The organism is Tahibacter harae, assembly GCF_024437735.1.
Classification (GTDB): Bacteria; Pseudomonadota; Gammaproteobacteria; order Xanthomonadales; family Rhodanobacteraceae; genus Tahibacter; species Tahibacter harae.
Window position 1 is genome coordinate 1 of sequence record NZ_JANFQO010000007.1, and the last position, 57671, is coordinate 57671.

Sequence of the window (57671 nt, forward strand, 5' to 3'; positions counted from 1 at the left end):
GCCGCTGGTGCTGCTGCTGAAGTTCGCCACCGGGGCCACGTTGGCCGGGCCCGTGGACACCGTGACCGTGCTGGTCTTGGTATTGGTCGCGCCGTCATCGTCGGTGACCGTCAGCGTGACCGTGTAGGTACCGGCCGCGGCATAGGTGTGGCTGGGGCTGGCCGCGGTGGACGTGCCGCCGTCGCCGAAGTTCCAGCTGCGCGAGACGATGCTGCCGTCGGAATCAGTGGAGCTGTCGGTGAAGTTCGCCGTCAGGCCGCTGGTGCTGCTGCTGAAGTTCGCCACCGGCGGCACGTTGGTGGTGCCGCCCGAGCAGGCCGGCCGCGTGCCGCAGGCGATGCCGTGAACGTTGAACGCATCCCAGATGCGGCAGGCGTTCGGCGTGCCGTTGGCCAGGTTGCCGTCATCGTCGTCGGCGGCCAGGTACACCGTATACCAGTTGTTGGAACCGCAGCCGTCGACGCTGGCAGCCGCATTGCACTTGCCGCCGGAAGCGACGCGATAGGCGCTCTTGGACGTGGTCAGGCTGGCATACCAGATCTTGTCCATCTGCGCCCAGCCGGCGCTGGAGCCGTGCGCGCCGACCAGGGACTGGGCCAGATCCCAGTTCGCGGTACTGGCGATATACGACTCGCAATGGCCTTCATAGCCCATCGGGCCCTGGTAGGGCGAAATGCCGTTGACCAGGTAGGGGCAGGCCAGGCGGTCGCAGTTCAGGCCGGCGTCGGCGGTAACGTTGGACGGCTTGGCGATGGTGGCCGCGCCCTGCAGGCTGAAGGCGAACAGGTCGCGTACGCCGGTACAGGTGGAGCGGCAGTTGGTGCAGCCGTTGCGGCCGGTGAAGAAGCCGTTGCCGATGCAGGCGTCCTTGGTTTCGAGGAAGGCGAAGGTATCGCCAACCGCCTCGCCGCTGCCGTATTCCGAAGCGGCGCCGCCGCTGTTCTGGTCCATGCCATGGCCCCACTCGTGCAGGAACACCGCAGGGATTTCGCCGGTGTTGGCGCAGGTGATGGTGGAGTCCGACGGATGCGTGCCGGATTTGTAGAAATTGGCCGAGCTGCCGCCCCAGGTCGCATTGCAGACGTCGTTGACGTTCATGTTCGCGGTCACCTTGGAGGCGATCCACGAATTGCTGGGCAGGAAGGTCGCCGCCTTGCGGTTGATCCTGGTCAGGTAATAGAAGCCGGTGCGCGAGGCGCGGGTGTTGCCGGCGCCGCCCGGGGCGCTGGTATTGCCGCAGTCGGTGCCGGTGTCCGTGCCCAGGTGCAGGTTGCCGTCGGTGGAATTGGACAGCGAGATCGAGCCGCAGGAATCGGACATGCGGAAATACTTGCCGTCCAGCGCCGTGGTCGCCGTGCCGCTGGAATAGTCGTAGATGCCCAGCGCGTCGGTGACCTTGGCGGTGCCGTTGGTCACCGCCGCGAACGGCAGCGGCACTATCGTTTCCGGACCGGTGTTCAGGCCCAGGAACACGCCGCCGTCGACCGTGGCCGCGGCGTACAGGGTCTGGTCGCGCACTTCAATGACGCGGTTGGTCTTGGCGTCGACGAGCAGATCGTAGATGGCCTTGTCGCCGAAGTTGCGGAACACGAAGCGCCAGGCCAGGCGGTGCTCGTAGCCTTCGCCGTCCACGCCGGAATAGCCGTCGCCGGCGGAACGGCCGTCGCTGGCATAGGGCAGCAGCAGCAGTTCACCGCGGTTGATGGTCTGGCTGATGCGCACGTCGGCGCCGAAGCCCAGTTCCTGCCGCGCCAGCTCGAAGGCCTTGGCGCGGTCGGACACGGCGAGGGTGTCGGTCTTCACCGGCGCGACCATGTGGCTGCCGAACTGGACGATGTTGCCGTTGGAGATGCGGAAGAACAGGTTGGCGCCGCGCACGCGCACGCCGTTCTTGGATTGGGCGAACTCCACGAACCAATGGCTGTTGCCTTCGCCGTAGCCGATGCTGGCTTCGGTGTCGAGCTGGAATTCAAGCCCGTCGGTCTTGAGCAGGTCGCCGTTCTTGGCGATGAAGTCGAGCAGGCGTGCCTCGACCACGGCCAGGTCGACCGTCTCGCTGCGCGCCAGGCCCAGTTGCTCCAGGCTCAGCGAATTGCCGCGGCCGGGAATCAGCGCGATGCCCGAGCCCTGGATCAGGTCGGGGCGGTCGGCGCGGCGGTCCCAGCGCATTTCCCACTGGCCGGGATTGCGGCCGAGGAAGTCGGCGGCGGCGCTGTGCTGGCTCATGCGCGCGGTGAGCTGGATGGTGGCTTCCAGTTCCGGCTGTACGGCCAGTTCCGGCGCCAGGAAGGCCCGGACCGGGCCGACGCGGGCGCCGCCGGTTTCTATCGGCGGCTGTACGGCGAACGCCGAGCCGGCGGTGAGCAGGCCCAGCAGCAACGGCTGCAGCAGGCGTGCGGTGGTGAGTTGGCGCAGCCGCTCGAAGCGGCGAGGCGCAGGCGCGTGGCGATGCATGAAACTTCTCCCTCCAAAGTCGTTTCTCGATCAGGAATGCCTGCGTCACCTCGCCGGCGCGAACGCCACTCCCCGTAGCGGACGGCCGCGCCGTGTCAGGGCGGGGGCCAGGCTTTTCGATCATGACCGGCCCTGGCGGAAAAGACGTCGGCAAATAAATTTTTCCTGCGCTGGTCCTGCAAGCCGTTGATTGCGGCTAGTTATTTATTTCCGTAATGAAACCGGCGGCGGGCCGGCGCGGCGAGCGGCGGCTGTACGGAAAAATGCCTGTGCCGGCCGCTTGTCCGGCGCTGCCTTGCGGCTGAGCCGTACGGCGGAGCATCCCGGGCGCAGCGGGCGGCGCAAGGCGGAGTGCGGGGCGGGCGCAACCGAGGTACGGCCCCTCCTGCGGCGGCGGCCGGGCAGAACCTTGCCCTGGCCCGCCAGCTGAACCGGGGCTAGCGATTTATTTCGTTGCCGAACAGCGGCTTGTCTTGCCTGGCCAGGACCCGCATCGCGGCTGCGATGCGCTGACGAGCCCGAGCGGCCTGGGTTATTCTTGTCCCCTACCCGCAGGTCAGGACCTCCATGCAGGCAATGGCGCGGCCGCAGGCCGGCGACAGCGTGCGCTACCGCTTCGCCGACGTGGTCATCGAACCCCAGGGCCGGCGCATCTTCGTCGGCCAGCGCGAACGCGCCGCCTCGCGCCGCGCCTTCGACCTGCTGCTGACCCTGTGCGCCATGCCCGGCCGCGTGCTCACCCGCGACGAACTCAGCGCGCGGCTCTGGCCCGGCGGCCAGATCGTTTCCGACGAGGCCCTGACCCAGGCCATCTTCCGCGCCCGCGCCGTGCTCGGCGCCCAGGGCGAGCGCATCGTCACCCTGCGCGGCGTGGGCATACGCTTCGACGCCGAAGTGATCTGCGAGCCGGCGCCGCTGCCGGGCGTGGTGATGGCGGGCAGCGCGGAGGTTGTGGGTGAGGCGGCGCTGGCGGCAGCGGGGCGGGTCAACGGCGAGGCGGCAGCGGCGGCGTCCGTGTCGATCAACGGCGAGGCTGCGCCGATATCTGCGCCGATGGCGGCCGTGCCTGTGTCCACACCCGCAGCCGCGTCTGTGCCTGTTGGCGCGCCCGCGGCCGTTTCCCCTGCGGCGCCGGCAGTCGCGGCAGCGCAGGCCATTGCTGCGGGATCTGGTGTCGCCCCGGCATCGCCTGCCGCCACTGCACCGCCTGCTGCATCTGTGCCGAGCCAGAACCCGGCATCGGTGCCTGTCGCGACAATTTCCGCCGCAACCGCGGCCGCGCAGCCGGCGCTTGCCGACCGCAGCGCCGCAGCGACAGCGCCGACGCCGACAGCAACGCAGCCGGCGCCGGCCGAGGCGCAGCCGTTCCGCTCCCGCCGTCGCCGGTTCGCCATCGCCGCGCTGCTGCTCCTGGTCCTGGCCGTCTTCACCATCTTGCCGCTGCTGCGCGGCGACGCCGGCCTGATTGACGAGGGCTACGGCATCGGCCAGGCCGATCTGCACGCGGCCCATGCAGACAGCGCGCACCTGCTGGCCGAGGCCGTGCGCCACGACAACAACGGCGACCGCCCGCGCGGCCGCGCCGTGCTGGAAACCCTGGCCGACAGCGATCCGCGCACGCCCTGGCCGCCGCTGATCCTCGCGCTGTGGTCGGTCGGCGCCGGCGACACCGGCAACGCCGATATCTGGCTGGCGCGGGCACGCGAGCGCGCCGCCCCGCTGCAGGACACCTATGTCAATGCCATGCTGCGCTATACCGAGGCCGAGCGCAGCGGCAATCCGCAGGACATCATCCGCTACGCCGGCGCCGTGCTGGACCTGCGGCCGCAGGCCTGGCGCATGCATCTGGCGCGGGCGCATCTGAAGAACTATCAGGGGCTGCGCGAGGCGGCACTGGCGGAGATCCGCCAGATCGAGATCCGCGCCCTGGGCAACCGCAAATTGGAAATGGCCCTGGCCGACCGCGCCGCCTTCGGCGACGTGGCCGGTGCCCAGGCCGTGCTGGACAGCCTGCCGCGTGGCAGCGACGAAGCCGCCTATGCCTATCTCAGCGGCCGCATCGCCTGGAGCCGGCGCGACCTGGCCGCGGCGCAGCGCGACTGGGAGCGCGCCGCCGGCCTGGCCCAGCGCGACGGCCGCAGCGACATCGGCAACCGCTCGTACGCGAACGCCGGCCTGGCCGCCATGCTCCAGGGCGACCACGCCGCCGCCATCGCCCAGTTCGAACGCGCCCGCGTCGGCATGGTCGAGGCGCGCTGGGTCACCGACGAGATCGACCTGTCCCTGCTGCTGACCCAGCTGCATGCCGTCGACGGCGATATGGCCGGGGCGCGCCGCGAATTCCAGCGCGCCGTCGCCGCGGCCGGGCGCACCGGAGCGAGCAAGCTGACCGGCCTGGTCGTGCTGATCGGCGCGCGCCTGCTGCCGGATATCGACACGGCGGCGGTGCCGCAGGAAGAACTCGATGTGGCCCCGGCCCTGCTCGCCGCGCGCCTGGCACTGAACCGCGGCGACCGCGCCACGGCGAAGCGCGAGCTGGAGCTGGCGCGCCAGCGCGGCGCCCTGGAAGCCGCCTACGCCGACGAGGCCCGTCTGCTCGCCGCCGAACTGGGCCAGACTGTGGCCCCGGAACGCGCCCTGGATCCGCCCTACCCGCCGCTGGCCGCCGCCGCGGCCCGCCTGGAACTCACCGCCCGCACCGGCGCTGCCCACAAAAGTCACTGACGGCAAACGAAATAATTCTGCCGGCAAGAAATCATGGGCTGGCCGTCAGGCAACCATCGACCGCCTCCGCCACGCTTGCCTCGAACCCCGCCCCTGCGGGTCCATTCGAGGACACCCATGTTTCGCACGCTTCGCTCCCTGGTTCGTTCCGGCCTGCAGGACAGCCCTCGCCGTACCCGCCCCGAATCCCGCGCCCATCAGCCCGATTCGAGGACACCCATGTTCCGCAGCCCGCTCCGCAGCGATTCGAGCGATTCGAGGACACCCACTTTCCGCAATCCGCTCCGCGCTCTGGTCCTGCTCGGCCTGCTGGCCGCCCCGGGCCTCAGTTCGGCCCTGACCACGCTATGCGTGAGCAACTCACAACAGCTGGCCAGCGCCCTGCAGTCGGTCAACGGCGGCGCGGACAATCTCATCCTCATCAAGCTGCGCCGCGGCACCTATGCGCCGCCCGCCGGCAGCGGCGGTTTCAGCATGAGCTTCAACATGAACATCAACGGCCGCATCGTGGAGATCTCCGGCGGCTGGACCGGCGACGGCAGCAGTTGCACCGACAAGAACCTCGGCGCCGGCGGCACCTGGATCCTCGGCGACACCGGCGGCGGCGCACTGAAGCTGGATCTGCCGGTGGGCAGCAGCAACAGCACCGTGAGCGTCAGCGACCTGACCTTCACCGCGCCGAACGGCGGCAGCAGCGCCTGCCTGCGCGGCAACGTCAACAGCACCAACCGGCTGGTGATCGAGCGCACGCACTTCGAACGCTGCGTCGCGCCCAGCGGCAATACCGGCAGCATCGTGCTGATCAACAGCGGCGGCGAGATCATCGTGCGCAATACGGTGGTGCGCGGCGGCGTGGGCTCGCTCACTGGCGGCGTCTATGTCACCAGCGACGGCGGCCTGACCCGGCTGAACCATGTCAGCATCACCGCCAATCGCGCGCGCCAGGGTCTCAATCCCGGCGGGCTGTTCGTCAACACCATGGGGCCGGCCCAGGTCCATCTCACCAACAGCCTGGTCTACGGCAACACGGGACTGAACGGCTACAACGACATCGACAGCACCGGCAGCGGTTATTTCGCCGTCGGCTACGTCCATTTCGGCGTACTGAACGGCAACGCCATACAGAGCAACAACCGCATAGGCGACCCCGGCCTGGTCGCACCGGGCAATCCGGGACTGCGCGCCGATTCCTCGCTGATCAACAAGGCGCTGGGCAATGTCAGTGGCGGCCCGGGCACGTTCGACGTCGACGGCCGGCCCCGCGTACAGGACAACTTGGCCGATATCGGCGCCTACGAAGGCGCGTACACCGGCGACGAGATCTTCCGCGACATCCTGCCCTGAGGCGGCGCTGCCGGCGGGCCGCTGCTGCGGGACAAGGACGACGGCGCAGTGCCGCCCCCGGAGGGCCAGGCCCACGGCGGAAATGCGCACGGAGCCGGCCCTGTCCACCGCCAGGACTCGTGGGGGCTCGTCGGCGAACACCAGGAAAACCGGCCAAAGATCTTGATTGCGAGAGAAATAATCCTGGCGGAAAGCAATCGTAGGCCGCCCGTCAGGCAGTCACCCGGGACATCCGCCAGGCTGAACTCGAACCAGCCCGGCGGGCCGGTTTCGAGGACACCCACGAATCGAGCCATTCGAGGAAGCCATTCGAGGACACCCAGGTTTGCCGGTTCAGGCACCTGGCCCCGCCTCGCCGGCAGCCACTTCACGCATTTCAAGGACACCCATGTTTCCCACGCTCCGCTCCCTGGTCCTGCTGGTCCTGCTGGCCGCCCCCGGTCTCAGCTCCGCCCTGACCACGCTATGCGTGAGCAACTCGCAGCAGTTGGCCAGCGCGCTGCAATCCGTCAACGCCGGGTTAGACAATCTGATCCTGATCAAGGTCCGCCGCGGTACCTACGCGCCCCCGGCCGGCAGCAGCGGTTTCAGCCTGAGCCTGAACACCACCAACCGTATCGTCGATGTCTCCGGCGGCTGGAGTGGCGCCGCCAACAGTTGCACCGACAAAACCATCGGCGCCAGCGGCACGCTGATCCTCGGCGGCGCGGGCGGTACTGCGCTGAAATTCAGTCTGCCGGTCAGCGGCAGCTACGGCGCAGTGAACATCAGCGATTTCACCTTCAACTCGCCTGACGGCGGCGAAGGAGCCTGCCTGCACGGCAGCGTAAGCGCCACCAATACCACGACGGTGGAACGGGTGCGCCTGGAAGGCTGCACTTCCAGCAGCTATAGCGGCAGCCTCCTGCTGGTCAACAGCGGCGGCGTGGCGACTGTGCGCAATAGCGTGGTGCGGGGTGGCAAGGGCCTGCGCACCGGCGGCATCAATGTCGACAGCAGCGGCGGCATCACCCACCTGAATCACCTCAGCATCACCGCCAACGTCGCGCGGCTGGGCGGCAATCCCGGCGGTCTGTATGTCAATTGCAACGCCCCATGCCGGGTGCATGTGGACAACAGCGTGGTTTGGGGCAACCGCGGCAACGACGCATTTTTCGATATCAACAACAACGGCAGCGGCTCCGTCACCCTGAGCCATGTACGCTACGGCATGCTCAACGGCACCGTCGCGGCGGATGGCAGCAGCTTCGGCGACCCGGGCTTCGTCGCCTTCGGCAACCCCGGCCCACGCAGTGGTTCGCCGCTACTCAATAGCGGGCGAGCCGAGGTCTCCGGCGGCGCCAGCAATTTCGATGTCGACGGAAAACCACGGCTGCAGGGCAATGCACCGGATATCGGCGCCCATGAAGGCATCTATACCGGCGATGAAATCTTCCGCGATATCCTGCCCTGAAACACCGGCCGCGACCTCGCCCGCTGCTGCCAGGCGGGCGGGAACAGTGCGGGATCGCGCCAATCAGGAGCACTACCGGCATGCATGAACCCGATATCCGCCGCGTGCGCGAAAGCCACGCCCGGCTGACTGATCCCCTTGCCTTCGGCACACGCTTCTATGCGCTGCTGTTCGCCCAGCGGCCGGACGCGCGCCGCCTGTTCCCGCCCGACCTCGACGCCCAGGTGCGCAAGCTGGTCGATATGCTGGCCAGCATCGTGGGTGGCCTGGATGCGCAGGCGCGGCTGCAGCAGGAGTTCGCCGAACTCGGCCGCCGCCATGCCGGCTATGGCGTAAGCGAAGACGACTACGACGATGTCGGCAGCGCCCTGCTGGTGACGCTGCGCGAATTCCTTGGCGATGCATTCACGCCGGAAGTCGAGGAAGCCTGGGCGACGCTGTACGGCGATCTGGCGGAGGCGATGATTGCTGCTGGGGACGAGCGGCGGGGTTCATGATTCGATTCGGGATTTGGGATTCGGGATTCGATTTTTTGGTGATGGGCGATGCGGAATTTCGCTGGTCGCAGCACGGCCCCCTTCGTCCATGCAGCATCACGGATCGCGGCCTGCGCACACTGGCTGGCCGCGCGATCTGTCCGCCGCGGCGCTGACGCGCAAGGAAAAAGTGCAGCCCGTCGCCAAGCTTTATGCCGCCAGCCTGTTCGCTACACGCCATGCGGCCGAGCATCTGGCCGGACTGCTCGGCGCTTCGCACGCTTCCGTCTACAACGACCTGAAACAGGCGCACAGCGCCGGAGCATGACATGAGCACCCTGCCGGACTTCCGCCTGGAAACGCATTTCTCGCGCTGGGAATTCGCCGCACGCTACAACATGGCCGCCAGCGACATGCAGACCCTGTCGCTGGCCGCGCTGCTGGAAATGGCCGCGCCGGACGAGCGCGCCGACTGGGAAGCGCTGCAGCTGGGCTATATCGAGACCTGGGGCACGCCGGCGCTGCGCCAGGCCATCGCCGCAAGCTATGCCACCGTACAGGCCGAAGATGTGCTTTGCTTCGCCGGCGCCGAGGAAGGCCTGTACTGCGCCCTGCTCGCCTTGCTGGGGCCGGACGACCACGCCCTGGTGACCGTGCCCAACTACCAGTCCATGGAAACCGTGCCGGCATCGGTGTGCCAGGTCGAGGCCATCCCGCTGCGGCCGGAAAACCGCTGGCAGCCGGACCTGGACGACGTGCGCCGCCGCCTGCGGCCGAATACGCGCCTGATCGCGGTGAACTTTCCCAACAACCCCACCGGCGCCATCGCCGATGCGGATATTTTCGCCGGCCTGATCGCGCTCTGCGCCGAGCGCGGCATCCATTTCTTCAGCGACGAGGTCTACCACGGCCTGGAACACGATGCGGCCCGGCGCCTGCCCCAGGCGGCCGATTGCTACGAGCGCGCGCTGTCGCTCAATGTGCTGTCCAAGGCCTACGGCCTGCCCGGCCTGCGCATAGGCTGGATCGCCTCGCGCGACCGCGCACTACTGGCGCGGCTGGAGCGCATGAAGCACTACCTGTCGATCTGCAATGCCGCGCCTTCGGAACTGCTCGCGCGCATCGCGCTCGGCAACCGCGAAACGCTGGTCGCCCGCAACCGCGAACGTTGCGCCGCCAACCTGCAGCTGCTGGACCAGTTCTTCGCCCGCCACGCCGACCGCTACGACTGGCGGCGCCCCGACGGCGGCTGCACCGCCTTCGTGCGCTACCGCGGCGCCGACGGCGTGGAAAACCATTGCCGCGAACTGGTCGAACAGGCCGGCATCCTGCTGCTGCCCGCGTCGCTGTATCAGTCGGCACTGGCACCGGTGCCCACCGACCGCTTCCGCGTCGGCTTCGGACGCGATCACACGGCGCAGGGGCTGGCGGTGTGGGAAGCGTTCCTGCGGCGGTGACTTCACCGTCGCCGGCACGCGGTCAATCGAGGCGAAGCCTTGCCGGCGTCCTGTGCAGCGGGGAATCGTGCTGCCGGAACGCATGGCAGCGAACGTCCGCCCTCCTGCCAGAGGCTCATCGTCAAACCGCGGTGGCGAGTCAGGCGAGGCCAAGCCGGTTGGCCTCGATCGCCCGCGCAATCTGTCGCACCGTCGCCGCACGGATCGCGTGATCTGCCGCCTGCGCGCGGAAACGGCCGGCCTGTTCCAATTGAAGTTCCAGGGTTTCCTCGGCGAATTGCCGCTCCACGCCGCCCTGACGCGCAAGCTCGAACAGATGCTCGCGGCTGACCTGTGTCGCCACACCGCAAATATCCGTCTGGTGCTGACCGCCAGGACCTTCGCTATAGGTCAGGTCATAACCGGGCGCGAGACGCCAGCGCCGGTCGCGGCCCAAGCGGTAGGCGAAATTCTTCGCGTGATCGTCACGGTTATGGAAGATCACGTTGAACACGGCGCGGGCATAGGCCTTGGCCACTTCGCGTTCGTCGCGGGTCAGCAGGCGGGTAGCGCGCAGGAAGCTGGTGTAGTCCAGCGCGGGCAGGCGGAAATCCAGCTGCAGTAGCCCGGCGACACTGTGCATGGGCACACGCAGGCCGGCTTCGCGGTCGAAGCGCGCTATGCCGAAGGCGGCCTGGCGCGGCGCCAGATCGAAATAGGCTGTCTGCGGCATCTCTATGCCACAGGCGCGGGCCAGCGCGGCATAGCAATGTTCCACGGCGCAGACTTCCTTGTGTTCGCCGCGGGCCTGGAACTTGACCAGCCAGGGCTGGCTGCCGGCGAATCCGGTCTGGGCGACCGCGCCGCTGGCCGGGTCCACCTGCAGCAGGGCCTTGGGACGGGCCCCCTGCGGCGAGCCGCCGGCCAGGGCCAGGGCGAGCAGGTCGGCGCTGCCTTCGCCGGCCAGCACGGCCTGGGATTCGCGCGCCAGCGCGAGCAGGTCCAGTTCCTCCGCCGGCGCCTCCCATTCCTGCGCCGGCACGAAGGACAGCGCGCCCATGGCCCGGGTGCCGATGAAGGCAAGCCGGCTCAGCGCTGTCGCCGCGATGCCGTGCTGGCGGAACAGCCGATCCATCAGCAGCATGCCCCAGCCGTCGGGCAGCGCATCGGCAATCAGGCCCGGCAAACGCTGTTGGAAGCGGGGAAAATCGGCAAAGCTCTGCGATCGCAGGCTCAGGCTGTAGGGCGAAAGCTCCAGCCCCTGGGCCAGTGCTTCAGGCGAGTACTCGAACAGCAGCGTATCGCGGGTTTCGGCCAGCGTGCCCAGCGGCCAGTCCTCGCCCCAGCCGCAATAGCGGACCTGGAGCTTCTTCATACCGGCCGCCGCCGCGGTGCGCGCTGGCGCAGCGTCCGGGTGCGCTCCAGCTCGGCGATGGATCGCCGCTGCAGCGCGAACAGCGGTTGCAGCTCGCCCGCCAGTCCCAGCGCCTGGACTACACGCACCAGGGTTTCCAGCGAACTGGCGCCGCTGTTCAGTTCCAGATTGCGCAGCGCGCCGCGGGAAACGCCGGCCATGGCGGCCAGATCCTGCTGCGCAAGCCCTTGCAACAGGCGCTGCTCGCGCAGGCGGCTGCCGAGCTGTTCCAGGATCTCCGCGGAAGTGGCCAGCTTAAAGTCCATCAGATCAAACTTTAATGAGTAAAACGAGAGATAGTGGCCATTATAGCGGACATTAACCTGGGATTCGGGATTCGGCAGGACGGCGCAGGAAATGCCACGCGGTCAGGTCCCCGACATCAAATCCCGCCCCCTACCGGCTCATCGAAAACGGCCTGCCCGCCTTGCCCGCGCCGCGACGCTTGTCCGGCGTGGCCTGCATGCGGAAGCGCAGCTCGCCGCCGGCCAGGATCTGGGCGTGGGTGATGACGCTGCAGTCCAGGGCCTTGCCGTCGAGACTCACCGCACCGACATAGGGATGCGCTTCGTCCAGCTCGTCGGCAACGACGGTAAATTTCTTGCCATTGGGAAGATGCAGCACGGCGCGGCGCAGGAAGGGACGGCCTATGACGTATTCGTTGCTGGCCGGCGCGACCGGATAGAAGCCCAGCGCGGTGAACACGTACCACGCCGACATCTGGCCCAGGTCGTCGTTGCCGACCAGACCCTGCGGCGTCGGTGCGAACTGGCTGCGCAGGATCTGGCCCAGGCGCTCCTGGGTGCGCCAGGGCTGGCCGGCGTAGGCGTAGAGATAGGCGACGTGGTGGCTGGGTTCATTGCCATGGGCATACCAGCCGATCAGGCCGGTGATGTCTTCCATGTGCGCGAACAGCGTGGGATCGACCTTGGCCTCGAACACCTGGTCCAGTCGCGCGACGAAGCGCGCATCGCCGCCGTGGCCCGCGATCAGGCCGGCGATGTCCTGCGGCACGTACCAGGAATACTGCCAGGCATTGCCTTCGGTGTAGTCGCTGCCGTAGCCGCTGGCGCTGGGATCGAAGGGCTCGCGGAACTCGCCCGTGCTGGTGCGCGCACGCAGGAAACCCGTCTTCGCATCGAATACGTTGCGCCAGTTGGCGGCGCGGCGGGTAAAGGTCGCGGCGATGTCCTTGCGCCCCAGGGCTTCGGCCATGCGTGCGATGGTCCAGTCGTCGAAGGCGTATTCCACGGTCTTGGAGGCGGCCTCGCCGACCTTGTCTATGGGCACGTAGCCCAGGCGGCGATAGTGTTCCAGCCCGCCGTAGGGACCGTACTCGGCGCTGGCAACCATGGCCTGCAGCGCCTCGTCGGCGGGGAAGCCGCGTATGCCTTTCATATAGGCATCGGCGATCACCGGCACGGCGTGGTAGCCGATCATGCACCAGGTCTCCAGGCCGTGGAACGCCCAGACCGGCAGTATGCCGTAGGGGCTGTTGCGCCGCGCCGCGAGCAGGGAATTGACCACGTCGGCGTTGTATTGCTCCGGCTGGATCAGGGTCAGCAGCGGATGCAGCGCACGGTACGTATCCCAAAGTGAAAACGTGGACAGATTGGTCCAGCCCTCGGCCTGGTGCACGGCGTTGTCCGGACCGCGGTAGCGGCCGTCCACGTCCATGAACAGGCTGGGCGCCATCAGGCTGTGATACACCGCGGTGAAGAAGGACTTGCGCACCGCCGCATCCGCCTCGACCTCGAACACGCCCAGGGCGCGGCTCCAGCGGGCGCGGGCGGCGGCGCGCACACGTTCGAAATCCCAGCCGGGCATCTCTGCGTCGAGGTTGGCGATGGCGCCGTCCTCGCTCACCGGCGACAGCGCAACCTTGACCACCACCTCGCCGCCCTGCCCCTCCAGGCCCAGATCGAGCACGCCGACCAGGGCGCGGCCTTCGATCTGCGCGCGCGCCGTCGCGTCGTCCGCGGCCGGCGGCGCAAAACCTTTGTAGAGAATGTCTTTTTCCGTGTTGTGGAACGCATGCCCGGACAGCGGCCTGGACACACGCAGGGCGAAATGCAGCTGCCGCCCCGGCGCCCAGCCGCGGGTCTCGCAGAAGCCGGTCAAGGTGCCGTCGGGCCGCAGGCGCAGGCGCGACCACAGCACCTTGCCCGGGTAGTCGTACAGGCTGGTGCGCATGTCGACCAGCAAATGCGCCGGCTTGCCCGCCGGAAAGCGGTAGCGGTGCACGCCGACGCGCGGACTCGCGCTGAGTTCGGCGCGGATGCCGTAGTCGTCCAGGTCCACGGCGTAGTAGCCCGGCTCGGCGATCTCGCCGGCGTGGCGGAAACGCGAGCGGTAGCCGCTGCCGGGCTGGCTGCTGTCGCCGGGCTGCAGCTTCACTTCGCCAGCGATGGGCATGACCAGCACATCGCCCAGGTCCGAATGCCCGGTGCCGGAAAAATGCGTATGCGAGAAGCCGACGATGCTGTCGTCGTCGTAGCGGTAGCCGGCGGCCCAGCCGTAGGCGTCCTTGCGCTCCTTGATCTGGGTGTCGGGACTGAGCTGCACCATGCCGAAGGGCACCACCGCGCCGGGAAAGGTATGGCCGTCGCCGCCGGTGCCTATGAAGGGATCGACTGCGGCAAAGGCCGCTGCGCCGGCCGCCTCGTCCGGCGCAGCGGCGGCCGGCAGGCTGGCGGATACGGACAACAGCAGGCAGGCGGCAAGCGGCAGCGGACGCGGCATGGCGAACTCCCCAGGAACATTTAGATCGGTCCAAATCCGAACTTAGCACGCAACCGCGATGCTGGCTTGCTGCGCCGCAGGATGCACACGGGAGCCGCAGCAGGCAGACTCGCACCAATTTGGACCGATCTAAATTCGTGAACGACCCCGCCGCCCGCCGCCGCAAGATCACCCTCGCCGACGTGGCCGCCGGCTGCGGCGTGTCGCGCGCCACCGTGTCCCTGGTGCTGCGCCGCAGCCCGCTGGTGAATGCGGCCACGCGGGCCAGGGTCGAGGCCGAGTTCCAGCGCCTGGGCTATGTCTACAACCGCTCCGCCGCCAGCCTGCGCTCGCGCCGCTCCAGCAGCGTGGCGCTGGTCATCAACGATCTGTCCAACCCGTTCTTCGCCGAATTCGCCGCCGGCGTGGACGAGGCGCTGGCCGCAGCCGGCTATGTCACCCTGCTCGGCAGCACCGGCGAATCGGCCGAGCGCCAGCAGGCCGTGCTCGCTTCGCTGATGGAACACGATCCGGCCGGTGTGATCCTGTCGCCGGCCGAAGGCAGCGATGCGCGGCGCGTATGCCAGGCCGTGGGCGCGCATACGCCGGTGCTGGTGTTCAATCGCGAACTCGCCGCCAGCGGCTGGGATCACCTGGGCCTGGACAACCGCGACGGCGCACGCCAGGCCACCGAACATCTGCTCGCGCTGGGCCATACGCGCATCGCCTTCTTCGGCGGCCACGCCGGTTCCAGTTCCTGCCGCCAGCGCCGCGAAGGCTATGCCGCAGCACTGGCCGCCGCCGGCCTCGCCGTCCAGCCGCAATGGCTGGTGGAAACCGCGCCGACGCGGCTGGAAGCCGCCGGCCAGGCCGGCGCACTGTTCGCGCGCGATCCGGCGCCGACCGCAGCGGTCTGCTACAACGACGCGGTCGCGCTGGGCCTGATGCTGGGCCTGCTCGCGCGCGGCCGCCGGCCCGGCGTGGATTTCGCCGTGACCGGCTTCGATGACATTCCCGAAGCCGCCCTCAGCGTGCCGCCGCTGACCACGCTGGCCGCCGATCCGCGCGCGCGCGGCCGCCAGGCGGCGGCGCTGGTGCTGGCGCGGCTGGGCCAGCGCGAGGCAATCGCCGTGCAGACCATAGTCCCCGTCCAGCTGCGCGTGCGCGCCAGCAGCTGCGCGCCGGGCCGTCCCTGACAACCACGCCTGGAACCCCCATGCCTGCACGCGCCGCGACTTCGCATCCCCTGGCCCTGGCCGTGACTACCGCGGTGTTCTTCCTGTGGGGTTTCCTGACCGGCCTCAACGACGTGCTGATTCCGCACCTCAAGGCCGTGTTCGAGCTGAACTACGCCCGCTCCATGCTGATCCAGTTCACCTTCTTCGGCGCGTACTTCGTCATGTCGCTGCCGGCCGGGCGCGTGGTCGCGCGGCTGGGCTACCGCCACGGCATGGTCGCCGGGCTGATCGTCGCCGGCCTGGGCGCACTCGCCTTCCTGCCGGCGGCGCAGCTGCAGTCCTATGCGCTGTTCCTGGGGGCGTTGTTCGTGCTGGCCAGCGGCATCACCCTGCTGCAGGTAGCGGCCAACCCCTATGTCAGCCTGCTCGGCGACGAAGCCGGCGCCAGCAGCCGGCTGACCCTGGCCCAGGCGCTGAATTCGCTGGGCCATACCCTGGCGCCGGCCTTCGGCGGGCTGCTGATCCTTTCCGTGGCCGTGCTCGGCGCCGACGCCTTTGCGCAGTTGTCCACTGAACAACAAATCCACTACCGCGCCGACCAGGCCGCGGCGGTGCAGCTGCCCTACCTGGGACTGGGCCTGACCCTGTTCGCGCTGGCGCTGTTCGTCTACCTGTTCCGCCTGCCCCGGCTCGGCGAAACCACCGAACGCGACCTCGCCGCCGCGCCGGGCTATGCCGCCACCCTGGCGCATCGGCCGCTGCGCCTGGCGATCATCGGCATCTTCGTCTACGTCGGCGCCGAGGTGTCCATAGGCAGCTTCCTGATCAACTACCTCAGCCGGCCGGAGATCGGCGCGATGAGCGAAGCCGCCGCCGCCAATTACGTTTCCTACTACTGGGGCGGCGCCATGCTCGGCCGCTTCGGCGGCTCGCTGCTGCTGCGCGTGTTTGCGCCGGCGCAGCTGCTGATGTTGTTCGCCGCGATCGCCGCCAGCCTGCTGCTGACCAGCACCCTGAGCAGCGGCCAGCTCGCGCTGTGGAGCATCGTCGCCGTGGGCCTGTTCAATTCCATTCTCTTCCCCACTCTGTTCACCCTGGGGATACAAGGCCTGGGGCCGCTCACCGCGCGCGGCTCCAGCCTGCTCGTCATGGCCATCGTCGGCGGCGCCGTAGTGCCGCTGCTGCAGGGGCTGCTGGCTGATCGCATCGGTCTGCAGCCCGCCTTCGTGCTGCCGCTGGCCTGCTATGCCTACATCGTCTGGTACGGCTGGCAGCATGGCCGCAGTGCCGCCGCCGCACGCGCGGTACAGGCATGAGCCGCATCGTCTGCTTTGGCGAAGCCCTGGTCGATTTCCTCGCCCAGCCCGGCACCGCGCCGGAAGCGCCGCGCGCCTTCCTGCAATACGCTGGCGGCGCACCGGCGAATGTGGCCGTGGCCGCACGCCGGCTGGGCGCCGACTGCGATTTCGTCGGCATGCTCGGCGCCGACCTGTTCGGCGATTTCCTGCTGCACAGCCTGCAGCAGGCCGGCGTAGGCACCGGCTTCGTGCAGCGCACCGGCGCCGCGCGCACGGCGCTGGCCTTCGTCGCGCTGGATGCCGCCGGCGAACGCAGCTTCAGCTTCTACCGGCCGCCGGCGGCGGACCTGCTGTTCACCCGGGAACATTTCCACAACGACTGCTTTACCGGCGCCGGCCTGCTGCACCTGTGCTCCAACAGCCTGACCGGCGACGCCCTGGCCGACGCCACGCTGCACGCCGCCGCACTGGCGCACGCGGCCGGCGCCGCGGTCAGCGTCGATCTCAACCTGCGCCCGGCGCTGTGGCCGGCCGGGCTGGATCCGCAGCCGCGCCTGTGGCAGCTGCTGCAGCAGGCGGATGTGGTCAAGCTGGCGCGCAACGAACTGGACTACCTGGCCGCAGGCCTGGGCAGTGAAGCGGCCGTGCTGGAACGGCTGTGGCGCGGACGGCTGCAATGGCTGATCGTCACCGACGGCGCCGCGCCGCTGCAGTGGCAGACACGCCAGGCCAGCGGCAGCCTGGCCGCGTTTCCCGTCACCGCCGTGGACACCACCGCCGCCGGCGACGCTTTCGTCGGCGGCCTGCTTGCCTGGCTGGCCGGCCGCGGCGCCGACGCCGCAAACCTGCCCGCGCTGCTGGCCGAACGCGCATTGGTCGCCAACGCCCTGCGCCAGGCCGCCGCCGCCGGTGCGCTGGCGGTGACCCGCCACGGCGCCTTCGCCGCCATGCCCAGCCGCGCGGAACTCGACCATTTCCTGCAGGAGCAGGCATGAAACCGGATCCCGATTTCCGCAGCGAGGCCTTCCTGCGCGGCCACATCACCGCCACTATGGCCTTCTACCAGCCGGTGGCGCTGGATCCGGAGGGCGGTTTTTTCCACTATTTCCGCGACGACGGCAGCGTCTACGAACGCCGTCACCGCCACTTGGTCAGCAGCACCCGCTTCGTCTTCAACTACGCCATGGCGGCGCGCGAGTTCGGCAGCGCCGAATGGCTGCAGCGCGCACGCCATGGCTTGAAATTCCTGCGCGATTTCCACCGCGATCCGCACAGCGGCGGCTACGCCTGGACGCTGCGCGACGGCCGCGCCGAGGACCGCAGCAATCACACCTACGGCCTGGCCTTCGTGCTGCTGGCTTATGCCCGCGCGCTGCAGGCCGGCATCGCCGAGGCTGCGCCCTGGCTGGAAGAAACCTGGCAGGTGCTGGAAAACCGCTGCTGGGACGAAGCGGCCGGCCTGTACCGCGACGATGCGGACGCGCAGTGGCGCTTCTCGCCCTACCGCGGCCAGAACGCCAACATGCACGCCTGCGAGGCGCTGCTGGCCGCGTTTGAAGCCAGCGGCGAGGAAAAATACCTGCAGCGCGCCCTGACCGTCGCCGATCACATCACCCGGCGCCAGGCTGCGCTGGCCGGTGGCTTGGTATGGGAACACTACGGCGAAGACTGGAATATCGATTGGGACTACCACCGCGACGACCCGAAGCACCTGTTCCGCCCCTGGGGCTTCCAGCCCGGCCACCAGACCGAATGGACCAAGCTGCTGCTGAGCCTCGACAGCCACCTGCGCCGTCGCGGCGCATCCGCCGGCTGGGTGGTGCCGACCGCACGCCGCCTGTTCGACCGCGCCGTCGCCCAGGCCTGGGACGACCGCCATGGCGGCCTGTACTACGGCTTCGCGCCGGACGGCCGCATCTGCGACGACGACAAGTATTTCTGGGTCCAGGCCGAATCCGTCGCCGCCGCGGCACGCCTGGCCGCCGTCACGGGCGATGCGGTCTACTGGAACTGGTACCAGCGCCTCTGGCGCTATGCCTGGCAGCACTTCGTCGATCACACCCACGGCGCCTGGTATCGCATCCTCACGCACGACAACCGCAAGTACAGCGACGAGAAAAGCCCGGCCGGCAAGACCGACTATCACACCATGGGCGCGTGCTACGACGTGCTTGACGTGCTGCGCGGCCAGGTCCGAGGCGAACAGATGCCAGGCGCTGCGGAATAACGGTTGCCTTCCCGCAAGATGGTGCGCTCGCGCTGTGCAACTCGTAATCGTCGAGCGCATATCCGGAGCCGTGCAAGAAAGCCGTGGATCCGATATCCCAAGTCCGCATCGCTTCCGTCACCGCACCGAAGCCGGATGCGAGGGGAACGCCGCGCGCCGTTTTCCTGCCGCCGGCTATGCCCGGCGTCCGCGCTCATGCCTGGCGCTTCGCCGGTGAAAGCGTGAACTGCCGCGCCAGGCTGAAAAAAGCCTGGATATAGTCGGTGCGCACATCGGCTTCGCGTGCGCCGAGGAAAATCTGCTTGGGTATGCCGCGCGGCCCCAGGCGCACGGGTACCACGTCCATTTTCCCGGCGTATTCCAGCACCAGCCAGCGCGGCAGCGCGGCCACGCCGCGGCCGCTGGCCACCATCTGCATCATGATGTCGGTGGTTTCTATCGTCTTGTGGCGCCGGGGCGTCACGCCGGCCGGCAGCAGGAACTGGTTGTAGATGTCCAGGCGATCGGTGGCGACCGGATACGTGATGAGCACTTCCTGGGTCAGCTGGCGCGGCTTGACATAGGACGCGCGCGCAAGCGGATGCGAACGCGCAACGACCAGCACCTGCTCGTAATCGAATACCGGCTCGAACTTCAATCCCGGCTTGTACAGCGGGTCCGGCGTCACCAGCAGGTCGATCTCATAGCCGAACAGTGCGCCGATGCCGCCGAACTGGAATTTCTGCTTCACGTCGACATCGACGTCAGGCCAGGCCGCCAGGTAAGGCGACACCACTTTCAGCAGCCAGGTATAGCAAGGGTGGCATTCCATGCCGATGCGCAGGGCGCCGCGTTCTCCCTGGGCGAACTGCCGCAACCGTTCTTCGGCCAGATCGAGCTGCGGCAGCACGCGATTGGCGACTGCGAGCAGGTACTCGCCGGCCTGGGTCAGGCGCAGGCTGCGCCCCTCGCGCAACCAGATGGCGGTACCCAGCTGCTGTTCCAGTTTCTTCATGCTGTGGCTGAGCGCCGACTGCGTGACGCACAGAACTTCGGCTGCCGCGGTGAGCGAACCCAGCCGCTCGACTTCTTGAACGACAGCCAGGTGAACACGTTCGAGCATGATGAGTGAAATTCATGGATGCGTGAAGAAAGACCATTTTACGTCATCCATTGCGGAACTCTACCATGCGCCGTCCGCGTATCCCGAGAGCGTCCCATGACCGTCGTCCACAATCTTGGCTTCCCCCGCATCGGCGCCAGGCGCGAGCTGAAATTCGCGCTGGAGAACTACTGGAAAGGCGATTCGTCACGCGCCGCGCTCCAGGCACTGGGCGCACAGCTGCGCAGGCGCCACTGGGAAAACCAGGCTGGCCTGGACCTGGTTCCTGTCGGCGACTTCGCGTTTTACGACCAGGTGCTGGACATGAGTTTCACGCTCGGCAACCTGCCGGAACGCGTGCGCGGCTTCCACGGCGACGCATTGGACAACTATTTCCGCGTGGCGCGCGGGCGCTCCGCCGCCTCGGCCGAAGCACACGCGGCCTGCTGCGGCGGCATCGCGGCCGGCGAAATGACCAAGTGGTTCGACACCAACTATCACTACATCGTCCCTGAGTTCAGTGCCGACACGGAATTCAAGCTGGATGCTTCCCGTCTGATCGGGCAACTGGCCGAAGCGAACGCACAGGGCGTAAATGCCAAGCCCGTCATCATCGGGCCGCTGACCTACCTCTGCCTGGGCAAGACCAAGGACGGCTCCGACAAGCTGGCCCTGCTGCCCCGGCTGCTGCCGGTCTATGCCGAATTGATGGAGGCGCTGGCGGACCAGGGCGCCGAATGGGTGCAGGTCGACGAACCGATCCTGGTTACCGAACTCGATGCAGCCTGGCGCGGCGGCTTCACCACGGCCTATCACCAATTGAAGACGGCGCGCGTCAAGCTGCTGCTGGCGACCTATTTCGGTCCGCTGCAGCAGAACCGCGATCTCGTCGGCGGTCTGCCGGTGGCAGGCGTGCATGTGGATGCCGTCAACGGCCGCGAGGACGTGGCGCCGCTGCTGGCGCAGCTGTCCGATCGCCAGGTGCTGTCGCTGGGCGTCGTCAATGGCCGCAATATCTGGAAGACGGACCTGGCGGCGGTACTGGCCTGGCTGGAGCCGCTGGCACAGCAGCTGGGCCAGCGGCTGTGGATCGCGCCGTCGTGTTCGCTGCTGCACGTTCCCGTGGATCTCGACGCCGAGCAGAAGCTGGACGCGGAGATCAAATCCTGGCTCGCCTTCGCCTTGCAGAAGCTCGACGAACTGAAAGTGCTGGCCACTGCCCTGCGTGCGGGCCGCGATGCCGTCAGGGAAGAAATCGCGGCGAACCAGGCCGCCCTCGCGAGCCGCCGTTCGTCGCCGCGCGTGAACAATCCGGCGGTGCGGGCCGCGGTCGCGCAGATCGACGCCCGCCTGGGCCGGCGCCAGAGCGCCTATGCCGAACGCGCGGCGCGGCAGTCCGCACTGCTGAAGCTGCCCAGCTATCCGACGACGACCATTGGTTCGTTCCCGCAGACCAACGAGATCCGCCGCGCACGCAGCGAGTTCAAGGCCGGCCGCCTCGACGCGGACGGCTATGCCGCGGCCATGAAGGCCGAGATCGAACGCAGCGTGCGCGAACAGGAAGCGCTGGGCCTGGACGTGCTGGTGCACGGCGAGGCCGAGCGCAATGACATGGTCGAGTATTTCGGCGAACAGCTGGAAGGCTATGTCTTCAGCAAGCAGGGCTGGGTGCAGTCCTACGGATCGCGCTGCGTCAAGCCGCCGATCCTGTTCGGCGACATCCGCCGCCCGAAGGCAATGACCGTCGAATGGATCACCTACGCGCAATCTCTCACCGACAGGCCGATGAAGGGCATGCTGACCGGGCCGGTTACCCTCCTGAACTGGTCGTTCGTGCGCGACGACCAGCCGCGCTCCGCATCCTGCAGGCAACTTGCCCTGGCGATCCGCGAGGAAGTGCTGGACCTCGAACGCGCCGGCGTGCGCGTGATCCAGATTGACGAAGCCGCACTGCGCGAAGGCCTGCCGCTGCGCAAATCGCAGTGGAAGAGCTACCTCGACTGGGCGGTGGAATCATTCCGCATCAGCGCCAACGGCGTGCGCGACGAGACCCAGATCCACACGCACATGTGCTATTCGGAGTTCAACGACATCATCGCCGCGATCGCCGGAATGGACGCCGACGTCATCACCATCGAGACCTCGCGCTCGGACATGGAACTGCTCGACGCCTTCGATCATTTCAACTATCCGAACGAAATCGGCCCCGGCGTCTACGACATCCATTCACCGAACATTCCCACGCAGGATCACATCGTGCAGCTGATGAAGAAGGCCGCCGAGCGCATTCCCGCCCGGCGGCTGTGGGTCAATCCCGATTGCGGCCTGAAGACGCGGCAGTGGGCGGAGGTGATTCCGGCATTGAGCAACATGGTGTCGGCCGCCAGGGCGCTGCGGCAAGCGGCAGCCTGATCCGGCAGAATGGATTGAACACCCCGGCCCGGTGCCGGGGTGTTTGTTTTTGACGCTGCCAAGGTGCTCGCCGATGAAACCGGCGAGGTAGCAATCCCTGGACGGATGGCGAAGGGCAACACCGACGGCGACAGCGTGCCTCACTCCTGCGGCGGCTTGGGCGCCGGCCTGCGCTTGCCGCCCGCCACCTTGCCCACCGCGCCGCGCCCGGGCACCGCATCGCGGCCGGGCGCGGCGCCGTTCGCGAGCAAACGCCGCGCGCAGGAATTGATCGGCCACAGGTCGCAACGGCAATCGCTGAGCTGGAAACTGTTGGCGCCGTTCTCGTCCGGGCCGTAGCCCAGCCAGCCCAGCGGTGCGTAGTGGTGCTGCACGCCGTGCGGCGGCTGCAGCTGCGGCGTGCCGCCGCCGGGCAGATGCGGCCATTCGATGTCGCCGGTGGCGACGCGGGCGGGAATCAGCCAGTAATCGCCGCTGCGGTAGCTGCCGCCGGCGGCGAAACGTATCTGCACACCATTTTCCAGGGGTATCCAATTGTCTTTTCCACCGGTGGATTCCTGCACCGGCACGGCGCCGTCGCGCAGGCGCACATCACCCGCATCGCGCTGGTTCCAGCGGCGCAGCTTGGGCAGTTTCAGTGCGGCGGGATCGGGCAGGCCGCCGTCCGGCGCGGTGATGCGCAGGCGGCCAGGCGCGACTTCGGCCACCTGCACGAACAGGCCGGGGCGGCTGTCCAGGTCGTCGCTCTCGTCGGTGATTTCCACCCAGTCGTGCAGGGCAAAATCGCGCGAGGTGGCGACCAGCAGCCAGTCGCCTTCGCTGCCCAGCCACGGCGTGGCCTGGCTGCCGTTGTCGCGCGACCATTTGAACGTGGCCGTGTCGCCGTCGCCGCCCTGGTGGATCTCGACGCGGTATAGCTGGTTCTCCGCACCGCGGAACGCCGCGTCCGGCGCGATCTCGCAGGGGTTGCCCGGCCCTTCGGCGCTGTCCAGGCGCGCGGCGAGCCAGGCATCGCTCAAGCCTTCCAGGCCGGCCAGCGGCGCGGCGCAGGGCAGCGCCGCGCCCGGGTCCACGTCCAGTTCGGCCAGGGCCGCGTCCAGCGCGTCGATGCGCGCTTTCAGCGCCGGATCCTTGCTGCCGCCGGCCTCGTACAATTTTTGCAGACGGTCGCGCTGCTCCTGCAGGCGCTCGCGCAGATTGCGCAATTCCAGCGCCCTCACCTGCCAGACCACCTTGGCGCGGGTACAGGTGTCGGGGCCGTTCAGCGCGACTTCGCGGATGTGCCCGTCCTCTATCCAGCTGATATGCCGCTCCCACACGTCCAGGTACAGCCAGAAACGCAGGTCTTCGTCGGGCTGGCGCAGCTGCTGCAGCAAGGCGTCGCCGGGGCATTTGTTCTTCGCATCGGGTGGCTGCGGGTGGTAGTCGGGCTGGACGGCGTAGTCGCAGCCCTCGCTTTCGCAGAGGATGCCGCCGACGTAGTAGCGCCCGGCGCCGATCAGCAGCCGGTTCGGATTCGCCGCCACCGCCAGGCCGAAGCCCAGCGCATCGGCCGGGCCGCCGTAGGGGCCGATCAGGTCGCGCGCCAGGGTGCGCAGATAGTGCAGCAGGATGGCCGACTGCTCGTTCGGATCGGCGTCCAGGGTCACGCGCCCCTGCTGCATCAGCACCTGGCTGAAATGGTTGCGGCGGTCGAAGCTGATGCGGGAGAAATCGCCTTTCATGTCCGTATCCCTTTGTATACCTGTGTGACGGTGACGGCGCTCAGTTGACGAAGACCAGTTCCACCTGCATGCCGGCCGGGGTGTATTCGGCCAGGCGCGCGCGCAGGTTGGCGCTGCGCTGGGGCTGGTACAGGTGGTGGAAGGCGCCCATTTCGGATTCGTCGTCGGCGCCGCGCACGATCTCCGCGGCGCAATCGGCGGCGAGCTGGGCATAGCCGGGCTGGCCATAGCGGCGCGCGGTGAAGCGCGGCCGCACGCGAGCGCGTTCCAGCGCGATGCGCTGCTCGATGCCGTCGCCGCCGCCGGCGCGCACGGCTTCGGCCACGCCGTCGGGCTGGCAGCGGTGGCGCCGCGGCGTGCGGCAGCCGGCCGGCACGTAGCTGTAGCGCAGGCAGCCGATCTGGCGCCGCGCCACGTGTACGCAGGCGCTGAAGATACTGTTCTCGCCCAGCGCCAGCGCATGCAGCTCGACGATGCCGAAAATCGTGCTGCGGCGTATCGTCGCCAGCACATGGGCGACGCGGCCGGGCGCACCGCCGGTGATGGCTTCGCGCCGGTCCGAAGTCGCGTCGATGATGCTGTCGGCGATGTCCAGCCGCAGCGGATCGGCCAGCACCTCGTCCTGCTGCACCACGATGGCGCCGAGGATGCTGTGGCTGATGCGTACGCGGCCGCGCAGCTGGGCCAGTTCCAGGCTGGGCTCGGCCGGCCGGCGCGGTTCGCAGCGGCAGTCCAGGCCCCAGCCCGGCACCAGGGTGCAATGGCGTATCAGCAGCTCGCCCGGGCATTCCTCCGCCGCCGGCCGGCCGCTCACGCGCAGCGGCCTGCCGGTGACCAGCAGGCCGTCGAGGCTGAAACGGCTGCGGCTGCCCAGGCTGACGGCAAAGGCGTCGGGCAGGTCGGTCTGCCAGTCGATCAGGCGCAGCACCGGGCGTGTGCGCGGCGCGGCGCGGAGTTGCAGCGTCTTGTCATTGTCCACCTGTATATTCAGCGGCTCGACATAGACGCCGCTGTCGCACAGTTCGATCACGGCGTCGTCGGCGCCGTCCTTCTCCCAGCGCAGCAGCGCGTCGGCGATGCGGCCGTAGTCCTGGCCGCGGCCGACGCGGTACAGGCGCTGCACGCGCCCCGGCCGCAGCGGCGGCTGCAGCAGCGGCCGCGCGTATTCGCCGCCGCCCATATCGGCGGAAAAGCCGTAGTGGTAGCTCACCCGCACGCCCTTCTTGGGCAGCTGGCCGGCCGGAAAGGCAAAACGGCCGAGCACCGGATCGACCGCGATATGGCCATTGGGCACGGCGTAGCGCCAGTCGGACAGATCGGCCGCGATCAGCTTCTCCGCCGGCACCGGCTGGTCGGACTTGAAGCCGGCCCAGCCGTCGGCCCACAGCAGCAGGCTGTGTTCCGGCCCATAGAAATCCGCAATGCGCTGCTTGAACGCGAGCCGGCGTATCGGCGCCGGAATGTTTTCCTCGCCGGCGATATGCGCCGGATCGTTCTCCGGCAGCGGCTTGCGCCACAGCGGCGCGTCCTGGCCCAGCACGCTGAAGCTGAAGCAATGCGGGCCGCTTTCTTCCACGCAGCAGGCCGCGGTCGCGGTCACGCTGTAGCGCTGCAGGCGCCAGGCATACACCGTCACCGCAGCGATGTTCACGCCGCCGCGGCGCAGGTCCACCGTGCGCGCGGCGCGTTCAAACGGCGTGCCCAGGCGGTCCAGCGCATCCATCGCGCGCAGGTCGGCCAGGCGATGGCGCTGCGCATGCGGGTGGTTGAGGTTCTGCGTCCAGGCCAGGCGCCGGTAGGCTTCCACCGCCCGCGCCGGCCAGCCGCCAATATCGCGTGCCAGCTCTTCCAGCAGGGCCAGGCTGCCCTTGCGCCGGCGCGCGCGGATCAGACCGGCGATCTCGCGCCGCGGCACCAGCCGCCGCGGCGTCACGCACGTGGATATATCCGGCGGCAGGCCGGCCTCGGCCAGCGGCACGTGGCCCAGCAGCGCGCCGATATAGGGCACGGCCCAGTCCTGCGCGGTCTCGATGAACCAGTTCTCGTACAGCTGGGCAATATCGTCGTCGATCAGTTGCGCCTGTTCGCCGATCACGGCGAGCAGGGCTTTCAGCGGATAGCCCTGCTGCGCGTCGCGCTGGCGATGGATCGCCGGCAGCAGTTCGTACAGGCGGTCGCGCCGCAGTTCGCTCTCGGCCATGGCTCAGCTCCGCTGGTTCAGGGTGATGGTGTCGGGCACGCCGGGCAGGAAGATCGCGAGCTGGGCCGGCCGCAGCCGGCCGTGGCGGTCACGGCCACCCGCAAATGCCGGCACGTCGCCGCGGCCGGCGGCATGCTTGTGCGCCGCACCCGCGCCAGGCTGTGCGATGTCGATGATCTCGCGCGCGATGGCAGCCTGAGTCGGCAGCTCGCGCGGGCCGCCGCGGTCCTTGAGCGTGCCTCTGGAAGCCACGCCGCCGAAGGCGTCGACATCGACATAGGCCACGCCGGGCACGGCCTGGATCGCCGCAACGATTTCGCAGCGCAGCGCCGGCTGGCCCAGGCGGCGGCGCTGGAAGCCGAACTGGTCCAGCAGCTGCGCGCGCACCGCGCCGGCGACCGGCTCCCAGTGATAATCCGGCAGCAGCTGGACATTCGCCGACAGCACCAGCGCGATCAGCTCGCGCATTTCGACCCGTACCGGCTGGTCCGGATCGCCGTGGCGCTGCAGGGCCAGCAGCAGGTTGCGGTACAGGTCCGAGTCGTTGTCGATGGGCGCATCGTCCACGCCGGCGATGCTCACATGGACCAGCTGGCGCGCGCCGTCGCTGGCCTGCACCGCGCTGGCCTTGGCGATGCCGGCGAAGCGGCGGCTGAAATCGGCGTAGTCGGAGACGGAGACCAGCCGCTCCAGCGCCAGTACCGACAGCGGTGCGTTTTCGCGTGCCAGGTCGCGGCTTTCGCGCCCGCCGCCGCCGGAGGCGCGCAGCGGATTGACCACGCCCTTGATGCCCTGCGGCCGGGTCTGCAACTGGCTGATCTGGCCGGCGCGCACATTGCCGGCCGCGCCGATGCCGCTGCGGTAGCGCGCCTTCAGGTTCTGCACGCCGCTGGGCAGGCGCTGGCCGTTGACGCCGTCGCCGAAGGTGAGCGTGACCGCGCCGGCATCGTCGGTGTCGCAGACGAAGCTGCGCGCGGCCGCGGCCAGTTCGCTCAGCGAATCGGCCTCGTGCCAGGTCACCTCGTTCACGCGCACCTGCAAGGTACTGGCCGCGCCAGCGGCGGTGGGCGCGGCGACGAAAGTCAGCGGCGGCTGCTTCAAGGTGAAACGCTGCAGCGCCTGCGCGCCGTCGCCGGAACCCAGCACTTCTTCCACCGTCGCACCATGGGTGGCCTGCACCACGTTGCCGTGTACGGCGACGCTGGCGCGGCGGTAGCGGTAGGCCAGCCCGGTCTTGAAGCTCAGCGTGGTATGAGCGGTGTCGCCGGGCAGGTTCGGGTCGTAGCCGTGGCGCACGGCGGTAATCATCATCAGTTCGGCCGTGCGCACACCGGCGACTTCGGCGATGTCGGTGCGCTCGCCGCTGACCACGACCCAGCGGCCCGAGCGCAGCTCCTTGTACAGGCCGTCCAGCTGGATCTCGCGCCCGGCGACGTCGTCGGCGATGGGCCGCTGCGCCAGCGGCAGCGCTTCGCTCTGCAGATAGAACTGGGTCGTGCGCAGGGCTTCGATGGTGTCCGGCTCGCCCTGCCCGTTGCTCACGCGGCGCCAGTCCTGGCCGTCGGGCGTGCTCAGGTCCAGCCGCGTGGACGGCCCGCTCAGGCCATAGGCCGTGCGCGGCGCGGTGGCCAGCGCGGTGATGCGCAGCACGCGGCAGTCGCCGCCGGTGTGCAGCAGCACATACCCGTCCACGGCGAGGTTGTCGTTGGCATGTTCCAGGAAGGCGTTGTCGCCGCGCTCGTCGCCGGCGTAGCGCCATTCGCCCCACTCATCCTGCGGCTTGAGCGTACCGGCCGGAAACGCCTTGGCATCGGCGTCGGCATCGGGCGCCTTTTCGGTGCCGTCGTAGTAGCGCGCCAGTTTGCCGGCGGTGGCGCCGAACAGGGCCATGCGTGCGCGCAGCGCATAGACGTTGCGCAGCGGCGGCGGACGCTCGTTGAGCGTGGCGCCGGACCAGGCCGCGTAATAGCCCTCGCGCAGCAGCGGCGCGAAGTTGAGCAGCAGCTGGGTGCCGGGATCGGCGTATTCGCTGAAGCCGCGCGACGTATCGCCGTTGCCCGCGGCCATCAGCTTGAGCGTCTGCTGTGCCTGCGGCGTGGCGAAGGATTCGGCCAGGCTGCGCCGCAGCGACAGGCTGTTGCGCGGCTGCGTCTTGCGCTCCACCAGCAGCGCGCCGACGAAGGCTTCCGGACTGGTCGCCGGCACGCTGCGGCTGCCGCCCTGCAACACTGCCGCAATGCCGGTTTCCAGCTCCGTCAGCAGTTTCTGTATTTCCGGCGCCGGATCCTCGCCTTCCCCGTCGCCGATGTTCGGTGCCCAGTGCTGCGGCGCCATCTGCGTGCCCAGCCGCACCGCGGCGAGGATTTCCTCGCTGCGCGCCAGCACGCCGCTGCGCCCGCCGGTGGCGGCCAGCAGCGCGGTCACCTTGGCGATGAACTCCAGCAGCAGCACCAGGCAGGCACGCAGTTTCGCCGCCAGCGGCTTGAGCCGGACCAGGCTGCGGCTGTCCTCGAACTGCGTGTCCACGCCGTCGACGGTGCGCACGGCCGCGTCCGAGCCGTCCTCGGAAAAGATGTACAGCAGCTTGTCGCCCGGGCGCAGGCCGCTGTTGACACCGCTGAGGTGCAGTTCGTCCAGCAGCATCACGGTATAGCCGTCGATGTACTGCGGCATCAGCCGGCGCGCACGCAGGTCGTTCCATTCGCGCCGGGCGACAAGTTCCTCGCTGGTCTCGAAGAACTGCGGCTGCTCGTCCGGGCCGGGAATGCTCTGCGAACGCGCACCGGCCGGCACGCTGACCGGATCGGCCTGGTTGTCATCGACGGTATAGGCCAGATACGCACTCGCCGCCACGCCGGGCCGCAGGCGGTAGCCGACCAGCCGGGCCAGCTCCAGCACCGAGCGCCGCTCGGTCGCCGTGCCCAGATAGCCTTCGTTGGCGATGCGCTCCTGGTAGAAGCTCAGCACGTCGCCGACGCTGGCCCAGGCGTCGAGCAGCCCCAGCGAGAAATCGTCCGCGGCGCGCGTGGTGAGTCCGCCGAGCGGACGCAGGCGCAGCGGCGTCTGGCCGTCGGCGGCGAGGCCGTCGACTTCCATCGTCGCCAGGCGCGCCTGCATGCTGGCGTAGAAACCGGCATGGGTGCCTACGCGATAGTCCAGCGCGCCCAGTCCCGGGCGATTGTGGACAGGCCGCGGCGTCAGCCGCTGCACGCCGCCGCAGCAGTCGCACGCGCCCGGGGCGCAGCCGCCGCACGTGCAGTCGTGTCCGGATTCGCAAGTCATGCGCAGACTCCTTCAGCGCCCGCCGCCGATCTCGACCAGCAGACGGCCGCGCTCGGGATGGTTGGGATCGTTGTCCAGGCGCGCGATCTCGTGCGCCGCCAGGGTGAGCAGGCCGGCGTCCAGCTCGCCGGCGGCGGGTTCGCCGAACCGGCGCAGCTCCAGCACCGTGGCGCATTCCACGCCGGGCACGGCCTGGGCCGCGGCGGCGATGCGACTGGCATGTACCGGCTGGCCGAAGCTGAGTTCGTCCGGGTGGAAATAACCGCGTTTTCCATTCTGATACGTGCCGCTGCCCAGGCGGCGCAGCACCGCCGCGAGCACCTGGGCGCGGGCATGCCCCGGCAGCACGCAGATCTGCAGGCGCAGCAACAGCGGCACGTAGCAGGCTGCGCGCGCATGCAGGTCATGGCCCATGCGGCGGTAGCGGCGCAGCTGCCGTTCCAGTTCACGCAGCAGCCCGGGGCTGGCCTGTGCGCCGCCCAGCGGATCCAGTGCGACATCGGCCTCGTACCAGCTGCCGGTCCACACCAGCCGCGCCGCGGCGCGCTGCAGGCGCGCATCGCGCTGGGCGATCCGGGCGTAGTCGTCCGCGGTGATGGCGCGCTCCAGACGCTGGCGGAAGGCCGCAGGCGCAAGCAGCTTGGCCGCAGCCATGGACTCGGGCTCGCTGCCGCCGCTGGCGGGCAGCGGATTGCGCACGCTCACCACGAGGCCGTCGATGCGGCGCCCGTGCAGCACCAGGCAGGCGATGGCTTCGGCGCCGACATTGCCGGCCACGCCGTTGCCCAGCCGGTAGCGCGCACTGAAGCGGCTGCCGGCCGTCGGCGCGCGCCCCAGTTCGCCGTCGCCGAAGCGCAGGCAGGCCAGGCCGTCGTTGTTGATCTCGACCACGACATGACTGTCGTCGGCGGCACTGGCGAGCAGGTCCGGCCGCGGCAGCCACTGCCGGCCTTCGCTGTCGCGCAACTGCAGTGCGGCCGCGGCACTGCGCGGATCCTGGCGCAGGCACAGCGCCGCCGGCATCAGCACCGATGGCGCCGGCGCCTGCCAGGTCAGCGGCACTTCGGCCAGGCGCGGCCGGTACAGGCCCGCCGACTGCGTCACTTCGCCGGGGCTGTCCACGCAATCGCAGCAGGCGCCGGACTGGCGCACGGGCACGGCCTCGGGCAGTTCCTCGTCGCGGCTGCGGCCGTGATCGACCAGCAGCACGTTGCCGCGCGCGACGCTGATGCGGGCGAGGTAGGCGCAGTCCGGCACGCCGCCGTCCACCGGTGCGACGCGGCGCAGCGCCGACAGGCACAGGCTGAAGGGCAGCGCGTCGGCGGCGTCCCATTCGACCTCCAGCAGCGGCTGGCCGCGCGTATCGGTGTCGCCGGCAGCGGCGCATTTTTCACCGGGGGAATGCTTTTCCGGCTTGCCGCCCTGCTCCGGCGCCGGCGTTTCCCCCGCGCCCGCAAGCACATCGTCGGACAGCGGCCGCACTGCACGCAGCCGCACGGCCCAGCGCCGCGACGGATCGGCGTGCTCGGGCACGCCGGTCTGCGCGCCGGCGACTTCTTCCAGGATCAGCACATCGCCCGGCTGCAAGCGCAGCTTGCGCGCACCGCCCGGACCGGCCCAGCCATCGACCAGGGTGGCGCGGGTCGCACCGCGTTCCAGGCAGCATTCGCGCCCGCCCCAGGTGTAGAAGGCGATCTCGTTGTGCGCCGCGTACAGCGGCAGGACTTGCGCCGGCGGCGCCAGCGCCTCGAAGTATTCGTAATCGGCCCTGGGCAGCCGTTCCAGCGTCACCGCGTCGATCAGGCCGGGCAGGCGGTCGAAGGCGTGGTTCAACGCGGTGATGAAGCCGATCTCGCCCGCGCGCAGATCGGTCACGTCCTGCGAGACCTGCACCTGCACCCAGGCGCGCGCATTGCAGCCCTCGTGCAGGAAATAGTCGACCAGGCGCGCATGCCGTCGCACCGAGATGCGCTGGCGCGCGGTGTCGAGATAGGCCTCGGTCGCGACCGCGTCCTGGTAATAGCTCAGATAATCGCCGGCATAGGCCAGCAGCTCCACCAGGGTCACGCCGAGGTCGGGCACGTGGCGCTCGCTCCAGCCGGGCACGCGCAGCGCGAGGCGGTCGTAGATCAGCTGGCGCAGCGCGGCGTAATCGCGCGCGAGGTAGTCCAGCACCGGCTCGTCCGGCGCAGGCGGCGCGCAGCCGCAGTCCGGCTTGCAGTCGAGCAAGGTGGGACAGCACTGGCGGAAGCGGAACGGGGCGCGCCCGTAGCGCGGATCCACGTCGTCCAGCCCTTGCAGCACGAGGTGATAGGTCGAGAAATCGCCCTGCCTGTCCAGGGTCAGACGCAGGCAGTCGTCGCGTTCGGCATCGTCGCTGGGCAGCGGATCGGCGTCGAGGATGCGGATGCCGCGTATGCGTTCGCCGCCGTCGATGCGCAGCAGCCGCGGCAGGTCCGGCCCATCTTCGCGCAGCGGCGGCGGCAGACGGCCGAGGAAATAGGCGTACAGAGTGAGGCCATCGTCGTCGACCTCGACGTAGTCCAGGCCGCTGCGGCCCGGCTTGGCGCGCACCGCGTCGCGGCGCGCATCGGTTTGGCAGTTCAGCTGCATGTCGTTCCCCGGGGCCGGGCCGCTACGGCGTATGGCCGAAGCTGGCGCTGCGTTCCTCGCCGCTTTCGCGCACGCGGTATTTCAGGTCCACCTGCAGGCGCGAATCCCGCGCCGTCACCTCCAGCTCGCGCACTTCGATCACATCGCCCAGCCAGCGCTGCAGCGCCGCCTGCAGGGTGAACTGCAGCGTCGCCGCGAGTTCGGGGCTGTTGGGCGCGAACACCAGCTGCAGCAGGCCGCTGCCGAAATCCGGCCGGTTCACGCGCTCGCCCGGGCTGGTGAAGATCAGCTGCTCGATCAGGTCGCGCACGTGGTCGTCGCGGCCGGTACCGGCGCTGTGGCCGCGGCTGTCGAAGTGGTAGGGAAAGTCGATGTCCATGCCGCCTCCTCACAGCGCCATGACGCGCAGCTGCATCGCCGCCACGATGGGCGGCCCTTGCGGAATCTGTTCCGGGCTCTGGCACAGCGCCGGTGCCGGCCCCGTGCCCGGCGGCGGCTGCAGCAGCGGCGCCTGCCCCATGACCAGCACCCGCGCCGCCGGCATGGCCCATTTCACCAGCACGCAGGGCTGCGGCTTGCCGGTGGGCACGGTGAAGGGACAGCCGGCCACGACCAGCTGCGCCGTCACGGTCGCCACCGCCTGACCGGAGACCAGCACCCGCGTCTGCGTCGGCACCACGTTGACCGGCGCGCCATGGGTACATTTGCACTGTGCATTGAGATGGAAAAAGAAACCCGGCATGCGCTGCTCCTCAGACGATGGTCATGGCGCCCATGTTGAAGTCGATGGCGTTGGCGACCAGGGTGATGACGGCGCCCTTGCCGTTGGAGATGTAGATGCCGGAATCGTTGACCACGATCATGGCCCCGGCCGTGCTTTTCAGGATGATGCCGCCGCTGACCGGCGTGGGCGGCATGTCGCTGACCATCACGAGGTTCTGCAGCAGCGACTGTATGGCGATGTTGGGATCGGCCGGATTGCCCGCCAGGGCCAGGGTCGGCGGATCGCCCACGCCGAAGCGGCAGCCGCTCCAGATCGGCTTGCCCGGATCGCCCTGCTCGAACTCCACCCACACGCCGGCGCCGGGCGGCGGCACCATGTACACGCCCATGGGCGCGCCGGTGGGGCCGGCCAGCGGCGTGCACGCCTCGCACCAGTTCGACGGCACCACACCGAGCACGTCGGGCACCATGCACAGCAGGCGCCCGCGGAATTCCGGATCGACATTGTTGATTACCGTGCCGCGGTACTTGCCGTAGAACTTCTTGCTGGGCTGGCTCATACCGGCACCTTGGGCGTCAGGGAAATGAGGCCGTCGCGGCTGAGCTGGAAGTTCTGCTTGTATTCGCCGCGCTTGATGGAATGGGTGACGCTGTCGACGTAGTACAGGCCGTCGTAGGCCAGGCCGGCGCCGCGCACGCCGACCAGCATGCGCGAGCGCAGCACGCGGCCGTAGCGCAGCACATCCAGCGTGCCCGACGCCGTGATCGCGGAGGCTGCGTTGAAGACGATGCCGAGGATGCGCTGCGCGGCCTTGGCCGGATTGTCCTTGGCCGCGTCGTCCACCTGTTCCAGGCGCAACGGCAGCGCGGGCCTGGCCGTCAGCGACGGACGCAGCACGCTCACGTTGGGCACCGGAATCGGTATCACCACCTTGCCGGTGGCCGGATCCAGGATGTTGTACAGCACGATCTTCTTCTGCAGGCCGTCGTAGGAAAAGCTCAGGCTTTCCACATTGCTGGCCGCGTCCATGTTGATACTCAGCGCCGGCTGCGGCACCGGAATGCGGAGGTCCGGGCCGAAGTAGGCAATGCTCTGCCCCGGCAGCGGCCCGGGCTCGACGTAGAACACGTAGCCGGCCTGCGAGGCGAGATAGCGGATATAGCTGCGGTCCGTGCCCCACTGCACCGGGTTGTCGTTGGTCGGGATGGGGATGTCCGGCGGGATCGGCGGAATCGCGATGGGAACGATGCCCAGCGCGGCGTAGCGCGCGAGGATGAGATAGACGCGGGCGATCTCGGGCATGCCCGGAAACGGGAAGCCGGTCAGGTCGATCAGGTCCATCAACGCGCTGAGATCCTCGCCGGTCACGGTCAGCGTGGACTGGCCGGGATCGCTGCTGGGATTGAGTTCCTGCCGCGTGACCACGCCATCCATCAACACCTGCGGCACGCCGGCGACGGTGGCGACCAGGATCACCCGCGTGGTGACGGGATCGAAATAGCCCGCCGGCAGCAGCGTGGTCAGCAGCGGCGATTGCTTGCTCAGGCTGAAGGTGAGCTGGAAGCCGCTGCTGTCCTTGCCGCTGGTGACCTGCACGCTGCTCAGCGCATCGACCACGGCCGCCGGCGCCGGCACCGGCACGCCGGGACCGATCAGCAGGCTCAGATGCAGGCCCTGCAGCACGGCGGCTCAGCTCCGCGCCGGGGCGGGCACGCCCAGCGGCAGGGTGATGCGCAGGCGCCGGCCGCTGCGGCACAGCGCTTCGGGCTTGAGTTCACCGGCATTGGCGTCGCACAGGCGCCAGAACGCCTCGGCGTCGCCCAGTTCGTGCGCGGCGATATGGTCCAACCGCTCGCCCTCGCCGATCCGGTGTTCGCGCAGCAGGGCGAAGCGCTCCGGCGCGGGCAGGAAGCGGCGGCGCAGGTAGGGGATGCGGCGGCCGTCGGGGCCTTCGAGTTCGCCCAGTTCGGTGTCGTAGTAGCGGCTGGTCGGCGGGAAATTGTAGTTAGGCATTTTTTACACTCCTACGGTATGCCGCTGATGCCCAGTTGCGCGAAGCTGGCGCCGCGGGCCTGGCGCGCCAGCTGTTCCTTGCCTTGCAGGTAGGTCATGAACAGGCCGCCGCCCTTGGCGTCGAAACCCAGGTCGTCGACGCTGAGCACGCGCAGGCCCAGGCTGAGCTTGGCGCGCAGCGGATTGAGGCCGGGATCGAAGGCTTCCTCGGTCACCGACAGCTCGGTGATGCGCACGGGCACGATGCGTCTGGAGCCGAATACGAACAGCGGCAGCGGCGCCAGCGCCGGCGCGATTTCCAGCGTGCCCGAAGCCGCCGCGCCGTTGGCCGCGCTGAGCTGGCTGCTGGCCGGATAGACCAGCACTTCCAGCGCCGCCAGCTGCGCGTGCAGGCCCAGTTGCACGGCCTGGCTGTCGTTGTTCTCCAGCGCGTCGCTGGCATCCAGCTCGGCTTCGAGCTTGATGGTTTCTATCGGCGGCCCCTTGAGGCGCAGTGCCTCCAGATGATCGCCGCTGTCCTGGCCCACGCCGCGCACCTGCAGGCTGCGCTGCACGCTGTCGGGGTTGTACTGCAGCGCGATCAGGCGCAGCACCGCGCCGGTGGCGGGATCCACCAGCACCAGGCCGCCGCGGACCAGCCGGGGAGAATCGGGGAAGGCGGTCATGGCCGGTCCTCAGCGCTCGTCCGGTGCGGTCATGCCGTTGCGCGTGTAGGCAGGCATTGCAGTCTTCTCCTCCGGATGGCCGCTCAGCGCGCGCCACCCTGCCCTGTTTCGGAAAGGGAATTTCAGCGTGTGCATCCGCTCGCCCGGCTGCGGCTCCTTGGCCGTCTGTGCGGGATCGGGCAGGCCCTGCCCGGGCGCGTCCGCAGCCTGCCCGGCAGCAGCTTCCGCCGAGGCACCGGCCAGCGGCGTGCCGTTGACACCGCGCGGCGGCGGCAGATCCGTACCGGCCTGGAGCGCGTTGCAGCGGGGCATGGCGCCTCAGTTCCGCGGCAAGCCGGCGCGGCGGTTCGCCCGCGGCTCAGGCATGGCGGTGGATCCGCGTACATTCGTCGTCATTGAGCGTTTCTCCCAAGGGGGAAATGTTGGAAATCGCCATCAGCCGCGTGGTGTCGCTACTGTGGTCGTTAACGCTGAGCGGGAAATCCAGCAGGATGTGGCCCAGTTCATGGCCCAGGGTGCGGCCGTCGGAGGCGTTGCCTACCCAGGTGGTATTGCCCAGCGCCGCCGCTGAACCGCCCGGCGGACAGGACGAGGCCCGCGCACTCTTGACCCGACGCACGTAGAACGCGCGCAGACGGCTGCTCAAACCAAAGGCGGCATTGGCCTCGCGCGCCAGCTTCTCCGGTTCGCGCGCGCTGCCGCAGCCCGCGTCGTCCAGTTCACCTTCGGCACCTATCCAGTCCGCACTCTGCTGCGGCGTGGCCACGTGCTTGCCGACATGGCGCAGGCGCACATTGCATTGCACCAGCTGGCTGTCGGCCTGGCGCACATCGGCGGCGGGATCGCGGTTGCTGCCGTCCAACAGCACCGTGTCGATGTCGACCGTCTTCTGTGCGCGCGTGCGCATGGCCTGCGGCGGCGCCGCGCCGGTGCCACTGAGGCCGGCCATCTGCCGGTTGGCGCGGGCCAGGCTGTCCTGCTGCTTGGCCGTCAGCGCCGCCGGTGCCTTCGCCAGGGCATCGCGGATATCGCCGAGTATGGCCACGCCGTCGCGCTGGGCCGCCAGCAGCTGGAATTCGGGTTGCAGCAGGAAATCCATGAACACCAGCGCAACGTCGAAGCCGGCGTTGCCGAGCTGGTCCATCACGGCATGGATCAGCGCGCGCTCGGCCGGCGCGTTGGTGATGGCGCGCGCCTGCAGCGCGATGCCGCGGCCCAGCGCGTCCGTATTCGCCGCCAGGAACTGCGCCGCGTCGGCGGCGAGCTGGGCCGGCGCGGCGGCGGCCGGCGCGCTGGCACGCTGGTCCAGCAGCGGCTCGAACGCGGCCGGGAAGCTGCCGGCCAGGGCGCGGATCTGCAGCGGATTGACCGTGGCCACGCTGCCGTTCACATCCGCCGGCAGCGGCAGGCGCAGGCCGGCGCGCCAGCGCGCCATGCCGGGCAGGCCGAGATAGAACTGGTTGTACATGAGCAGGCCGCGCGCCAGTTCGTCGGCATCGAGCAAGGTGCGCGGATTCGGCGCGCCGCCCGGCGCCGTCGACGGCGTCGCGGTATTCCACAACGGCAGAAGTTGTACCGCCAGCAGCCGCGGCGTCAGGTTCTCGCCGAGGATGACGTTGAGCCGGCTGATGCCGCCCTGCAGCAGCCCCGGTTGCGCGCCGACGAAGCCGACCACGCTGTCGGTGACGCCGGCCGGCGTGAATTGCAGGCCGCTGCCGGGCGTGTTGCCGAGGTTCATGGTCAGGCTCGCGGCGTCGGGAATCTCGGCCTGGGCGCGCGACAGCTGCGCCGTGCCCGCTGCGCGTGTCGCGGGCGGTGCGCTGCCGGCATCGTGCACACGTTCGGCGGCGCGGTCGGCCTCGCGCTCGGCCGTGCTGTCGGGCGCATCCATGCGCAGTTCGCCGGGCGCCGGCATGGCCGCGCCGCGCTGCTGCATCACATGGGTGAGTTCGTGCGCGAGCAGGCGCTGGCCGGCCGGGTTCTGCGGCGCGTAGCGGCCGGCGCCGAATACCACGTGCGAACCCACGGTATAGGCCGCCGCATCGACCGCCCGCGCCGAAGCCGCCGCGGCCGCGTCGGCATGCACGCGCACGCCGCTGAAATCCTGGCCCAGGCGCTGCTGCATGAAGCGGCGCGTGGCGTCGGGCAAGGACTGGCCCGGTCCGCGCAACGTCGCCTGCACGGAATCCGGAATCGCCGGCTGCGCGCTGCCCAGGGCTTCGCGCTGCACCCGCGCGCCGGCGCAGCCGCTGCATTCCTGCGCGCCCTTGCCCGCATTCTTGCCGCAGGCGCATTTGCGCTGCAGCAGCGGCGTGGTGAGACTGGCGCTCAGGGGCGGCGGCTGAAAGCGGCGCATGGCTCAGATCCCCGCCAGCGCCGCGCGCAGGATCTTGCGGATTTCCCCGATCAGCCGGTTGCGCTCCGCATCGGTTACGCCGGGCTTCATCATCGGCGTATGCAGATGGATGGTCGGCACGGCGGACGCCGTCGCGTGCGAGGAACGCAGCAGGCTGTTGCGGTAGAAAATCTCGTTGGAGAGAAATCCGCCGCCGGCACCTTCCACCGCCTTGCCCACGGGTGGATCCACCTTGCCGAAGGGGCCGCTGTCCAGCGTCCGTTCCTGCTTTGCATCCTTGGGCAGGTCCTTGACCTCGGTTTCCTGCTTGATTGCGCCCTTGCGGCCCTGGGTCGCGCGCATGGCTTCGAGCGCCTTGGCCGGCACGTTCTGCGGCAGGAACTCGCTGCCGCCGGCCAGGCCCGGCGGCTCCACCGGCTTGGTCGCGCTGCCACCGCTGTCTGCGCCGACGTTGTCGAGAAAGCCCTGGGTGGAGCGGTTGCGCCCGGCGCTTTCCTCCAGCTCGAACAGGCGGCTGCCCTGGCTGATGCTCATGACGAGGTTGGGCGGCTTGGGCGCATCCAGGTGCGGGCGCAGATAGGCTTCGACCACGCCCTGGTTGAAGTCCGCATAACGCACCGGGAATACGGCGGACTGGATCTCCGCCACCGTGCTGCCGTCGCTGATGCGTTCCCCGTCCAGGGCCAGCGCGGCCGCGCCGGAGAGATTGCTCTGGCGTATGTCGCCGCCGCTGGTGAAGCCGAAGGGATCGAAGCCGCTGATCAGGATGTGCTTGCGTTCCACCGTGGTGTCGAAGCTGGCGCTGGTGAAGCCGCGCGAGGTGTCTTCCAGCAGCTTGAGCAGGCGGGCGTGCAGGCGGCGCAGTTCGTCGGCGTCCTTGGCGAAGCCGGGATTCCAGGCGCGCAGCGCCTCGCTCAGCATCAGACGGGTCCAGTACAGCTGGCGGTCGTCGCTGCCGGCGCCGCCGGCGCGGGCGTCGGCGGTGGCCTTGTTCCACAGGTCCTCGCCGGTCTGGCGCACCAGCTTTTCGGCCTTGGCGGCGCTTTTCACGCCGGCCAGGGCCTTGCTGAATTTCTGCGCGGTTTTTTCCGCATCGGCCTGGAGGAAGCCGCTGGTCTTGGCGGCGGGCGTCTGCGCTTCTTCCTGGGTCTGCGCGGGCACGCAGCGCGGAATGCGCGGTTCCAGCGCCTGCTTGGCGACGTTGACCGCGGCGATTTCCGCATCCAGGCCCTTGTCATCCACGCCGAAGGCCGATTTGAGCGCGTCGCGCTCATCCTTGCGGACGCGGTTGTGGTCGGCGATGTCTTTCTTGCTGTAGCCCTTGCCGGTGTCGGGGTTGATGGACGAGCCATCCAGCGGCTTGCTGCCGGCGGTGTCGTAGTCGCCCTGCCATTCGGCCTGCAGGGCGGGATGTTCGCAGCGCGGCTTGGCCAGGTTCTGCACTTTGACTTTGGTCACGCCGACCACCGCGCCGCGGAAGATCAGTTCCGCATCCTTGCTCTGCAGGCGCACGCAGCCGTGCGACAGCGGCGTGCCGTCCACCGGCCAGTATTCATGCAGGGCGACGGCCTTGGCATCGTGGAACTGGGTCCAGAACGGAATGGCGCCCTTCTCGCGCTTGAGGGTGACGGTGAAATCGCCGACCGGCGTGCAGTTGTTGCCGACCTGGTTGGAACGCAGCGCGGAACAGGCGCCGCCGGCGCTGGCGCCGGCGGTGGCGTCGAAGCAGCAATGGCCCTTGCCGGTGGAACATTGGCTTTCGTTGGCCTTGCCGTCCGCGCTCTGTTCGGTATGGCCGTCGCTGTAGCTCCAGCTCACCTTCTGCGGCTCGGTCTGGTCGACCACGATCTGCTTGATCCAGGGCTTGGCCGCGGGCTTGCGCTGCAGGCCGCGCGCGGCCGAACCCTGCTGCAGCACGTGGGTGAGTTCGTGGGCGAGCAGATGGCGGCCTTCGGCGCTGTGCGGCCGGTACTGGCCGGCGCCGAACACCAGGTGATGGCCTACGGTATAGGCCGCCGCATCGACCGCGCGCGCCGAGGCCTGCGCGGCCGCATCGGCGTGCACGCGAACCTGGCTGAAATCGTGGCCGAAGCGCGGTTCCAGTTCGGCGCGCGCGGCGGCATCCAGCGGCTGGCCGGCGCTGGAGAGCACCGTATCGACTTCGGCCGGCACGCTGCCGCCCGAACCCTCGCCGGCATCGGCGCGGCTGATCTGCAGCGGCGCGCCGTCCTGGGGCGCGGCGCTGCCGCCGCGGGTGACCCGATCGGCGATGCGGTCGGCTTCGGCTTCGAGCGGGCTGTCGGCCGCGCCCAGGCTCAGCCCCTTGCGCTGGATCTTGCGCTTGCTGCACTGGTCGCAGTCGCCGCCCGGGCTGCGGTTGCCGCAGGCGCAGCGCCGTTGCAGCAGCAGCGGCGCCGATGCTTGCGCGGCAACGGCCGGAGCAACGCTGGCGTTGGCGCGCTTCATGCGCCCAGGCTCCGATGCAGCGCGCGGGCGAGTGCGCGACCGACGCTGGCCGCATCGGCCGCGGCGGGCAAGGCCAGCTCCAGCGCGGGCAATCGGGCCAGCGCGCCGCCCTGGCTCAGCACCGGCGGCTGCGCGCCGAACAGCTGCAGCAATTCCTGCACCAGCGCCGCGCGCAATGCGCGTTCGCCGCCGGCCATGCGCGGCAGGCCGTCGATGACGAGACGGTCTATGCGCAGTTGCAGCGGTGCGGCGGCCGCAAGCGGGTCGTGCGCGTTGGGCGCAGCGCTGGACAGCGCCGTGGCTGGCGCTGTCGCGGACACCCGCGAAGCCGGTCCGGACAGGGCGGCGTCGGCGAAGGCGGACAGCCGCTGTGCATCCGCCGCCATGCCGGCAGCCGTTGCAGGCCGCGCATCCCGCCGCGCTTGAGCAGTCGGCACTCGCGTGTCCGGCGCTTCGCCCGCCGCCGGCTGCCCATCCGCCGGCGCAGCTCCCGCCGCCGTCGCCCTGCCCTGCCCAATTGCCGCGCTCACCGGAAATCTCCTTCATTGACCGGTTTGTCCAGCTTGCGCAGTTCCGTGCGCACCGCGGCCAGCAGCAGGGCCTGGTTCACCGCGCTGCCGCGCCGGGCCGCGGCAAAGGCGGCGTTCAGGGCGATGCTGTGGATGTTGCCGCCGGACAGGTTGAAGCGCGCCAGATGGGAAAAATCCACGTTTTCCCGCGGCACTTCCGGCGGCAGCGCGCGCTGCCAGATGCGCAGGCGCTCGGCCGCGCCGGGATAGGCAAAATTCACCACGAAGCGCAGGCGGCGCAGGAAGGCCGTGTCCAGCGCGCTTTTCATGTTCGTGGCCAGCAGCGCCAGGCCGGAGAACGCTTCCATGCGCTGCAGCAGATAGTTGATCTCGATATTGGCGTAGCGGTCGTGGCTGTCCTTGACTTCGCTGCGCTTGCCGAACAGCGCGTCCGCCTCGTCGAACAGCAGGATGGCGCCGCCGGATTCGGCCGCGTCGAACAGGCGGCGCAGGTTTTTCTCGGTTTCGCCGATGTATTTGCTGACCACGGCGGAAAGGTCGATGCGGTACAGCGCCAGTTGCAGCTCGTTGGCCAGCACTTCGGCGGCCATGGTCTTGCCGGTGCCGCTGTCGCCGGCGAACAGCGCGTTGATGCCGAAGCCGCGCGTCATGCGCCGGGTATAGCCCCAGTCCTGGTAGACAGTATGGCGCTGGCGCACCTGGCCCACGATCTCGCGCAGCAGACGCAGGGATTCCTCCGGCAGCACCAGGTCGTCCCAACCCGCCTTGGGCTGCAGGCGCTGGGCCAGCGCATCCAGCCGCGGCAGGGCGATGCGGCGGCAGGCCGCCCACAAGCGCGCACGCCGCGTGTCGGCCGGTTCGAACTCGGCTTCGGCGCAGGCGTGTTTCATCTCGGCCAGGCTGAAATCGAACTGGCTCGCCAGCTCGCGCGGCAGGCTGGCCGCATCGGTGCCGGCGGCGGCGAGCAGTTCCTGCCAGCCCTGCACCTGTTCCGCCGCGGACGGCCTGGCCACGTCCACCGCCAGTACCGCGGCGCGGTCTTCCCGCGGCGCCTCGCGCAGACCGATGAAGACCAGGCCCAGCTCGCGCGCGAGCAGGCTGCGCCAGACCGCCGCCTGTTCCGCATTGGCCAGGTCCAGTTCCTCGGCATCGATGTACAGCGCCACCGGCAGCAGCGCGGTCTCGCGCTGCCACAGGCGCGCCAGACTGTCGAACTCGGCGCGGTGGCGCGGCAACGCATCCAGGCCCAGGCGGTACAGCTGGCGCTGCAGGCGCGCGGCGACTTCCTGCGCCAGCGCGACTTTGCTGCCGCGGTCGGCACCGAGCAGTTGCACCGGCGGCAGCGGCTGCTCGGTGCCGCCGGCCTGCAGGCGGCGCAGGATCTCGTCGGCCTTGGCCAACTGCGACGGCGCCAGCGGCGGCACGGCCGTGGGCAGCGGCGTGAGCAGGGTGCTCAGGCGCTCGTCCAGCGCGTTCAGCCCTTTCAGGTAATTGACGATGCGCTCGTCGGCGCGCAGCGCGGCGGCAGTCAGCGGCGTGGCGCCGAGCTGGTTGACTTCCAGCAGCTGCGAATAGCGCAGCGGCGCATGCGGCGACAGCGCATCCCAGCTCGGCGTGTCGAACAACTGCAGCGCGAGAGCGAAGCTGGGCGACGGGCGCTGGGCGCCCTGGATCGCGCCGATCTGCGCCGGCAGCGACGGATCCAGCTCCACCGCGGCGCACAGCAGCAGTACATCGCGCTCGAATGCGGACAGGCCCAGGCGCTGCGCCAGCCATTCCAGCGCCGGCGGCGGCTGTTGCACAGCGGCGGCTTCGCGTTCGGCGGCCAGCGCGGCGAGGCGGTCGTCCTGGGCGGTTGCATCGACGGCAACGGCGGGCGCAACGGTTGCATCCGTCACGGCAAGCACAGGCGCGGCGCCGCGGCCGAACCAGCCGCGCGCGGCGGCCGACGCGGCGCCCGCCGCCATCGGCGGCACTGTCGCCGGCGCCGGCGAAGACGCAGCCGGCTGCGCCAGCCGCTGCAGGCGAAGACGCAGCCAGTGCAGCGAAAGGGACAAATAGCGGTTGTTGGCCTCGCTCCATTCCTGCACGTTCATGGCTGCACCGTCAGGATCTGGGCCGGATCGACCTCGAAACGCCGCGGCGCTTCCTGCAGCAGCACCGGCAGGCTGTCGATGCCGTCCACCCGCAGGCGCACCAGATAGCTGCCGGCGTCCAGTCCTTCGATGACGAAGCTGAGCAGGCTGGGCTGGCCAGGCTGGGCCGGCGTGGTGATCTGCACCGGCGCAATCTCGCGGTCGGCCAGCAGCAGGCGCGCCTGGGCGTGCTGCTGCGGCTGCAGGCGCGGGCTGCAACTCAATGCCAGCGCCACCGTGCCCGGCGCGGCGGTGACGGGATCCAGCACGATGCGCGGCGCCAGCACCAGCGACACACTGTTGCTGGACCAGTCGGGCCGGTCGCCGGGTTCGTCGTGATGCAGCGCCGCCTGGTAGACGCCGATGGCCCAGTCGACCAGCGCGCCGGCCGCATCCGGCGCCGGCAGCTGCGCGGCCAGTCCCTGCCCCGCCGCCGTCACCGGCAATGTGTTGCGCAGCCCGAAGCGCGCACAGTCCAGCACCAGGCTCACGCCGGCGCCGCCGCGCAGTGCGTTGCCGCTGATGGCCAGCAAATCGCCCAGCCGCGCCGCCGGCAGCTGCGGCGAGGCGGCCGGCCGCACCGCGGCGAGGAAGGCCGGCGGCTGCGCCTGGGCCTGCGGGCCGCGGTCGTTCTTGCCCCGCTGCAGCACCGGCGGCGCAGCCTTGGCCGCGGCCTTGCCCTGGATCAGCACCACCGAGACCAGATAGGCCATGGACGGCCGGTAGTGGGCCTGCAGCGAAGTCCACAATTTGGACAATTCCTCAGTGCCGAGGAACACCGGCGTAATCTTGATCTGCTCGATCTGCTCGGCAAGGTCGGCGGCCGAATGCGGGCCGAACGGCCCCTGAGGATCCAGCTCGGGCACCGGCGAGGGCGAGCCCAGCGCCGTGCGCAGCTGGCCGCGCGTGAGCACCGGGTTCTCGTGCAGCAGCTGCATGGCATAGCCCAGCAGCACTTCCGCGTTCAGATCGGCCGCGCCGTAGGCGCTCAGCAGGTAATGCAGATCCAGCGCCAGCGGCGGATTGGACAGCGCCGTACCGCGCGCATCCCGCGCCGGCAGGCCGGCGTTGCGCCAGCCCAGGTTGGGCGTGACCTGGTAAAGGAACAGGTTGATCTGGTTGCTTTCGGTCTGCCCGGTGGTGATGCGGTCCGGCGGCAGTGCGCTGACGCTGAAATTGGTCGCCAGCGGCGGGTCGTAGTCGATCAGCCCGTTGTTGAGCAGATCCTTGAGCGTCGCCGTGACCGCGGCGATGGCGAGCGCACTGCTCATGGGCGGCCTCCGTGGCGCGCGCGCAGGTAGTCGGCCAGGCCCAGCTTCGGCGCCGCGGGCCGCGCGGCACGCTCGGCCGCAGCCGGGGCGGTTGCGCGCAATTCGATGCGGCCGATATGGATGCTGACGGCCGGCGGCGGTGCGGGTGCTGCGGGCGCTGCCGGCGGCGCCGCCGCCGTACGCAGTGCCGCAACGACAGGTACGGCCGGGCGCAATGCGGCGGGCGCCGGTTCGCGCGCCGGCAGGGCCGCGTGCAGCGCGGGCGCGGCGGCCAGCCGGGTTTCGACGATGGCAGTGGGATGCGGTGCGGCGTGTTCCGGCGTGACGACGGTACGCGGCGGCTCGGCTTCGCGCGGCTCGCGGCCGACTTCGCGTGACAGCGGCGGCGTTTGTCCGCGCTCTTCGCCGGCGCCGGGCGCAGCGCGGCGCCGCAACGGCATTTCCGCAGCCGGAAGCCGCGGTGCAATGGCAGGCGCTGGCGCCGGTGCCGGGCCCGCGGGAACCGGTGCGACGCCTCGCGCAGCGGCGTCTGGCGCAGCCTCGTGCCGAGCGCTGCGCGGCGATGCGCTGTCGGCGGCGGGAACCGGCTGCGCCGGCGGCGGCCCGGGCCGCAGCGCCGCGCTGTCGGCAACGCTGTGTTGCGCCGTTACCTGCCGCATCTGCGCCGGTGCCCGCGTGAACGCCGGTGCCGGCGGCGCGGACTGCGCGACCGGCGCCTCCGCACCGACCGCCGGCGTCGGCCCTGCCGTCGAAGTGGATAAATCCACCATTCCCTCGGCCGGCTCGAACAGCGAGCGCCGCCGCCGCTGCAGCAGCGGCGTGCGTTCCGCAGCGCGATCCAGCAGGTTGGCCAGGTGTCCGCTCATGCGCGCAGCAGCTCCAGGTAGAGCTGGCGCCGGGTCGGGCTCAGACGCAGGATTTCCTGCTCGCTCCAGCCGTAGGCCCGGGCCAGGCGGTCCACTTCGGCCAGGGTGCGCCGGGCCCAGTCGGACAGCTCGCCCCAGAAATACGCCACGATGTCGAAACCCAGGCGCCAGGCATGGCCGCAGGCGGGACAGCTCAGGCCCAGGCGCACATCCGCATCGGGATCGGCCGCGGCCATGGCGTCGGCGATGCCTGCCGCCGCGTCGTCGGGCAATGCCTCCGGCGCGATCGTGCGCCGCCCCTGGCGCGCCTGGACGATGCAGCGGCGCAGCAGCGCCCGTTTCGCATCCGCGCCGGCCGCTGCGGCCTGCAGCAGGTCTTCCGTCGTCGGCAGGCGGTAGGCCGCGCTGCAGCCGGCACCCTGCCAGTGCAGCGGCTGCGCCGGCGGCGCGGGTTCGCGGCTGCGGATATCGGCAGCGAGAAAATCCGCTTCCAGCCGCTCGCCGCAGCGCGGGCAGTCGGCGACGGTGCGCAGCTGCGGCCCGAACAATTCCTCGAACAGGCGCAGCAGCCAGGCGTCGCGCACGCCCACCGGCACCTGCGCCCAGGCCAGCGCATCGGCCTGCGGCCAGGCCGCTTCCAGCAGGGCCAGCGCGCGGCGCAGCGGATGCGCGGCGTGGTGGCGTTCCCACAGGTTCAGCAGTTGCTCGGCGCCGGGAACCGTCATGGTGGCTGGTGGCCTGTCGGGGAGGAATGGGCGTAGGGACAACGAACGACGCAGCGCACAGGACGACGCCGCAGCGCCAGGCCGGCAACCCCCGCCGCCGGCCAGGCAAGCGGCGCGTCCTGCACGCTCAGGACCCGCGGGCTGCCGGCGATGGATCCGTCAGCGGCCATCGGGCGCTCACGGCGGATCCAGGTAACCCGGCTCGGCCGGCTCCGGCGTCTCCGGATCGCGCTTCCAGCCCTCGTTTTCCAGCTTGATGTGCTGGATGGCGACGGCATTGGCGTTGGCATCCAGATCCGGCAGCGCCTGGAATTCCGAGACCCAGCAGCGATAGACGAAATAGCGCAGCGCGAGCTGGCCGGCTTCGTTGAGCACTTCGATCACGATGTCCTTGCGGAAATCCTTGAGCGAGGACTCCATGCCCAGGCCGGCCTGGAAATTCCATACCTTGTTCGCCCACTGCTCGAATTCCTTGTCGTGGGTGACGCCGCGCTCCAGCGTGATCGCCTCGAACTCGGTGCGGCCGGGCGATTTGCGGCTGCTGCTGGGATCGCCGCCGTCGCGGTGCTTGACCACTTCGGTGGTGCGCTTGAGCGCGCTGACCTTGCTGATGCCGGCCACCGGCGCGGTGCTGCCGACGAACTTCACCAGGAATTTGAAATTCTTGTATGGATCGAAACGTTGCGCGTTGATCGTGAACTCGGCCATGACTCTTCCTCACCCTTCAGACGTCGATCTGCCCGGCCATCTGCTGCAGCTTGATGACCACGAACTCGGCCGGCTTGAGCGGCGCGAAACCGACCACGACATTCACGATGCCCAGGTTGATGTCGTTCTGCGTCGTGGTTTCCTTGTCGCACTTGACGAAATACGCATCGCGCGGCGTGGCGCCCTGGAATGCGCCCTGGCGGAACAGGTTGTGCATGAAGGCGCCGACGTTGAGGCGGATCTGCGCCCACAGCGGCTCGTCGTTGGGTTCGAACACCACCCACTGCAGGCCGCGGAACAGGCTTTCCTCGATGTACAGCGCAGTGCGCCGCACCGGGATGTATTTGTATTCGTCGGCCAGCAGGTCGGCGCCGCGCAGCGTGCGCGAGCCCCAGACCACGCGGCCGCCGGCCGGGAAGGAACGCAGGCAGTTGATGCCCAGCGGGTTGAGGTCGCCGTTTTCGCGGTCGGTCAGCGCCACCGACAGTTGCGGCACGCCGTTGAGCGTGGCGGCCAGGCCGGCCGGCGCCTTCCACACGCCGCGCTCGGTGTCGGTGCGCGCGAACACGCCGGCGATGGTGCCGACGGCGGAGAAAGTCTCCAGCCGGAAATCGCGGAACGGATCGGGCTGGCGCAGGCGCGGGAAGAAGATCGCCGCGTTGCGGCTGCGCGTGCCGACTTCGTCCGGATTGGCGCCGAAGCCGGTCACCGCCTTGGCCGCGCTGGTCCACGGCTTGGGCGAATCCACCAGCAGCATGGCGCGGCGGCGCTCGCAGTAGGCGGCGGCTTCGCTGACCACGACCGGATCCACGTCGGTGGCATCGGTGGGCGCGCGGTACGGCGGTATGCACAGCAGGTTGAACAGGTCGGCGTCTTCCAGCGCGTAGAGGCCTTCCTTTTTCTTGTCGTCCTTGAGGAACTCGGCCGGGCTGAGCCAGGCGCCGTCGGAGATCTTGCCGAGCAAGGTATTGAGCGCCTCGGCCAGCTTGCCCTCGGCCGTGGTCACTTCGCCGCGCAGGGCGGTGACGTCGGCATCGGGATCCTCGATCAGCTTGTTGCGCAGCGCATCGCGCTTCTGCTTCAGCGTCGCCTCCTTGGTGCTGAGGTCGTCGCTGGCCGGATCGGCGGGAATTTCCGGCAGATCGTCGGGATCGCTGAGATCGCCGGTGAACAGCAGCAGCGAGGAACCGGCCTTGAGCACCTTGTCGACGCGGCGCTGGCTGTCCTTGACGGTGAGGTTGAGCCAGGTCTCGCTCTCGCCGCGGGCGCTGTCGCTGACCACGACATTGAACAGGTCGGCCTTGGTCGCCGCCGGTCCCAGCAGCTGTTTGGCCACGGCGTCGGTGGTGCCTTCGCGGTGCACTTTCACGCGCAGGCCTATGCCCCAGCGCCCGGGGCTGTTGGCGGCGAATTCCAGCCCGCCCAGCTTGAAGGCCATGGTCGAGTCCTTGCCTGCCTCGGCCTTGTACAGGCGCACGACGATGGCCTTGGCGCCGCCGTTGAGGAAGAAATCGCGCACGGCGAAACCCAGGCCGTCGTCGATGGACAGGCCGCCGAACAGGCTGACGAAATCGCCGAAGCTGTTGACCGTGGTCGCTTTCTCCACCGGCCCGCGCAGGGCGCGGCCGACGAATGCCGTGATCGACGTGGCGACGCCGGTGATGGTGCGCACGCCGCTGGGAATTTCCTCGACGTATACGCCCGGATAGGTCAGCGTCGATGGCATGGTGTTCTCCTCCGCGAAGGTTGGCGGCACGGCGCAGCGCCACGCCGGTCAGTTCAACAAATTTCCCGGCACGGCCGGCCCGGTGCGCAGGGCATACAGTTCACGGCCGTCGGGCAGCACGTCGCGCCGCAGCGCGCCACAGCGCACCAGCGCCTGCAGCACCGCCTCGACGTGTTCGCGCTCAGCCTCGAAACGCTGCAGCGGAAGCCACCAGCGCAGGATGCCGTCCAGCGTGTCGGCGGCAGCCGGATGCCGGTGCAGATACGCCAGCACCAGCGCTTCCACATCGACTGCCGCCTGCCCCGCCCCGTTGCGTTTCACCCGCGCTGCTCCCTTGCGAGCCTGCAGCCCGAATACGCAAGAGACGGGCCAGCGCCGGAAACTAGTCAATTTGTTGATTTGATTAGTTGTTCACAATACTTAATGTGCCGGGTTGGGTCGGGAAAGCCTCAGGCGGCCGCGCGCACCCTCTCCAAACACATGAATTTGCGATGATTTCAGGAATGTGGCACGGAGCGGTGCGGCGGGTCAGGATTGACCCGGGGGCGTGAGAGCCGGAATTCGGGCTCGACTCCACCCCATACGGATACCGGGATCGGCCTCATGAGCACCGAGGCGCATTGATCGCCGCTCCCTCACCCAACCCTCTCTCCCAAGCGCACGAATGCGCTTGGGAGAGAGGGTTGAGCGGCGGTCAAGCCATGCCCTGGCGAAAATCGCGCCCGTCTATCCCGTGCTTCTTCAGCAGCTTTCCCAGCTGCCGCCGCTCGGTGCCGCACAGCCGCGCGGCTTCGCTGACATTGCCGTAGGAATGGCGCATCAGTTCGGTGAGATAGCCGCGCTCGAAAGTGGCGATTGCACGCGCCTTGGCCACAGTGAAAGGCGAGATGGCGCCGTCCTGCGCCGCGGCGGGTTCTGCGGCGGCCAGGGCCGGCAGCACCAGGGACAGTTCGGCCACGCCGATTTCCTCCTGGCTGCCGTGCAGAAAGGCGCGCAGGGAGACATTCTCCAGTTCGCGCACATTGCCGGGCCAGGCATAGGCGCGCAGCCGCTGCAGTGCCTGCGCCGACCAGCGCTTGGCGGCCGCGCCCATGCGTCGCGCGGCCTGGTCGAGAAAATGCTGGGCCAGCTGGGCCACATCGCCGCCGCGTTCGCGCAGCGGCGGCAGACAGACGCAGAGCGGGCTCAGGCGGTAATAAAGGTCGTGCCGGAAGCGTCCGGCGCGCACCAGGGATTCCAGCGGCGCGTTGGTCGCGGCAACTACCCGCACATCGGCCTGAACCGACTGGCTCTCGCCGACTGGCCGGTAGCAGCGGTCCTGCAGGAAGCGCAGCAAGGTGACCTGGCCCTTGCCCGAAAGCGCGTCCACCTCGTCCAGGAACAGGGTGCCGCCGCGCGCATGGTCGACCAGCCCGGCGCGCGCCGTGCGCGCATCGGTGAAGGCGCCGCGGCGGTGGCCGAACAATTCCGCTTCGATCAGGGTGTCGGGCAGCGCGCCGCAGTTCACCGGCACGAAGGCCCGCGCCCGCCGCGGACCGGCGTAGTGCAGCTGGCGCGCGGCCAGCTCCTTGCCGGTACCGGTCTCTCCCTCGATCAGCACCGGCGCATCGCAGTCCGCATAGCGCCGCAGCAGACGCACCGCCGTGCACAGGCTTTCCGACGCGCCGATCATCAGCTCGTCCAGGTCGGTCATAAGGCCTCCTCGTCCCTCGCAGGATGCCGGAAGACGGACTCCTGTCCGCCTCCCGATCGAACGTGCGCGGACAGCGTCTGCGCGCGTTCTCCGGCAAACCGCCCGCTGGCGCGGCCGATTCCCGCGCGACCCTTCCCAGGATCGCCCGGCAGGCTTGTTCCCGACCGCCCGCCGCCCACCGGCACCCCGCCCCCAGGACACCGCCCCGCCTGTATACCATGCAAAAGTTTCGCAGAGATGGACTACCGCGCGGTTAACGCAAAGCTCATGCGGCCATAGCTGTTTCTGCACAAACCACGCAAAAAACCGCCGCGGCGGCGTCTATCCACTGCCGCCAGCGCCGCGATGCTCCCATCCTGGAACCGCCGCGCCGCAGGGCGGCCCTCCAGTACACAACGAGGGAAAGCAGGAAAAGCGTACATGGCAAATCCGCCCGCGCGGCGCGCGGGGATACGCCGGCGCAGCGTTGCCGCAGGACAGCCACGGACGCGGCGGCATACGGGGAAAAATCCGCCCGGCCGCAGCAGCGTGGATTCGGCCGTGGATGGCGCAATGACGGCGGGCAGACGGCGGTGCCGTGGCGGCGGGCAGGTCCGGCGATCTGTACGCCAACGGCGGTATCTCGCCGCCCCGCGTTGCCGGGACCGCCGCGTTATCCCCAGACCTCGCCCATCACCCGCGCGAAGTTTCCGCCGAGGATCTTTTCTATGCGCGCATCGGAATGCCCGCGCGCGGACAGCCTGGCCGCCAGCACCTCGAAGCGGTTGGGCATGTTCAGGTCGGGGATGAACGTGTACAGGTCGGCCGGCCGGCCTTTGGCGAAGATGCGGTCCTCGACCATGTTCCTGATGAACTCGCGGTTCTCCTGCTCGAACTGCGGCGTGCGCCTGGCCGCGGCGACGCCGCTGTCGGTGCCGATGCCGACGTGGTCCTCGCCGCAGACCTTGACCGCGTGTTCGATATGACGGATCACATCCTCGGCCAGGGGCTGGGTGTCCTCGCGCAGATAGGGCCAGAAGATGATGCCGGCCACGCCGCCGCGCCCGGCCATGGCGCGCAATTCGCTGTCGTGGACATTGCGCGGCAGGTCGGCCAGCGCGCGGCAGCCGGTGTGGCTTATCAGCATGGGCGCCTTGCATGCGGCCAGGCCTTCCCTGATCGTGCGCGCGGCGCCGTGGGCCAGGTCGACCACGACTTTCTCGGCGTTCAGGCGTTCGATCACCTTGTGGCCGTAGTTGCTGATGCCGGCGTCGCCGGGTTCCATGCAGCCGTCGCCGACGATGTTGCGGCGGTTGTGGGTGAGCTGGATCACGCGCACGCCGAGCTGGCGGAACTGGGCGATGCGGTCCAGGTCCTCGCCCAGCGGCTCGGTACCCTGGAAACCATAGATGATGCCGGTACGGCCGTTGCGGCCGGAGGCCTTGAGATCGGCCGCGCGCTCGACCCGGTACAGATGCTGCGGATGGCGCGCGATCACCGCGTCCCATTTCGCGATCTCTTCCTTGGCCCGCGTATGCGCCGCGTCATCCAGCCAGAAGCGTCCCTGCGGCGCGACCGTGGTCAGCACGGCGCCGAGGCCGGCTTCGCGCACCACCTGCAGCTCCGCGGCGGTGGCGGCGGCATCATCGACGGTATAGACGAAGTCGAAACTGGCGGCGCCGTCGATGGCGTAGATATCGCGGTAGCGTTTCCAGCGGGCGGTTTCGGCGGTAGCGGCGTCCGGTGCGGCGCCGGCCGCAGTCCGGTCCGGATCCGCAGGATTCGCCGGCTGGGCCGGCGCGCCGTTGCCGATTCCCGCATAGAGCGCGCCCAGGCCCGCACCGATCAGCAGATCACGCCGCTTCATCATCGCCGTACTCCCGTTTCGTGGCGCGGCGATTCTGCATCAGGCCAATGCGGCTACGAAAGTCCCCGTAGGCCGGCGTGCGGAAGCGGTGCAGCCTGGACCGACAGCGCGGCGGACGCGATCCGGGGATCGCAAGCCGGAGCATCGGATCCGGCCATGCAATTCGCGGCGGCACAGCTCGTGGCGTGGTGCCGGGACCGCGCCGCCGCAATTCGCGGCGGCGCGGCAAGCCGCTGGACTGGTGCGGAACGGAACGCCCGCCGCCTCAGTCCGCCAGTGCCGCCGCCGCGGCCAGGCCCGAAACCACGCCCAGCGAAGGATCGCCATAAACCATGCGCACCTGCGGAAACTGCTGCTGCACCGCCGCACGGATCAGCGGTGCGCGCGAGGAGCCGCCGGTCAGGAAGATCGACTGCGGCGCCTCGCCGATATCGGCGCGGGCGCGCTGCAACAGGCTGCCCAGGCGTTCCAGGAAATCCGCATAGGCCGCATCGCGGTGGCTGCGCTCCAGCGTCACGCTCAGGCCGTCCTCGATGAAATCCAGATCCACCTCGCCGCGGGTTTCCTCGCCGAGCAGGATCTTCATGCGTTCGGCTTCGCGGTTGAGCAGCGAAGTCGCCCCCAGACGCTGCAGCGCCTGCAGGCGCTGGCGGAACGGCGCCGGCGCGTTAGCATGGCGATGGCCGCGGAACTCCTTCTGCAGCGGCGGGCTGTGCACGCTGGCGGCTTCGCGGAAATGGTGTACCGGAATGCCCGGCTCGCCGCGGCCGAACAGCGGCATGAAGGCGGCCAGGCTCAGCTCTATGTCGATGTCGGTGCCGCCGCGGGGCAGGCCCCAGCTGCCGAACACACGCGGCGCCGCGGCCTTGCCGCCGACTTCCGCATAGGCCACGTCAGTGGTACCGCCGCCGACGTCGACGATGAGGCTGCGCTCGGCCTCGGCGAGCTGGCCGTGGTAGTGCATGGCCGCCGCGGCGGGTTCCTCCAGGAAAGCCACCTGCTCGAAGCCGGCCGCCGCCGCGGCCTCGCTGAGCATATCCAGCGCCTGCTGCGTACCCTGGGTCCCCTGGGAACTCTTGAATTCGACCGGCCGGCCGAGGATGGCGCGGCGCACCGGGCGGTCCAGCTGGCGTGTGGCGCTGAGGCGGATGTGCTCCAGCACATGGGCGGCGATATGCAGGATCACCTTGCGCGCGTTCGGCAGCAGGTTGTAGCCGAGCATGGACTTGGGCGATTCCACCAGATGGCCGTAGCCATCGTGGATATAGGCCTCGATCGCCTCGTCGCCGAACAGGGCGTCGCTGAGCCGCGGCGCGGCGCTGCGCGACTCGCGCGCCTGCGCCTCCATCCAGCCGCGGCGCACATTGCGCAGGGCGGACGCGCGCAGCTCGGCCTCGCTGCGTGCGGTGGGTTCCGACAGTACGGCCAGGGCCTCGGCGCGCTGCGCAGCGGGCAGGCGGCCGGCCTCGGCCACGCGCTGCTGCCAGGCATCCACGGCGCGGCGCTGGGCGGCACGGGCGGCGCGCAGCTGGTTTTCCAGTTCCGCCTCCAGCGCGGCGGTGAGCACGAAATCGGCCGGATCGGGTACCGCGGCAGGGAAAAACACCGCGGTGCGGAACTGCAGCTGCTCGCCGAAGCGTATGCCCTGCAGGCGGCCGTCCACACAGGCGGCAGCGGCCGAATAGCTGGTTCCGAAGTCAATTCCTATCTGCATGGCGGGGGGCACGGCGCGGCGGGCGCGCGAGTGTAATGAGGCGGGCCGCGCTTGTCGCGCGGCGCAGGCTGGAAGGGTTCTGTGCCATCGAGCGGCGCTGCGCCGGATAACGGCGTTCAGCGGCATCTGCGCCGGTGCTGTGCCCGCAGCCGCGGTGGAATGCGGCGGGCTCGGCCCCGGACGACTGCATCGGCCTGCACCTGCCGTGCGGCAAGCAGCGGCCGCCCGGCAATTCTCCGGCGGCACGCTGGACTGCGGCGTGCCAAGCGATTCCCGGCCACCGCCGTTGCGGCTTTTGCGCGCGCGGCAGCAGAACTACGAAGAATTGCGTAGTAGCGGCGGCGTTGCTAGGCTGGCGCGCCTGCGCCCGCCGGAGTCCCGCCGTGAACTACGCCGCATTGTGTTCGTTGTGCGCCACCCTGCTGCTCGCCCCACTGCCCCTGCTGGCCGGCCAGGCCACGGAACCCCTGGGATTGCAGCGCCGGCTGGAACCCGTGGCCGCCGACCACGACGCAGTCCACGCGGCCCGTTCGCTGGCCGCGCAATTTCCGGCATTGAAGAATTCCACACTGACACCCAAGGTCCTGGCCCAAGGACGCAACCGCGTACAGCAATACCGCCAGGAAGTGGCCGGCATCGAAGTCTGGGGTGCGGGCATTGCCGTGTTGCAGGATGCGCAGGGCAAGGCCCGCGTCACCGCTTCCAGCCTCAGCACGCGCGGCGACAGCGCCGCCCTGCCCGCCTTCGCCCTGCAGCCGCAGCAGGCGCTGCAACAGGCCCTGGCCGCGCTGGAGCTGCCTGCCACGGCGCAGCAGGCCAAGCGCAGCGGCGGCGACGCCTATCTGCGTATCGAACTCCACGGCAGCGGCGAACTGCGCGCGCTGCGGCCGGCGCGCATCAAGCCGGTCTGGTATCCGGCGGCGGACCGCCTGATCGCCGCCTACTACAGCGAAGTGCTGTTCGCGCGCCGCGGCGAAACCCGGCCGCTGGCCGAAGCCCTGCTGATTTCGGCCGAGGACGGCCGCATCCTGCGCCGCAACAGCCAGATCCACGATCTGCAGCCCTTCGGCTACCGCGTGTTCGCCGGCAGCGACGGGCATCCCTATGTCGATGCCTACGGCCATACCAACCCGCACCCGACCGCACAGCCCGACGGCTACCGGCCCACCGTGCCGGCGCCCATGTCCCTGCTCAGCCTCAGCCATGCCGGCATCAGCACCGGCGATCCCTGGCTGGCCGACGACGCCGGGGAAACCCGCGGCAACAACGTCGATGCCTTCTTCAACGCCGACACCTTGTACGAAGGCGATTGCAGCGGCGAAGGCTGGGGCCCTGGCTTCAACGCCGCCGAAGGCGACTTCCGCCCGCATACCAACGGCCCGCGCCGCTTCGACTACGCCTACGACGCCAGCGCCACGCTGGACGACTACGTGCAGTGCTACGAGCCGGAAGCGCCGATCCCGACCGGGCTGGCCTCGCTCAACGCCCGCGTGGTGCAGGCCTTCTACGCCGCGAACTGGCTGCACGACGTGTTCTACGACGCCGGCTATGACGAAGCCTCCGGCAACATGCAGGTAGACAACTACGGCCGCGGCGGCCTGGACAACGATCCGCTGCTGGTCCACGGCGCGCACTTCTCCACCTTCACCTACGCCCCGGCCGACGGCGAAAGCGGCGCGCTGAGCCTGGGCGTCAATCTGCAGAGCCGCAGCAACCGCGACGTCAGCGCGCTGGACTTCGGCGTGCTCGCGCACGAATGGGGCCACACCCTGTTCGGCCGCCTGACCCAGTCCGGCTATTACGGCCAGCCTGGCGCGATCAACGAAGGCACGGCGGATTTCATCGGCCTGTTCCTGACCGTGCGCGAGCAGGACCGCCACGCGCGGCCGGGCCAGCCGGAGTTCTCCGGCGCCTATGCCGTCGGCGCGTACATGAACCTGGATTACGACTACCGCGCCGACGACCTGCCCCGCGCCGGCTCGCCCGGCTATCCCGACAACAGCTATTACCACGGCATACGCCGCTATCCATCCAGCAGCGACCTGGCGCTCAATCCGCTTACCTTCCGCCACATCGGCCTGGACAACCCGGTTCCCGCCGGCAGCGCGTCATTCGACTGGAAAGGACGCTCGCGCTCGAATGCAGAAATCCATACCGCCGGCGAAGTATGGACCGCCGCGCTGTGGCAATGCGCGCGCAACGTGCTCGCGGACACGCCGCCGGCGCAGTTCGACGCCGCGCACCGGCGCTTTCTCGAATGGCTGGTCGCCGGCCTCAAGCTGTTCCCGGTCGATGCGACCTATACCGAAGCCCGCGATGCATTCCTCGCCGCCGTGCGCGCCGACAGCGAAGCCGACTACCGCCGTTGCCGCAGCGGTTTCGCCAAGCGCGGCCTGGGCGCCGGCGCGGTCTCGCCCGCGCGCGATTCCTTCAGCCTGCGCGGCGTGCGCGAAAGCTTCCGCGACGGGGAACACGCACTGGACATCATCGAACTGAAGCTGCTGGAAGTCGCCGGCGACGGCGACGGCGTGCTCGATCGCGAAGAAACCGGCCGTCTCGCCGTGCGCCTGCGCAATACCGGTTTCTCGCCGCTGTCGCGCATCACCCTGGCCGTGCCGCCGATACCGGGCTTCTACGATCTGCCGGATCGCATCTATGTGGACAATGTCGCGCTCCCCGCCGGCGCCGATACGGAAATCAGTTTCGACTTCCGCGTGCGCAGCCGCCGCGGCGTGCTGGACCTGCCGGTGCAGGCCTTCGCCTGGGACCAGCAGCACCCGGAAGCCTTCGCCATCGCCAGCCAGAGCTTCGCCACCAACTACGACCTGCGCCGCGACAGCCGCGTCGACAGCGCCGCGCATGCGGCCACCTTCGGCGCGGACTGGACCCGCGGCTTCGAGGATCCGCACGGCTGCGCCCTGTTCATCTGCACCGGCGCCGAAGGCGACCAGCTGGCCGAGGTGCTGGACTGGAAGCGCCAACGCTACAACGGCCGCTGGGCCTATGTGCTCGGCGATCCGCAGCTGAGCCTGAATGCTTGGCTGGCCACGCCGCCCTTCGACGTGCCGGCCGGCGCGACGCTGGAGCTGGCGCTGCGCCACGACTACGACTTCGAGCGCTCGTCCACCAGCTTCGGCAGCGGCCGCATCGAGATCCGCCTGGGCGACGGCCCCTGGCTGCCCGCCGCCGCGCATGTCGCCGGCGGCGCCTGGGAATTCAACGGGGTATCCAACGGCTGGCGCGATGACACCCTGCGCTTCGGTGCCAATGTCGCCGGCCAGCGCGTGCAGCTGCGGCTGCGCACCAGTGTCGCGTCGATATTCCGCGAGAACGATGCGCACTGGGCCGTGGCGCGGGTGGAGATACGCGGGAGTGCGCAGCCGGTGTTTTCGAGTGTGCAGGCCGATACGCAATGAGTGCATGAGCGGTGCACCACGGCCCGGGATCTCGCTGCGGATCCCGGGTCTGTCGCGGCTTGCCGTCGTGATGCGGCCCGGGCCGCCGGCCAGTGAATGTGGTCAAGCCGCTGGCGCTTGCGTCTGCAAGATCAGCGCTGTCGCGGGGATGGCGATCGAATCGCGAGCCGCGGCGGAACACAGGCAGGCGATGCAGAACGGAAGAATCATCATTGAGGCAAAAGTCGCAGCCGGGACTCGTTGAAACATGCGCCCGCCCTTCAAACAAGCGGCGGTGCCGGGCGGGACGAAACTGCGGTACCGGAAAGTCTTACCCCTTGGAGTACGGCGTGCCGAAAGCGGCCTGATGCTTGATCGGGCGCTGCAAGGTCGCTTTATCCCGAATGCATCGTGTTGGCGGCGCCCGGTACCGAGGCCGCCTGGTGCTGCACAAAGGCCTGCAGGTGCTGCGCGCCACGCCCGATGTGCCCGGGTGCACATCCGGGCCATACGCTGCTGGCCGGCGAACCCGCCTTCCAATCCGGAATATCCAGGGTCGCGCACGCGCGACGGCCGCCTTCATCGTCCCTTGCGGACTGCCGCAACGCGAGACAGCGGCTCTTCCCTGCAGCCGTTCCCAACTTGACCGGCGCGATTGGCTGGAAACCGTCGTATTTCCTTCACACCGTACGCGGCAAGCTGCATCGACATAACGGAGGCATGCTCCATGCGCTATGCGGTAGTGTTGCTCGCGCTCGCCATGCCGGCCGTCGCCTGGATGTCGAACCAGCATGTGTTCGG

Annotated in this window: 42 protein-coding genes (1 of these 42 running past the window's edge); 13 read left to right on the forward strand and 29 right to left on the reverse strand. The window is 69.4% G+C overall.

Annotated features, from left to right (window positions below; genetic code table 11):
* Positions 1-2454: PKD domain-containing protein (locus NM961_RS09185; protein WP_255913870.1), on the reverse strand; the 2454-nt coding region annotated here is incomplete at its 3' end.
* Between the two features lie 567 nt (positions 2455-3021).
* Between NM961_RS09185 and NM961_RS09190 the strand changes: the two genes are divergently transcribed.
* The 6 genes from NM961_RS09190 to NM961_RS09215 all read left to right on the forward strand — a co-directional run bounded on the left by NM961_RS09190 (position 3022) and on the right by NM961_RS09215 (position 9908).
* On the forward strand, positions 3022-5178 hold the full coding sequence (locus NM961_RS09190) for a winged helix-turn-helix domain-containing protein (RefSeq protein ID WP_255913871.1): 2157 nt from the start codon (positions 3022-3024) through the stop codon (positions 5176-5178).
* Between the two features lie 351 nt (positions 5179-5529).
* Positions 5530-6522: a hypothetical protein gene (locus NM961_RS09195; protein ID WP_255913872.1), complete on the forward strand. Its 993-nt coding sequence runs from the start codon at positions 5530-5532 to the stop codon at positions 6520-6522.
* 388 nt (positions 6523-6910) lie between these two features.
* Entirely contained in the window at positions 6911-7975 is a 1065-nt protein-coding gene (locus tag NM961_RS09200; protein ID WP_255913873.1) for a choice-of-anchor Q domain-containing protein, read from the forward strand.
* Between the two features lie 80 nt (positions 7976-8055).
* Positions 8056-8472: a globin domain-containing protein gene (locus NM961_RS09205; protein ID WP_255913875.1), complete on the forward strand. Its 417-nt coding sequence runs from the start codon at positions 8056-8058 to the stop codon at positions 8470-8472.
* The gene (locus NM961_RS09210; protein WP_255913876.1) at positions 8441-8779 is read left to right on the forward strand and encodes a helix-turn-helix domain-containing protein; all 339 of its coding nucleotides are present in this window, start codon (positions 8441-8443) and stop codon (positions 8777-8779) included. Before NM961_RS09205 ends, NM961_RS09210 begins: the two co-directional genes overlap by 32 nt.
* Before the next feature lies 1 nt (position 8780).
* A complete protein-coding gene (locus NM961_RS09215; protein WP_255913877.1) occupies positions 8781-9908 on the forward strand; it encodes an aminotransferase class I/II-fold pyridoxal phosphate-dependent enzyme in 1128 nt (375 codons plus the stop codon).
* Positions 9909-10047: 139 nt separating this feature from the next.
* Here NM961_RS09215 and NM961_RS09220 read toward each other — a convergent pair whose 3' ends face one another.
* From NM961_RS09220 to NM961_RS09230, 3 genes are all read right to left on the reverse strand, one after another.
* A complete protein-coding gene (locus NM961_RS09220; protein ID WP_255913878.1) occupies positions 10048-11262 on the reverse strand; it encodes a type II toxin-antitoxin system HipA family toxin in 1215 nt (404 codons plus the stop codon).
* On the reverse strand, positions 11259-11567 hold the full coding sequence (locus NM961_RS09225; protein ID WP_255913881.1) for a helix-turn-helix domain-containing protein: 309 nt from the start codon (positions 11565-11567) through the stop codon (positions 11259-11261). Before NM961_RS09225 ends, NM961_RS09220 begins: the two co-directional genes overlap by 4 nt.
* A 130-nt stretch (positions 11568-11697) precedes the next feature.
* On the reverse strand, positions 11698-14043 hold the full coding sequence (locus tag NM961_RS09230; protein WP_255913883.1) for a GH92 family glycosyl hydrolase: 2346 nt from the start codon (positions 14041-14043) through the stop codon (positions 11698-11700).
* A 137-nt stretch (positions 14044-14180) separates the two neighbouring features.
* Between NM961_RS09230 and NM961_RS09235 the strand changes: the two genes are divergently transcribed.
* From NM961_RS09235 to NM961_RS09250, 4 genes are read left to right on the forward strand one after another with little or no spacing between them, the layout of a single operon-like run.
* Positions 14181-15218, forward strand: coding sequence for a LacI family DNA-binding transcriptional regulator (locus NM961_RS09235; RefSeq protein WP_343231910.1), 1038 nt, complete (start codon positions 14181-14183; stop codon positions 15216-15218).
* 20 nt (positions 15219-15238) lie between these two features.
* A complete protein-coding gene (locus NM961_RS09240) occupies positions 15239-16516 on the forward strand; it encodes a sugar MFS transporter (protein WP_255913886.1) in 1278 nt (425 codons plus the stop codon).
* A complete protein-coding gene (locus NM961_RS09245) occupies positions 16513-17493 on the forward strand; it encodes a carbohydrate kinase family protein (protein ID WP_255913892.1) in 981 nt (326 codons plus the stop codon). The genes NM961_RS09240 and NM961_RS09245 overlap by 4 nt, the downstream gene beginning before the upstream one ends.
* Positions 17490-18725, forward strand: coding sequence for an AGE family epimerase/isomerase (locus NM961_RS09250; protein WP_255913893.1), 1236 nt, complete (start codon positions 17490-17492; stop codon positions 18723-18725). The genes NM961_RS09245 and NM961_RS09250 overlap by 4 nt, the downstream gene beginning before the upstream one ends.
* A gap of 193 nt (positions 18726-18918) precedes the next feature.
* On the opposite strand, the gene NM961_RS09255 is transcribed toward NM961_RS09250, so the two are convergent.
* Positions 18919-19827, reverse strand: a complete 909-nt coding sequence (locus NM961_RS09255) for a LysR family transcriptional regulator (protein WP_255913898.1) — start codon at positions 19825-19827, stop codon at positions 18919-18921.
* Positions 19828-19923: 96 nt separating this feature from the next.
* Between NM961_RS09255 and metE the strand changes: the two genes are divergently transcribed.
* On the forward strand, positions 19924-22218 hold the full coding sequence (metE, locus tag NM961_RS09260; protein ID WP_255913900.1) for a 5-methyltetrahydropteroyltriglutamate--homocysteine S-methyltransferase: 2295 nt from the start codon (positions 19924-19926) through the stop codon (positions 22216-22218).
* A 140-nt stretch (positions 22219-22358) separates the two neighbouring features.
* Here metE and NM961_RS09265 read toward each other — a convergent pair whose 3' ends face one another.
* From NM961_RS09265 to NM961_RS09380, 24 genes are all read right to left on the reverse strand, one after another.
* Positions 22359-23942, reverse strand: a complete 1584-nt coding sequence (locus tag NM961_RS09265; protein ID WP_255913902.1) for a DUF6519 domain-containing protein — start codon at positions 23940-23942, stop codon at positions 22359-22361.
* 40 nt (positions 23943-23982) lie between these two features.
* Positions 23983-26142 carry a hypothetical protein gene (locus tag NM961_RS09270; protein WP_255913904.1) on the reverse strand — a complete coding sequence of 720 codons (2160 nt, stop codon included), beginning with the start codon at positions 26140-26142 and terminating at the stop codon, positions 23983-23985.
* A 3-nt stretch (positions 26143-26145) separates the two neighbouring features.
* On the reverse strand, positions 26146-29424 hold the full coding sequence (locus NM961_RS09275) for a putative baseplate assembly protein (RefSeq protein WP_255913907.1): 3279 nt from the start codon (positions 29422-29424) through the stop codon (positions 26146-26148).
* Positions 29425-29436: 12 nt separating this feature from the next.
* On the reverse strand, positions 29437-32037 hold the full coding sequence (locus NM961_RS09280) for a putative baseplate assembly protein (RefSeq protein WP_255913908.1): 2601 nt from the start codon (positions 32035-32037) through the stop codon (positions 29437-29439).
* Positions 32038-32059: 22 nt separating this feature from the next.
* The gene (locus NM961_RS09285) at positions 32060-32416 is read right to left on the reverse strand and encodes a GPW/gp25 family protein (protein WP_255913910.1); all 357 of its coding nucleotides are present in this window, start codon (positions 32414-32416) and stop codon (positions 32060-32062) included.
* Positions 32417-32425: 9 nt separating this feature from the next.
* On the reverse strand, positions 32426-32779 hold the full coding sequence (locus NM961_RS09290) for a DUF4280 domain-containing protein (RefSeq protein ID WP_255913912.1): 354 nt from the start codon (positions 32777-32779) through the stop codon (positions 32426-32428).
* 10 nt (positions 32780-32789) lie between these two features.
* Complete coding sequence (locus tag NM961_RS09295) at positions 32790-33320, reverse strand: phage baseplate assembly protein V (RefSeq protein WP_255913913.1); 531 nt, start codon at positions 33318-33320, stop codon at positions 32790-32792.
* Complete coding sequence (locus NM961_RS09300; protein ID WP_255913914.1) at positions 33317-34444, reverse strand: hypothetical protein; 1128 nt, start codon at positions 34442-34444, stop codon at positions 33317-33319. Before NM961_RS09300 ends, NM961_RS09295 begins: the two co-directional genes overlap by 4 nt.
* Before the next feature lie 6 nt (positions 34445-34450).
* A complete protein-coding gene (locus tag NM961_RS09305) occupies positions 34451-34774 on the reverse strand; it encodes a LysM domain-containing protein (RefSeq protein ID WP_255913915.1) in 324 nt (107 codons plus the stop codon).
* Positions 34775-34785: 11 nt separating this feature from the next.
* Positions 34786-35439, reverse strand: a complete 654-nt coding sequence (locus NM961_RS09310; protein WP_255913917.1) for a hypothetical protein — start codon at positions 35437-35439, stop codon at positions 34786-34788.
* Positions 35440-35448: 9 nt separating this feature from the next.
* The gene (locus NM961_RS09315; protein ID WP_255913919.1) at positions 35449-35751 is read right to left on the reverse strand and encodes a hypothetical protein; all 303 of its coding nucleotides are present in this window, start codon (positions 35749-35751) and stop codon (positions 35449-35451) included.
* Positions 35752-35797: 46 nt separating this feature from the next.
* Complete coding sequence (locus tag NM961_RS09320; RefSeq protein ID WP_255913922.1) at positions 35798-37795, reverse strand: eCIS core domain-containing protein; 1998 nt, start codon at positions 37793-37795, stop codon at positions 35798-35800.
* 3 nt (positions 37796-37798) lie between these two features.
* Positions 37799-40261 carry an eCIS core domain-containing protein gene (locus NM961_RS09325; protein WP_255913924.1) on the reverse strand — a complete coding sequence of 821 codons (2463 nt, stop codon included), beginning with the start codon at positions 40259-40261 and terminating at the stop codon, positions 37799-37801.
* A complete protein-coding gene (locus tag NM961_RS09330; protein WP_255913926.1) occupies positions 40258-40647 on the reverse strand; it encodes a hypothetical protein in 390 nt (129 codons plus the stop codon). Before NM961_RS09330 ends, NM961_RS09325 begins: the two co-directional genes overlap by 4 nt.
* 140 nt (positions 40648-40787) lie before the next feature.
* The gene (locus tag NM961_RS09335) at positions 40788-42887 is read right to left on the reverse strand and encodes an ATP-binding protein (protein WP_255913928.1); all 2100 of its coding nucleotides are present in this window, start codon (positions 42885-42887) and stop codon (positions 40788-40790) included.
* Positions 42884-44197: a Pvc16 family protein gene (locus NM961_RS09340; protein WP_255913929.1), complete on the reverse strand. Its 1314-nt coding sequence runs from the start codon at positions 44195-44197 to the stop codon at positions 42884-42886. The genes NM961_RS09335 and NM961_RS09340 overlap by 4 nt, the downstream gene beginning before the upstream one ends.
* The gene (locus tag NM961_RS09345; protein ID WP_255913930.1) at positions 44194-44631 is read right to left on the reverse strand and encodes a hypothetical protein; all 438 of its coding nucleotides are present in this window, start codon (positions 44629-44631) and stop codon (positions 44194-44196) included. The genes NM961_RS09340 and NM961_RS09345 overlap by 4 nt, the downstream gene beginning before the upstream one ends.
* A gap of 428 nt (positions 44632-45059) precedes the next feature.
* The gene (locus NM961_RS09350; RefSeq protein ID WP_255913931.1) at positions 45060-45788 is read right to left on the reverse strand and encodes a hypothetical protein; all 729 of its coding nucleotides are present in this window, start codon (positions 45786-45788) and stop codon (positions 45060-45062) included.
* Between the two features lie 177 nt (positions 45789-45965).
* Complete coding sequence (locus NM961_RS09355) at positions 45966-46496, reverse strand: phage tail protein (RefSeq protein WP_255913932.1); 531 nt, start codon at positions 46494-46496, stop codon at positions 45966-45968.
* 16 nt (positions 46497-46512) lie between these two features.
* Positions 46513-48222 (reverse strand): phage tail sheath family protein, encoded by a 1710-nt coding sequence (locus NM961_RS09360; RefSeq protein ID WP_255913934.1) that lies wholly within the window; start codon positions 48220-48222, stop codon positions 46513-46515.
* A gap of 48 nt (positions 48223-48270) precedes the next feature.
* Positions 48271-48543, reverse strand: coding sequence for a hypothetical protein (locus NM961_RS09365; protein WP_255913935.1), 273 nt, complete (start codon positions 48541-48543; stop codon positions 48271-48273).
* A 373-nt stretch (positions 48544-48916) separates the two neighbouring features.
* Positions 48917-49915, reverse strand: coding sequence for a sigma 54-interacting transcriptional regulator (locus tag NM961_RS09370; protein ID WP_255913936.1), 999 nt, complete (start codon positions 49913-49915; stop codon positions 48917-48919).
* 652 nt (positions 49916-50567) lie between these two features.
* Positions 50568-51764, reverse strand: coding sequence for a dipeptidase (locus NM961_RS09375; protein WP_255913937.1), 1197 nt, complete (start codon positions 51762-51764; stop codon positions 50568-50570).
* Between the two features lie 262 nt (positions 51765-52026).
* Positions 52027-53475 (reverse strand): Hsp70 family protein, encoded by a 1449-nt coding sequence (locus NM961_RS09380; RefSeq protein WP_255913938.1) that lies wholly within the window; start codon positions 53473-53475, stop codon positions 52027-52029.
* Positions 53476-53858: 383 nt separating this feature from the next.
* Here NM961_RS09380 and NM961_RS09385 point away from each other — a divergent pair, with 383 nt between their 5' ends.
* Positions 53859-56891, forward strand: coding sequence for a M36 family metallopeptidase (locus tag NM961_RS09385; protein WP_255913942.1), 3033 nt, complete (start codon positions 53859-53861; stop codon positions 56889-56891).
* Positions 56892-57597: 706 nt separating this feature from the next.
* A protein-coding gene (locus tag NM961_RS09390) for a TspO-related membrane protein (protein ID WP_255913943.1) crosses the window boundary here: on the forward strand, positions 57598-57671 show its 5' portion. It continues 658 nt past the right edge of the window; the window shows 74 of its 732 coding nt (coding positions 1-74); its start codon is at positions 57598-57600; its stop codon lies off the right edge, out of view.

Excerpts from the sequence above, each read along its gene's own strand:
- NM961_RS09190 (WP_255913871.1), top strand. The coding sequence starts at position 3,022 with ATGCAGGCAATGGCGCGGCCGCAGGCCGGCGACAGCGTGCGCTACCGC.
- NM961_RS09200 (WP_255913873.1), top strand. The coding sequence starts at position 6,911 with ATGTTTCCCACGCTCCGCTCCCTGGTCCTGCTGGTCCTGCTGGCCGCC.
- NM961_RS09205 (WP_255913875.1), top strand. The coding sequence starts at position 8,056 with ATGCATGAACCCGATATCCGCCGCGTGCGCGAAAGCCACGCCCGGCTG.
- NM961_RS09215 (WP_255913877.1), top strand. The coding sequence starts at position 8,781 with ATGAGCACCCTGCCGGACTTCCGCCTGGAAACGCATTTCTCGCGCTGG.
- NM961_RS09220 (WP_255913878.1), bottom strand. The coding sequence starts at position 11,262 with ATGAAGAAGCTCCAGGTCCGCTATTGCGGCTGGGGCGAGGACTGGCCG.
- NM961_RS09225 (WP_255913881.1), bottom strand. The coding sequence starts at position 11,567 with ATGGACTTTAAGCTGGCCACTTCCGCGGAGATCCTGGAACAGCTCGGC.
- NM961_RS09230 (WP_255913883.1), bottom strand. The coding sequence starts at position 14,043 with ATGCCGCGTCCGCTGCCGCTTGCCGCCTGCCTGCTGTTGTCCGTATCC.
- NM961_RS09240 (WP_255913886.1), top strand. The coding sequence starts at position 15,239 with ATGCCTGCACGCGCCGCGACTTCGCATCCCCTGGCCCTGGCCGTGACT.
- NM961_RS09245 (WP_255913892.1), top strand. The coding sequence starts at position 16,513 with ATGAGCCGCATCGTCTGCTTTGGCGAAGCCCTGGTCGATTTCCTCGCC.
- NM961_RS09250 (WP_255913893.1), top strand. The coding sequence starts at position 17,490 with ATGAAACCGGATCCCGATTTCCGCAGCGAGGCCTTCCTGCGCGGCCAC.
- NM961_RS09255 (WP_255913898.1), bottom strand. The coding sequence starts at position 19,827 with ATGCTCGAACGTGTTCACCTGGCTGTCGTTCAAGAAGTCGAGCGGCTG.
- metE (WP_255913900.1), top strand. The coding sequence starts at position 19,924 with ATGACCGTCGTCCACAATCTTGGCTTCCCCCGCATCGGCGCCAGGCGC.
- NM961_RS09265 (WP_255913902.1), bottom strand. The coding sequence starts at position 23,942 with ATGAAAGGCGATTTCTCCCGCATCAGCTTCGACCGCCGCAACCATTTC.
- NM961_RS09270 (WP_255913904.1), bottom strand. The coding sequence starts at position 26,142 with ATGGCCGAGAGCGAACTGCGGCGCGACCGCCTGTACGAACTGCTGCCG.
- NM961_RS09275 (WP_255913907.1), bottom strand. The coding sequence starts at position 29,424 with ATGACTTGCGAATCCGGACACGACTGCACGTGCGGCGGCTGCGCCCCG.
- NM961_RS09280 (WP_255913908.1), bottom strand. The coding sequence starts at position 32,037 with ATGCAGCTGAACTGCCAAACCGATGCGCGCCGCGACGCGGTGCGCGCC.
- NM961_RS09285 (WP_255913910.1), bottom strand. The coding sequence starts at position 32,416 with ATGGACATCGACTTTCCCTACCACTTCGACAGCCGCGGCCACAGCGCC.
- NM961_RS09290 (WP_255913912.1), bottom strand. The coding sequence starts at position 32,779 with ATGCCGGGTTTCTTTTTCCATCTCAATGCACAGTGCAAATGTACCCAT.
- NM961_RS09295 (WP_255913913.1), bottom strand. The coding sequence starts at position 33,320 with ATGAGCCAGCCCAGCAAGAAGTTCTACGGCAAGTACCGCGGCACGGTA.
- NM961_RS09305 (WP_255913915.1), bottom strand. The coding sequence starts at position 34,774 with ATGCCTAACTACAATTTCCCGCCGACCAGCCGCTACTACGACACCGAA.
- NM961_RS09310 (WP_255913917.1), bottom strand. The coding sequence starts at position 35,439 with ATGACCGCCTTCCCCGATTCTCCCCGGCTGGTCCGCGGCGGCCTGGTG.
- NM961_RS09315 (WP_255913919.1), bottom strand. The coding sequence starts at position 35,751 with ATGCCCCGCTGCAACGCGCTCCAGGCCGGTACGGATCTGCCGCCGCCG.
- NM961_RS09320 (WP_255913922.1), bottom strand. The coding sequence starts at position 37,795 with ATGCGCCGCTTTCAGCCGCCGCCCCTGAGCGCCAGTCTCACCACGCCG.
- NM961_RS09325 (WP_255913924.1), bottom strand. The coding sequence starts at position 40,261 with ATGAAGCGCGCCAACGCCAGCGTTGCTCCGGCCGTTGCCGCGCAAGCA.
- NM961_RS09330 (WP_255913926.1), bottom strand. The coding sequence starts at position 40,647 with ATGGCGGCGGATGCACAGCGGCTGTCCGCCTTCGCCGACGCCGCCCTG.
- NM961_RS09335 (WP_255913928.1), bottom strand. The coding sequence starts at position 42,887 with ATGAACGTGCAGGAATGGAGCGAGGCCAACAACCGCTATTTGTCCCTT.
- NM961_RS09340 (WP_255913929.1), bottom strand. The coding sequence starts at position 44,197 with ATGAGCAGTGCGCTCGCCATCGCCGCGGTCACGGCGACGCTCAAGGAT.
- NM961_RS09350 (WP_255913931.1), bottom strand. The coding sequence starts at position 45,788 with ATGACGGTTCCCGGCGCCGAGCAACTGCTGAACCTGTGGGAACGCCAC.
- NM961_RS09355 (WP_255913932.1), bottom strand. The coding sequence starts at position 46,496 with ATGGCCGAGTTCACGATCAACGCGCAACGTTTCGATCCATACAAGAAT.
- NM961_RS09360 (WP_255913934.1), bottom strand. The coding sequence starts at position 48,222 with ATGCCATCGACGCTGACCTATCCGGGCGTATACGTCGAGGAAATTCCC.
- NM961_RS09370 (WP_255913936.1), bottom strand. The coding sequence starts at position 49,915 with ATGACCGACCTGGACGAGCTGATGATCGGCGCGTCGGAAAGCCTGTGC.
- NM961_RS09375 (WP_255913937.1), bottom strand. The coding sequence starts at position 51,764 with ATGATGAAGCGGCGTGATCTGCTGATCGGTGCGGGCCTGGGCGCGCTC.
- NM961_RS09380 (WP_255913938.1), bottom strand. The coding sequence starts at position 53,475 with ATGCAGATAGGAATTGACTTCGGAACCAGCTATTCGGCCGCTGCCGCC.